The sequence below is a fragment of the Pseudomonas sp. AU12215 genome, assembly GCF_001675465.2.
GTDB lineage: Bacteria > Pseudomonadota > Gammaproteobacteria > Pseudomonadales > Pseudomonadaceae > Pseudomonas > Pseudomonas nitroreducens.
Map to the genome: position 1 here is coordinate 1 of NZ_MACM02000177.1, position 55,752 is coordinate 55,752.

Sequence of the window (55,752 nt, forward strand, 5' to 3'; positions counted from 1 at the left end):
TTGCTCGCGAACCGCTTGATACCGGCGCCCAAGCGTTCGCGAGCAAGCTCGCTCCTACAGAAGCCTGGCGCAGTCGGCGCCTGGGATTGATGGGTATCGCTGCGCTCCACGCCATCCTACTGCGTGTTCATCCTGCAAATTTGCTAGTGCCGCCAGAACGCCGGGGTGAACAGCACCAGCACCGTGATGATCTCCAGACGGCCCGCCAGCATGCCGCCGCAGAGCAGCCACTTGGCGGCATCCGGCAGCGAGGCGAAGTTGCCCGAGGGGCCGATGATCGGCCCCATGCCCGGGCCGACGCCGGCCACGGTGCTGGCCGCGCCGGTCAGCGAGGTCATCCAGTCCAGGCCGAGGAACGACAGGCCCAGCGCCAGGGCACCGACGGTGGCGCCGAAGAAGAACGAGAAGGTCAGGATCGAACGCACGATCTCCTCGTCCAGGCGGTGGCCGTTGTAGCTCTGCTTGATCACCGCGCGCGGGTGGATCAGTTGGTAGAGGCTGGCGCGCAGCAGGGTGAAGGCCACCTGGAAGCGGAAGATCTTGATGCCGCCGGCGGTGGAGCCGGAGCAGCCGCCGATGAAGCCCAGGTAGAAGAACAGCATGATCGAGAAGTGGCCCCACAGGCTGTAGTCGCCCAGGGCGAAGCCGGTGGTGGTGACCACCGAGGTCACGTTCACCGCGACGATGCGGAATGCGTCCAGCCAGGGCAGGCTGGAGGTCACCGAGTACCAGGTGCCCATCACCAGCCAGGTGACCAGCAGCAGGCCGAGGAAGCCGTGGACCTGGTGGTCGCGGATCAGCGCCTTGCGGTTGCCACGCAGCATGGAGACGTACAGCACGAAGGGAATGCTGCCCAGGATCATGACCACCACCGCGACCCAGTGCACCGCCGGCTGGTGCCACTTGGCCAGCGACTGGTCGGAGGTGGAGAAACCGCCGGTGGAGATCGCCGACATGGCGTGGTTGAGCGAGTCGAACAGGCCCATGCCGGCCCACCAGAAGGCCAGCGTGCCGGCGATGGTGATGGCCACGTAAACCCCGACTATGTACTTGGCCACCATGTGCGAGCGCGGCATGACCTTGTCGGAGCGGTCCGAGGATTCGGTCTGGAACAGGCGCATGCCACCGATGCGCAGCATCGGCAGGATCGCCACCGCCATGGCGATGAAGCCGATACCGCCCAGCCAGTGCAGCAGCGAGCGCCAGATGAGGATACCCGGCGACATCTTGTCCAGCCCGCTGAGGACGGTCGAGCCGGTGGCGGTAATGCCGGACATGCTCTCGAAGATTGCGTCGGTGAAGCTGATGTGCCGGGCGAACATGAAGGGCAGGGAGGAGAAGAAACAGACGATCACCCAGCTCGACACGGTGAGCATGTACATGTCCCGCGGACGCAGGTGCACCTGCTCCGGGCGGCCGGGGATGACCATGCCAAGCCCGCAGGTGAAGGTGATGATCGCCGACCAGATGAAGGGGTGCAGTTCGTGGGCGCGGCCGTAGTAGAGCAGTGTGGCCATGGGAACCAGCATGGCGACCGCCAGCGTGATCACGAAGATGCCGATGATGAATCCGAGGGTGCGTAGTGTCGGCAGGGCCATGCGCTGAGGTCTGAAACCAATGGGAATCGGCCATTTTACCTGTCGCCTGCTGCCTGTAAACCGCGTGAAATCCCCCTCTTCACAAGTGCAACGGGATGGATAGAATCTGTCTCCGCCCGCCGGCGCTCGCCGGTTTCTCTAGTGCATTCGAATCCATGTCCACTCACAATCCGTGTTTGAGCTGCGGCGCCTGCTGCGCGCATTTTCGTGTGTCCTTCTATTTTGGCGAGTGCCGCTCTTCTGGCGGTATCGTCCCCGATGACCAGGTTGTCCAGGTCAGCCCGCACCTGGTTGCCATGCGTGGCACCGAGGTGCGTCCATCGCGTTGTACGGCGCTGCTGGGCGATGTCGGCTGCGGGGTGCGCTGCACCCTGTACGAGCAGCGTTCCTCGACCTGCCGGGAGTTCGAAGCGTCCTGGACCGATGGCGTTCACAACCCGAACTGCGACGCGGCCCGCGCCGCCTATGGGCTGCCGCCGCTGACACCACCGGTGTTGCCGACATTGTCACCGGAGCGGGTGGCCTGAGGCGCTGTCTTTCCTCAGCAAATGCGAACCCCTTGCGTCTACAATGGCGGTTTTCGAGTTTGACTGGAGGCAGCCCATGGAGGCTCTCGACGCGTTGCTCAACCGTGTGTCCCACGCCCGCCTGAGCGAGCCGGCACCGTCCGCCGAGCAGCTGGACCGCCTGTTCCGTTCGGCGTTGCGCGCGCCGGATCATGGGCAACTGCGCCCCTGGCGTTTCATCACCGTGGAAGGCGAGGCGCGGAAGGAACTGGGCGAACTGTTCGCCCGCGCCGTGGCAGCGAGCGAGCCGGATGGCAAGCCCGAGGCGCTGGACAAGGCTCGCGCCATGCCGCTGCGCGCGCCCTTGCTGGTGGTGGCCGTGGCACGCCTGCAGGAGCACCCCAAGGTGCCGGAAATCGAGCAGTGGCTGGCCGCAGGCTGTGCCGCCCACGGTATCGTCCAGGCAGCCTATGTCGAAGGATTGGGGGCGATGTGGCGGACGGGCGCCATGGCATTCGACCCGCTGGTGCGCGAGGGCCTCGGCCTGACCGAGAATGAGCGCATCGTCGGCTTCATCTACCTCGGCACGCCGGTCGGCGAACTGCGCCGCCCGGCGCCGCTGGACCCGGCCGGCTTCGTCAGCGCCTGGCGGGGCTGAGCGGCAGTTCCAGGCGAACCTTCCAGCCGCCGTCGCGCGCGCGCCAGAACAGGTGGCCACCCTGCCAGCCGGCCAGGCGCCGCGCCGGGGGCAGGGCCTCCGGCAGCCAGGCCCGCGCTTGCGGGTCGTGGCCGTGCAGGTCCAGGCGCAGTTCTCCGTGGGCGGAGCTGAGCGAGAGTTTCAGCGCTGCGTGCGGTTGCCGCGCCAGTGCCGCCTCCAGCAACGAATCCAGGGCCTCGCCCAGCGCGTCGGGCCAGCTTTCCAGTGGCCAGGTGCCACTCTGCGGCAGGCTCAGGCGCAAGCCGGGCCAGCGTGTGCGCCACCGCGCGGCGTGACGTGCCAGTTCTACAGCCAGCACCAGGTACTGCGGGTCGTCGCAGGGCTCGCTGCGCAGCAGGACTGACGGCGGCAGTGGCTGTTGCAGAGCGGGGATCGGGGTAGCGAAGGCAGTCAGGCTCATGGTTGCTCTCCGAAAGTGCGCAGGGTTCAGCCGACCTGGCGGCGTAGTGGCAAGTCGATGCTGGCGACGAATCCGCCGTCGGGATGGTTGGCCAGGCGCAGTCGTCCATGGTGGCGCTCGATGGCGCGGCGGGCGATGGCCAGGCCCAGGCCATGGCCTGCGCTGCTCTGGTTGGGAGCGCGGAAGAAAGGTTCGCCCAGTTGCGTCAGGTGTTCCTCGCTGGCGCCGGGGCCGTGGTCGCGGACGCTGATGCGCACACGATCGCCATCGACCCGGGCCTGCACTTCCAGCGGCTGGTCCGCCGGGTTGAATCGCAGGGCATTGCGCAGCAGGTTGTCGAGGGCGCGTTCGAGCATGTCCGGCCAGCCGTCCAGGGCCAGTTGCGCAGCGATGTCGAGCTGGATGTCCTGTTCCGGGTAGAGCAGTTGCGCGTCATTGCGCAGGCGTTCGAACAGTGGCAGCAGGTCGATGCGGCTGGTGGGGCCGGGATCGGCGTCGAGACGGGCGAGGGCGAGGATTTCGCCGATCAGCGCTTCCAGGCGATCGCATTCCTGTTCCAGGCGTGGCCACATGGCGGCGCGCTGTTCGGGGCCGGCACGTTCGGCCAGGGCCAGGGCAATGCGCAGGCGCGCCAGTGGTGAACGCAGTTCGTGGGACACATCGCGCAGCAGCTGGCGCTGGCTGCCGATCAGCCCTTGCAGGCGGGCGCCCATGCGGTTGAAGTCGCGGGCCAGCACGCCCAGTTCGTCGCCACGGCGAGAGAGGCGGGCGAGGCTGTCCTGTTGGTAACTGGTCTGGCCGAGGTCATGCACGGCGCGGCGCAGGCGATTCAGCGGGCGGGTGATGGACAGGGTCAGCAGCAGGCTGAACACAGTCAGCACCACCAGAGCGATGCCCAGGGCGCTGAGCGGCCAGAGCAGGCTGCTGCGGTGCCAGGCCTGCAGGGTCGGGTGTGGAATGCGGTAGATGAACAGGTAGGTCTGGTCGGTGCGGCTGCTGGTGTATTCCTGGCTCAGCTGGCGCCAGGGGAAGCGCGGCAGGTTCTCGCGGTCGAAATGGTTGTCTCGCGGACGCGGCGGGCGCGGCAGGTAGGTGCCGTTGACCAGGCGCTGGCCGGTCTCGTCGAGCACCTGCACCGAGAGTTCGTAGTCCTTGCGCCGGCTTTCCAGCAATTGCTGTGCGGCTTCCGGGCCTTGTGTTTCGTAGAGCAGGGTCCATTGCTTGGCGATGTCGTGCAGCCCCGGATAGCGGGCGATGACCCAGGTGTCCTGGTTCAGCGCGCGGCCCAGCAGGATGGACAGTCCGGCCACCAGCAGCAGGGCGAGCCAGAAGGCGGCGAGGATCCGCCAGAAGAGTGAACGCATGGTCTTCCTGTTCAGCCGCATGGTCTATCCGTTGTCAGGGCTCACGGCAAGACGCCGGGCATAACCCGGCGCCTGCCCATCGTGGAGCGATCAGTTGGTCTTGGCGCCGTCCTTCTGGGCCTTCCAGGTCTGGAATTCCGCCCATTCGGCCTTGCGCTGTTCACGCTGCTTCTTCAGCTCGTCGAACTTCTTCTGCTGCTCGGGAGTGAGGATGCCGCGAATGCTGGCGTCAGCCTTGTCGTGGTTGGCCTTGAGCTCTTCCTGCATGGCCTTGCGATCGGCTTCGGGCAGCTTGTTCCAGTATTTCTCGGTGATCGCGCGGCGATCCTTCATCGAGTCGCCCATCACCTTGCCGACTTGCTGGCGCTGGTCCTGGGTCAGGTTCAGTTCGCGGAACGCACCGCCGCGTTCGCCACCGTGCTTGCCGGGGCCATGGTCTTTCATGAACGGGGCCGGCGGCGGAGCGTCGGTCGGCGCGGGAGTGGCCGCCAGCGCGACGGTCGGCAGGGCGGCGGCGATCAGCAGGGCGGTCAGGGTCTTGCGCATGGTGTTTCTCCTTTCAGGGGCCGGTCGTTACCGGATGAGCCCAGTCTAGGGTCGGCAAGGTCAAGGGCGGTCAGGCCCACGTAAAGCTTCGGTAAAGATTAGGTGAGGCCCTGCTGGAATCTTTACGAAAGCCCGGGCCAGAGCGGCCCGGGCCAGCAGTACGGAGGGTTCAGGGCGCGTAGAAGTAGCCGCGCCCGCGCAGAGCGAGGATGCGCGGGCGGCCGTCGGGGTGGCCGCCGAGCTTCTTGCGCAGGTTGCTGACGTGCATGTCCAGGCTGCGGTCGTACAGCGTCAGCTTGCGGCCCAGCGCGAGCTGCGCCAGGGCCTGCTTGTCCAGTGGCTCGCCCGGTTGGCGCAGCAGGGCTTCGAGGATGCGGCTCTCGGAGAGGGTCAGGCTGATCTCTTCGGGGCCGATGCTGACCACGCCGCGCGACAGGTTCAGCGCCAGGTCGCCCAGTTCCAGTTGCGCGGCGGGTTGCGCCGGGTGGCTGCGGCGTAGCACGGCGCGCAGGCGGGCGGTCAGTTCGCGCGGGTCGCAGGGCTTGGCCAGGTAGTCGTCGGCTCCCAGTTCCAGGCCGAGGATACGGTCCAGCGGCTCGCCTCGGGCGGAGAGCATCAGCACCGGCAGGTCCGGGTGGTCGCTGCGCAGCGACTTGAGCAGCTCCAGGCCGCTGCCGTCGGGCAGCATGACGTCGAGCACGACCGCGTCCGGCGCTCGGCTGCCGAGTGCAGCACGGGCCTGCGCGCCATCATGGGCGGCGCGGATGCTGAAGCCTTCCTGGGTCAGCCAGGTGCTCAGCAGTTCGCAGAGTTCGACATCGTCGTCGATCAGCAGCAATTCACTCATGCAGGGACATCTTTCAGTTGATCCATTCGCGGCGCTGGCGGCGCCTGCCGCGGGCCAGTGCACCGAGGATGAAGGCCAGCAGGGCCGTGCCGGCGCCGGCGACGTACCAGGTCTGCTGCTCGGTTAACAGGCGCGGCGGCTGGTTGGCCTGCGCTTCGCGCAATTGCAGTTTCAGGCGCTGGTTCTCCTGGCGCAGACCGACGATCTGAGCTTCGTCCTGGCTATTGTCCGGGTTGGCCAATTGTGTGGCCAGAACCTGGCGCTGCTGCTCGCTTTCGGCGAGGCGGCTTTCCAGTTCCTTCAGGCGTTCAGCGGTTTCCTGCTCGGCATTGGCCTCGGTACTGGGGGCATTGTCGGGCAGGGCGGCGGGCTGAGTATTGGACAGTGCCGGTGCCGGTGGTTCCGTGGCGGGCTCTTCGGCCAGGGCGGCGGGGGGCAGGGCGAGGCAGAGCAGCAAGGGCAGACGATACATCGGGACTCCTTGTTCGATGATACGGCGCCTGCCCGGATGGGCCGGCGGATACGACTGCGCATCCCCGGCGTCCCTGCCCTGGGGCTGCAACGATGGGGCGTCGTTACGGCAGGACTTTCTTGAATGGCTTGACCACGACTTCAGCGTAGACGCCAGCGGCGCGGTACGGGTCGGCGTCGGCCCAGGCTTGCGCGGCGGCCAGGGAGTCGAATTCGGCGACGATCAGGCTGCCGGTGAAGCCGGCGGCGCCCGGGTCGTTGCTGTCGATGGCCGGGTGCGGGCCGGCCAGGACCAGGCGGCCCTCTTCCTTCAGTTGCTCCAGGCGGGCGATGTGCGCGGGGCGCGCGGCCAGGCGGCGTTCTTGGGAGGCGGTGATGTCACGGGCAATGATCGCGTAGAGCATGTCAGTCCTTGGGTTTTTCGCCGGTAGGTTCATCGTGCATGTGGCGGGCCAGGAACACGCCCTGGCCGATCAGGAACAGCAGGGTCATGCCCAGGCTGCCGAACACCTTGAAGTCCACCCAGATGCTCTGGAAGGTGAAGGCGACGAACAGCTGGACACAGCCGCAGATCAGGAAGAACAGCACCCAGGCGATGTTCAGCTTCGCCCAGAGGGCGTCGGTCAGGTTGACCGCATGGCCCATGATGCGCTGGATCAGCGGGCGGTCGCCGATGAAGTGGCTGCCGGCGAAGGCCAGGGCGAACAGCCAGTTCACCACCGGTGCCTTCCATTTGAGGAAGGTTTCGCTGTGGAAGGCCAGGGTCATGCCGCCGAACACCAGGCAGGCGGCGAGCGTCACCCACTGGCCTTTGTCCAATCGGCGCTGCTTGATCAGCAGGGCGCCGTAGACCACCACGGAGGTGGCGATCAGCACGGCCGTGGCGCTGTAGATTCCCCCGACCGAGAAGCTCTGGCCGGCGAGTTCGACGTTGCGCGGGTCGAGCTTGTAGACGATGAAGAAGAGGATGAGGGGAATGAAATCGATGAATTGCTTCATTACGGCAGCCAGAGCCCAGTAGAGCCGGCATAATACCAACCTGCGGGTGAACTGAAAGGGCCATCCGCCCAACGCTGCGTCAGATCATGGTTTCAAGCCGTTGCCGCGGGAGCGTTGGCACAGAAGCGTCTATACAGAAAGTTATCCCCTCGTCCCCAGGAAACCGCATGCGAGTCGACCTGCACTGCCACAGCACCGCGTCCGACGGACAGCTCAGCCCGACCGCCCTGGTCGAGCGTGCCCACGGGCGCGGCGTGCGCGTGCTGGCGCTGACCGACCACGACACCCTCGACGGCCTGCCCGAGGCGCGCCGCGCTGCAGAGGCGCTGGGCATGGAGCTGGTGGATGGCGTCGAGGTCTCCTGCACCTGGGGTGGGGCGACCATTCATGTGCTGGGCTATGGCTTCGACGCGACGGCCGAGCCGCTGGTGAAGGCGCTGGGCGACCTGCACCGCGCCCGCTGGAGCCGTGCCGAGGAGATCGGCCGGCGCCTGGAAGCCAAGGGCATGCCCGGAGCCTTCGAGGGCGCGCGGGCGATCCAGGCGGAGCTGGGCGACAGCGAAAACGCGCCGGCACGCCCGCACTTCGCCGAGTTCCTGCTGCGCCAGGGCCATGTCAAGGACCGCGCCGAAGCCTTCCGCAAGTGGCTGGGCGCCGGCAAGCTGGGCGACGTCAAGCAGCACTGGCCGAGCCTCGCCGACGCCGTCGGCACCCTGCGCGCGGCCGGCGCCTGGGTCAGCCTCGCGCACCCCTACCAGTACGATTTCACCCGCACCAAGCGGCGCAAGCTGGTGGCGGATTTCATCGCCGCCGGCGGCCATGCGCTGGAAGTCTGTAACGGCCCGCAGCCGGCCGAGCAGGTCGGCGTATTGAGCATCCTGGTCCGCGAGTTCGGCCTGATGGTCACGGCTGGCAGCGACTTCCACGGTCCCAGTGATTGGTCGGAGCTGGGGCTGTACCGCAGCGTGCCGGAGGACCTGCCGCCACTCTGGCCGCGCTTCGCCAGTGCCGAGAACGCTATCGGGATCGAGGAGACTCCATGAGCCAGTTCTTTCAGATCCACCCGGAAAATCCCCAGGCGCGCCTGATCAAGCAGGCCGTGGAGATCGTCCGCCAGGGGGGAGTGATCGCCTATCCCACCGACTCGTCCTATGCGTTGGGTTGTCGCATCGGCGAGAAGGCCGCGGTGGAGCGCATCCGCCACATCCGCCGGCTGGACGACAAGCACAACTTCACCCTGGTCTGCCGTGACCTGTCGGAGCTCGGCCTCTACGCCAAGGTCGACACGCGCCTGTTCCGCTTGCTCAAGGCGCATACACCCGGCCCCTATACCTTCATCCTCAACGCCACTCGCGAAGTGCCGCGCATGTTGCTGCACCCCAAGCGCCGCACCATTGGCCTGCGGGTGCCGGCCTGCCCGATCGCCCTGGCGCTGCTGGAGGAGCTGGGTGAGCCGCTGATGAGCGTGAGCCTGATCCTGCCGGGGGAGACGGAGCCACTGAACGACCCCTACGAGATGCGCGACCAGCTGGAACACCTGGTCGACCTGATCATCGATGGTGGTTTCGGCGGCGGCGAAGCTTCCACCGTGATCGCCCTCACCGACGAAGACCCGGCGGTGGTACGCGTCGGCTGCGGCGATCCGGAACCCTTCATGGTCAACGCCTGAACACGCCCGGCGTGCTGGCTATACTCCCTCGTTCCATCGCCGAACCCGCGAGGTTGACCGCTTGACCAGCGTCGAATCCCTGCGCCGCGTGCTGTCCGGCATGCGCCCCACCGGGCGCCTGCACCTGGGGCATTACCACGGCGTGCTGCAGAACTGGGTGAAACTCCAGCACGAATACGAGTGTTACTTCTCCATCGTCGACTGGCATGCATTGACCACCGAGTACGACGAGACCGCCAGCATCCGCCAGCACGTGCGCGACATGGCCATCGACTGGCTGGCGGTGGGCGTCAGCCCCAGCGCGGCGACGCTGTTCATCCAGTCCCAGGTCCCCGAGCACGCCGAGTTGCACCTGCTGCTGTCGATGATCTGCCCGCTGTCCTGGCTGGAGCGTGTGCCCACCTACAAGGAACTGCAGGAGAAACTGGTCCACAAGGACCTCTCCACCTTCGGCTTCCTCGGCTACCCGCTGCTGCAGGCCGCGGATATCCTGATCTACCGCGCAGGCCTGGTGCCGGTGGGCTCCGACCAGTTCGCCCATGTCGAATTCACCCGCGAGATCGCCCGCCGCTTCAACCACCTGTACGGCGGCGAGGTGGACTTCGAAGACCGTGCGCAGACTGCCATCGCCCGCCTGGGCAAGAAGACCGGCAAGCTGTACGCCAGCCTGCGCCGGGCCTGGCAGGAGCAGGGCGACGCCGAAGCGCTGGAAACCGCCCGCGCGCTGCTGATGGAGCAGCAGAGCCTGACCCTGGGGGACCGCGACCGGCTGTTCGGCTACCTCGAAGGCAGCAGCCGCATGCTGCTGCCCGAGCCGCACACCCTGACCAGCCACGCACCGAAGATGCCGGGGCTGGACGGGCAGAAGATGTCCAAGTCGCACCACAACACCATTGCCCTGCGCGACAGCCCGGCCGTGATCGAGGAAAAGATCGCGCGCATGCCCACGGACCCTGCGCGCGTGCACCGTCGCGATCCGGGCGATCCGGAACGCTGCCCGGTGTGGCAGTGGCACCTGATCTATTCCGACGACGGCTGCCGCCAGTGGGTGCAGGAAGGCTGCCGCAGCGCCGGGATCGGCTGCCTGGACTGCAAGCGGCCGCTGATCGAGTCGATCCTCCAGGAGCTGGCGCCGATCCAGGAGCGCGCGCTGGACTACGAGGACAACCCCGAACTGGTGCGCAGCATCCTCGCCGAAGGCGCCGAGCGCGCCCGTGAGGCGGCGCGGGAGACCCTGGTGGAGGTGCGGCATGCCATGGGGCTGTCGTACCGCTGAGCACGCGGTCTTGCCGACTGCGTAAGCGGACTCCGTCCGCCATGTGCCGCCGGCCGGCTCGGAGCCGCYGGAAAACGATCGCGGACAGAGTCGCTCCTACCCGACAGTCCTGTACTCGGATCAGCCCTCACCCTAACCCTCTCCCAGGGGGAGAGGGGACCGTTCGGAGTAGGATGAAACCATGGCATCAGCCGGGACGGACGGCTCCCTCTCCCTTCAGGGAGAGGGCTGGGGAGAGGGAGGAACCCCCGAGCACGGACTCGCAGAAGAAGACAGTTGCTCCTACGCACAGGTGTGCCGAGTGCGCTGCGAATCCGCCAAAAGCCCCTCGCGCCGCCGGCAAAAGCAGGGATAATGCCGTCTTCCAACCCTGAGCCTGACGAGTGGCCGATGAGTGACCTGACCGAGCCGGAAGCCCCTGCCGCCGCCCCTGAATACCAGGTGCCGGTGCAGCTGGCGCTCGTCTACGGCGAGGCCCTGACGGAGATGCCGCAGGACCTGTACATCCCGCCGGACGCCCTGGAGGTCTTCCTCGAAGCCTTCGAGGGTCCGCTCGACCTGCTGCTCTACCTGATCCGCAAGCAGAACATCAACATCCTCGATATCCCCGTGGCGGAGATCACCCGCCAGTACATGGGCTACGTCGAGCTGATGAAGTCGGTGCGCCTGGAGCTGGCCGCCGAGTACCTGGTAATGGCCGCCATGCTCGCCGAGATCAAGTCGCGCATGCTGCTGCCGCGCTCGGCCGAGGCCGAGGAAGACGAGGACGACCCGCGCGCCGAGCTGATCCGCCGCCTGCAGGAGTACGAGCGCTTCAAGAAGGCCGCCGAGGACCTCGACGAACTGCCGCGCCTGGGTCGCGACTACGTGGTGCCGACCATCGCCGCGCCGGATGCGCGGGCGCGCCGGCTGCTGCCGGACGTGGACATGCAGGAGCTGATGCTGTGCATGGCCGAGGTGCTGCGCCGCGCCGACCTGTTCGAAAGCCACCAGGTCACCCGCGAAATGCTCTCCACCCGCGAGCGCATGAGCGAGATCCTCGAGCGCCTGAAGGGCGAGGGTTTCGTCCCCTTCATCACGCTGTTCCGTGTCGAGGAAGGCAAGCTGGGCGTGGTGGTGACCTTCATGGCGGTGCTCGAGCTGGTCAAGGAACAGCTGGTGGAGCTGGTACAGAACGAGGCCTTCGCGCCCATCCACGTCCGCGCCCGTACGGAAGTGCAGGAAGGCGCCGTGCCTGTCGAGGAAGTGCTGGAGGAGGGCGATGAGGACGTCTTCGAGCCCCGCGAGGAACCGCCGGTCGAACTGACCTTCGAGGATGGCCACTTCGATGAAGGCGCCGAGACGGACGCAGAGCCCGACGAAGAGCCGCTCTGATCCGCCAGCGTTGCCCTGGCGCCGCGCTTTGAGTAGCTTTCCCGCCTGAACGGCCAATCCTTACCACCTGACCCGAGCTTCCCGATGAATCTCTCCGACCCGCAAGAACTGGCGACCCTGCTCGAAGGCATCCTCCTGGCTGCCGGCAAGCCCATGTCGCTGGAGCGCCTCGGCGAGTTGTTCGAGGAGGCGGAACGCCCGGAGCCGCAGCAGTTCCGCGATGCACTGGCGGTGCTGAGCCTGTCCTGTTCCGGGCGGGCCTTCGAGCTCAAGGAAGTTGCCACCGGCTACCGTCTGCAGGTGCGCGAGAAGTTCGCCTCCTGGGTTGGCCGTCTGTGGGAAGAGCGCCCGCAGCGCTATTCCCGAGCGTTGCTGGAAACCTTGGCGTTGATTGCCTACCGCCAGCCCATCACCCGTGGCGAGATCGAGGAAATCCGTGGCGTCGCGGTGAACACCCAGATCGTCAAGACGCTGATGGAGCGCGAGTGGATCCGCATCGTCGGCTACCGTGAAGTCCCCGGCCGCCCGGCCATGCTCGCCACCACCCGGACCTTCCTCGACTACTTCAACCTGAAGAGCCTGGAGGAGTTGCCGCCGCTGGCCGAGCTGAAGCTGATGGAGCCCGAGCCGCAGCCGATCCTCGAGGACATGGCGCCCACCGTCAGCCTGCCCGGCCCCGAGGAGTACGACGAGGACTACATCCCGCCGTCCCTGCAGGCACTGGCCGACCAGGCCGTGCGCGATGCCGGCGAGGAGCCGGAGCCCGCGCCGCCGGAAGAACCGAAGGAAGAAACCAGCTTCCGCAGCCTGCTCGCCGAGCTGGACGAGATGGAGCAGGGCCTGAAGACCGACTTCGACGACCTCATCGACCTTCCGCCGAGTGACGACGAAGACAGCGGCGTGGATGCCGATTTCAGCGGCGTCCACGGCCTGCCCGAAGTCGCGTCCGACGCCGAGGCTGCAGGTGCCGCCGAACCCGGTGCGCCGGCCGAGCCCGCTGCGCAGCCGGAACCGGCGCCCCAGCCGCCGGCCCCTGCGCCGGAAGAAGAGTGGGACGAGGAACGCGCCCTGCGCGAAGCCATGCGCGAGGAAATGGAATTCAACCGGCTCAATCGCGACCATTGAGACCCATTCACCGGCGTTTTCCAGCCGTTCGGTGATTGACTTCCGCCCTCGGCGCGACGACCTTATGTGCCGCGTTCGAAAGGCGCTGGCGACTACACCCGGGGGAGTCGCCGGAATCCCACCTGTTCGATGCCCCTCTAACAACATTCCACAGTGGCCCGGCGCTTCGCGCAGGCTGCTGAGTACCCATATGAAAAGAACTCCAATCAGCCGTATCTGCTGGCTCGGCCTCCTGCTGGGCCTGACCAGCGCTTCGCTTTCCGCCGCCCAGGCGCCTGCCGATGCTCCTGCCGTACCGCTCGCCGGCCAGTCGAAGGACGCTTTCATCGACAGCCTGATGCAGCGCATGACACTGGAAGAGAAGATCGGCCAGCTGCGCCTGGTCAGCGTCGGGCCGGACCATCCCAAGCCGGTACTGCTGAAGGAAATCGCCGAGGGCACCACCGGCGCAGTGTTCAACACCGTGGTCCGTCCGGGCATCCGTGACCTGCAGGACGCGGCCATGAAGAGCCGCCTGAAGATTCCGCTGTTCTTTGCCTACGACGTGGTTCACGGCCACCGCACCGTATTCCCCATCGGCCTGGGGCTGGCGGCAAGCTGGGACCTGGCGGCCATTGAACGCAGCGCCCGCGTCTCGGCCATCGAGGCCAGCGCCGATGGCCTCAACCTGACCTATTCGCCCACCGTCGACATCGCCCGCGATCCACGCTGGGGCCGTGTTTCCGAAGGCTTCGGCGAAGACGCCTGGCTGACCAGCAAGGTCGCCGCCGCAGTGGTCAAGGGCTACCAGGGCAAGGGCCTGAACCAGCCGGAAACCATCATGGCCGGGGTCAAGCACTTCGCCCTGTACGGCGCCGGCGAAGGCGGCCGCGACTACAACACCGTGGACATGAGCCCGCAGCGCATGTTCCAGGACTACCTGCCGCCTTACCGCGCGGCCATCGATGCCGGCGCCGGCGCGGTAATGGTCTCGCTCAACAGCATCAACGGCGTGCCGGCCACCGCCAACACCTGGCTGCTGCAGGACCTGCTGCGCAAGCAGTGGGGCTACAAGGGCCTGACCCTGAGCGACCACGGCGCGGTGCTGGAGCTGATCAAGCACGGCGTGGCCGCCACCGAGCGCGACGCCACCCAGGCAGCGATCAACGCCGGCGTCGAAATGAACATGAACGACGACCTCTACGGCAAGCACATGCCCGAGCTGCTCAAGGCCGGGCTGATCAGTCAGGACGAGATCGACCGTGCCTGCCGCGACGTGCTCGCCGCCAAGTGGGACATGGGCCTGTTCCAGGACCCGTACCGTTACCTGCAGGGCAAGGACCCGGTGGATACCGATGCCGAAGAGCGCCTGCACCGCGCCGACGCCCGCGAGATCGCGCGCAAGGGCATGGTCCTGCTGAAAAACGAGGGTGGCGTGCTGCCGCTCAAGCGCGATGGCGTGATCGCGCTGATCGGCCCGCTGGCCGACAGCAAGCGCGACGTGATGGGCAGCTGGTCCGCCGCCGGCAAGGCCTTCCAGGCCGTGACCGTGCTCGAGGGCATGGGCGCCGCCACCCGTGGCCACGCCGCGCTGCTCTACGCCAAGGGCGCCAACGTCACCGACGATCCGGAGATCGTCAAATACCTCAACGAGTACAGCGACGACGTGAAGGTCGACCCGCGCAGCCCGAAGGCCATGATCGACGAAGCCGTCGAGAAGGCGAAGCAGGCTGACGTGGTGGTGGCCGTGGTCGGCGAATCCCAGGGCATGGCCCACGAGGCGTCGAGCAAGACCAACCTGCACATCGCGCAAAGCCAGATCGAGCTGCTCAAGGCCCTCAAGGCCACCGGCAAACCGCTGGTGCTGGTGCTGATGAACGGCCGGCCGATGGACCTGCGCTGGGAAAGCGCCAACGCCGACGCCGTGCTGGAAACCTGGTTCAGCGGCACCGAAGGCGGCAACGCCATCGCCGACGTGCTGTTCGGCGACTACAACCCGTCGGGCAAGCTGACCATGACCTTCCCGCGCTCGGTGGGCCAGGTGCCGATCTACTACAACCACCTGAACACCGGCCGCCCGTTCGACCACGAGCACCCGAACAAGTACACCTCGCGCTACTTCGACTCGGAGAACGGCCCGCTGTACCCGTTCGGCTACGGCTTGAGCTACACCGACTTCAGCGTCTCCGACGTGAAGCTGTCGGGCAGCAAGCTGAAGAAGGGCGACCAGCTGACCGCCAGCGTCACCGTGAAGAACACCGGCAAGGTCGCCGGCGAAACCACCGTGCAGCTCTACCTGCGCGACGTCGCCGCGTCCATCAGTCGTCCGGTCAAGGAGCTCAAGGGCTTCGAGAAGATCCTGCTGCAGCCGGGCGAGTCGAAGGTGGTGCAGTTCCCGATCCGCGAGGAAGACCTGCGCTTCTACGACAGCCAGCTGCGCTATGCCTCGGAGCCGGGCGAGTTCAAGGTCTACGTCGGCCTGGATTCGGACAACGTGAAGGAACAGAGCTTCACGCTGCTCTAAGCGTTACCCGCTGCTGCAGACGAAAACGCCACGGCTGGTTCAGCCGTGGCGTTTTTCTTTGTCAGGCGGCTTTGGCGAGCCGTCGCGATCGCACGCCGATCAGCCAGCGCACTGTGCCCTGTAGCAGAACGGCCAGCAGTGCCGCCTCGGCAAAGCTGGGCAGGATGTCATTGCCTGGCAAACGCAGCGCCAGGCACAGGCAGAAAGCCGCGAAAGCCGGTCGCCCGGTGACCATGCCGCGCAGCAGGGCAATGACGAACCCCGGCCCGTGCAGCCGCTGGGACGACACGCAAAGCACGATGGAGAGCAGCGGGAACACCGCCAGCAAGCCACTCCAGCTGGGGCCGGCCCAGCCGGCGAGGGCGGTGACGGCCAGCGTCAGCAGCGCGCCGGCGAGCATGCGCAGGCCCAGCTCGAAGCGGCGCAGTGGAGCGACGGCGGCGCTCAGCTCGGCACGGGGCATGCACAGCTGACTGGTCAACGCGCCCACGGCCGCAGCGAGCAACGCCCATACGGGCGAGGCGGGCAGTTGGGTCAGAGCCCAGCCGGCCACCAGCCAGGCGAGCATGGCGCCGGTCAATGCCAGCAGCCATCCATGGCGACGACAGATCCAGGCATAGGCGAAGTTGAACGCCTCAGCGGCGAAGATCGCGGCCAGTGCGAGCAGCGCGGCGTGGGCACCGAAGTCGCGGCCATGCTCCACGGTGATCAGGTAGAGGATCGGCCCCGCGATGGCGGGCAGGGCGGCCAGGCAGCCGGCCACGGCCGGGCCCCACCAGCGCCCGGAGAGCGAGACCAGCAACAGGAACAGCGGCACGAGGGTGAGCTTGAGGGCGAGCATGGGCGAGGTCGGGCAGCGTGGACGGCGGATTCTAGCAAGGTGCGCACCCTTCGATTGCCAGGGTCGATGGCGCCGATGGGGAAATCGAGTTGGACCTTGGCGCCGCGCGGGTGTCCATTAGTAGAGACCCACTGACATTCATCCAGCCGAAACCACGAGGAAGTCCGTGAAGAGTCCGTGCATCAAGGTCTGCGAGTTCGAAGAAGGTATCTGCCTGGGCTGTGGCCGCAGCCGCGAGGAGATCAAGGCGTGGAAGCGCGTCGATCATCTCGGCCAGGAAGCGATCCGGGCCGAGGCCGACATGCGCCTGCTGGTGCTGGAGGCACAGGGGAAGCGGCTGTATCGCTGAACAGGCCAACCTGGCAGCTCTGTGCCCCGCCTTTCCCTCACCCTGACCCTGGCTGCGCGCCCCGCTCCAGAGGGAGAGGGGACCGTTTGGCGCAGGGAGAGCCAATGGCGCCAGCCGGAACAATCGGCTCCCTCTCCCTCTGGGAGAGGGCTGGGGTGAGGGGCTCTTGCGGGCAGCCGGTACCGTTTACCCCCGTGAGGCAACCATCACCCGCGCCGTATCCAGCATCCGATTGGAAAACCCCCACTCGTTGTCGTACCAGGCCATCACCTTCACCAGCCGCCCATTCACCCGCGTATGGCTGGCATCGAAGATGGCCGAGCGAGGATCGTGATTGAAGTCCACCGAGACCAGCGGCAGGCGGTTGAAGCCGAGGATCGGCGAAAGCTCGCTGGCACGCTCCATCAACTCGTTGATTTCCTGCGCGCTGGTATCGCGGCCGACCTGCACCGTGAGGTCCACCAGCGAAATGTTAATGACGGGAACCCGCACCGCCAGCCCCGTCAGCTTGCCGGCCAGTTCCGGCAGCACCAGGCCCACCGCTTCGGCGGCGCCGGTCCTGGTCGGGATCATCGACTGGGTGGCCGAACGCGCCCGGTACGGGTCGCTGTGGTAGACGTCGGAGAGGCTCTGGTCGTTGGTGTAGGCGTGGATGGTGGTCATCAGGCCGTGCTCGATGCCCAGTTCGCGGTGCAGCACCTGGGCCACCGGCGCCAGGCAGTTGGTCGTGCAGGAGGCGTTGGAGACGATCTGGTGTTCGGCGCGCAGGATGCCTTCGTTGACGCCGAAGACCACCGTGGCGTCGACACCCTGGCCCGGCGCCGATATCAGTACCTGGCGCGCGCCGGCCTGCAGGTGCGCGGCAGCCTTGTCGCGAGAGGTGAAGTGGCCGGTGCATTCGAGCACGATATCCACCGCCAGCGCCTTCCACGGCAGCTGCGCCGGATCGCGGATGGCCGTGACGGCAATCACGTCGCCCTCTACCCTGAGACTTTCGGCGTCATGCTCGACCTGGCCGGGAAAACGTCCATGCACGCTGTCGAACTGCAGCAGATGGGCGTTGATCGCGGCGTCGCCAAGGTCGTTGATCGCCACCACTTGCAGGTGCTGGCGATAGCCGCCCGAGTAGAGCGCGCGGAGCACGTTCCGACCGATGCGGCCAAATCCGTTGATTGCCAGGCGTATAGTCATTGAGGTCGTCTCTTTTCTTTTGTTGTGGTAAAAACCATTAAATTTCCACGTCGTTGAAAAGTAAACGCCTTGGAATAAACAATTATGTTGTAAAAACAACAACTGATAGTCTGTAGGAGAATGCTGCCATGCACCCTCGTGTGCTTGAAGTCACCCAGCGTATCCAGGCCCGCAGCGCGGCCACGCGACAGCGCTACCTCGACCTGGTCAAGGCTGCCGCCACCAAGGGCCCGCACCGCGGCACGCTGCCCTGCGGCAACCTCGCCCACGGCGTTGCGGCCTGTGGTGATTCCGACAAACAGGCGCTGCGGCTGATGAACCAGGCCAACGTCGCCATCGTCTCCGCCTACAACGACATGCTCTCCGCGCACCAGCCGCTGGAGCGCTTCCCCGAGCTGATCAAGGACGCCCTGCGGCAGATCGGTTCGGTCGGCCAGTTCGCCGGCGGCGTGCCGGCCATGTGCGATGGCGTCACCCAGGGCGAACCGGGCATGGAACTGTCCCTGGCCAGCCGCGACGTGATCGCCATGGGCACCGCCATCGCGCTGTCGCACAACATGTTCGATGCCGCGCTGTGCCTGGGCGTGTGCGACAAGATCGTCCCCGGCCTGCTGATCGGCTCGCTGCGTTTCGGCCACCTGCCGGTGGTGTTCGTGCCCGCCGGCCCCATGCCTACCGGTATCTCCAACAAGGAGAAGGCCGCAGTGCGCCAGCTGTTCGCCGAGGGCAAGGCCACCCGCGAGGAGCTGCTGGCTTCGGAAATGGCCTCCTACCACGCGCCGGGCACCTGCACCTTCTATGGCACCGCCAACACCAACCAGTTGCTGGTGGAAGTGATGGGCCTGCACCTGCCGGGCGCTTCCTTCGTCAACCCGAATACCCCGCTGCGCGACGAGTTGACCCGCGAAGCCGCCCGCCAGGCTGCGCGCCTGACGCCGGAGAACGGCCAGTTCGTGCCCATGGCGGAGATCGTCGACGAGAAGGCCATGGTCAACTCGGTGGTGGCGCTGCTGGCCACCGGCGGCTCCACCAACCACACCCTGCACCTGCTCGCCATCGCCCAGGCGGCCGGCATCCAGCTGACCTGGCAGGACATGGCCGACCTCTCCGAGATCGTGCCGACCCTGGCGCGCATCTATCCCAACGGCCAGGCCGACATCAACCACTTCCAGGCCGCGGGCGGCATGTCCTTCCTGATCCGCCAGCTGCTCGACGGCGGCCTGCTGCACGAAGACGTGCAGACCGTGGTCGGCAAGGGCCTGCGTCGTTATATCCAGGAACCCTTCCTCGATGGCGGCAAGCTGGTCTGGCGCGAAGGCCCGGCGGCGAGCCTGGACGAGAACATCCTGCGCCCCATCGACAAGCCGTTCTCGCCCGAGGGCGGCCTGCGCCTGATGGAGGGCAACCTGGGCCGCGGTGTGATGAAGGTCTCTGCCGTTGCGGTGGAACACCAGGTCGTCGAGGCGCCGGTGCGCATCTTCCATGACCAGTCGAGCCTGGCCGCCGCCTTCAAGGCCGGCGAGCTGGAGCGCGACCTGGTGGCCGTGGTGCGTTTCCAGGGCCCGCGGGCCAATGGCATGCCGGAGCTGCACAAGCTCACGCCGTTCCTCGGCGTGCTGCAGGACCGCGGCTTCAAGGTGGCGCTGGTCACCGACGGGCGCATGTCCGGCGCGTCCGGCAAGGTGCCGGCGGCGATCCACGTGTCCCCGGAAGCGCTCAATGGCGGCCCGCTGGCAAAGCTGCGCGACGGCGATGTGGTACGCGTCGACGGCACCACCGGCGAACTGCGCGTGCTGGTGGATGCGGCGGAATGGGAGGCGCGTCCGCTCGTCGAGACTCCGGCCATTGATAACCTGGGCATGGGCCGCGAGCTGTTCGCCTTCATGCGCAATGCCTTCAGTCCGGCGGAGCAGGGCGCCTGCAGCTTCACGGCTGAACTGAACGGTCCGAGCTGACTGTCGCAGCGCCCCGCGCGAAGGGACTGCCTGTCCATCGCGCGGGGCGTTTTCGGCGCGGGCCTATGCTGGCATGATTCCGCGCCGCACCCTTTCACCCAACTTCCAGGCCCGAGCCCGCAATGAACTCCAACAAAGCTCACTCCGCCTCGAACGGTTTCGCCCTGGTCGGCGACATCGGTGGCACCAATGCCCGCTTCGCCCTGTGGCGCGGTGAAGTCCTCGAATCCATCGAGGTCCTGGCCTGTGCCGACTATCCGCGCCCGGAAGACGCCGTGCGCGATTACCTGCAGCGTATCGGCCAGCCGCTCTCTTCTGTCGAGAATGTCTGCCTGGCCTGTGCCGGCCCGGTCGGCGCCGGCGACTTCAAGTTCACCAACAACCACTGGGTCATCCAGCGCGATGCCTTCCGCACCGAACTGGGACTGAGCCACCTGCTGCTGGTGAACGACTTCAGCACCATGGCCTGGGCAGCCTCGCGGCTGTCGGAAGAACACCTGGTGCAGGTACGGCCTGGCAGGGCGCTGGAAGGCCGCGCCAGGCTGATCATCGGCCCCGGCACCGGCCTGGGCGTCGGCAGCCTGATGCCGCTGCCGAACGGTGGCTGGGAAGTGCTGCCCTGCGAAGGTGGCCACGTCGACCTGCCGGTGACCTCCGAGCGCGACTTCGCCCTGTGGCAACTGCTGCGCGAGAAATATGGCCACGTCTCCGCCGAGCGCGTGCTCTCCGGCAGCGGCCTGGAAAACCTCTACCGCATGAGCTGCCAGCTCGATGGCGTGGAACCCAAATGCGCCACTGCCGCCGAGATCGGCGAGCGCGCCATGGCCGGCGACGCCTACGCCGACGCCGTGCTGGAGCACTTCTTCCTGTGGCTGGCGCGGGTCGCTGGCAACGCCGTGCTGACGGTCGGCGCGCTGGGCGGCGTGTACATCACCGGCGGCATCGTCCCGCGCTTCCTCGAACGCTTCCAGCGCAGCGGCTTCGCCGAGGCGTTCCGCACCCGCGGCAAGACCAGCGGGCCTTATCTCGATCCGGTGCCGGTGTGGGTCATGACCGCGGATCATCCGGGGCTGTTCGGCGCCGGCGTGGCCCTGGAACAGGCACTGCGCAACGAAGGCTGATTCACCGCGCCACCGTTGAAAACAACAAGAAAGGACGCCCGAAGTGAACCAGCCTGCCAAATCCATCCTGCTGGTGGACGACGACCAGGAAATCCGCGAGTTGCTGGACACCTACCTGAGCCGCGCCGGTTTCCAGGTGCGCGCCGTCGCCAACGGCGAGGACTTCCGCCGCGCGCTGTGCGATGAGGAGTCCGCCCTGGCGATCCTCGACGTGATGCTGCCCGACGAAGACGGCTTCAGCCTGTGCCGCTGGATCCGCTCGCACCAGCGCCACGCCTGCATGCCGGTAATCATGCTCACCGCCAGTTCCGACGAGGCCGACCGCGTGGTGGGCCTGGAACTGGGTGCCGACGATTACCTCGGCAAACCCTTCAGCCCCCGCGAGCTGCTGGCGCGGATCAAGGCGCTGCTGCGTCGCGCGCAGTTCACCCAGGTGCGCGGCGGCGAAGTCATCGCCTTCGACGACTGGCGGCTGGATACCATCAGCCACCGGCTGTTCCACGAGGACGGCGAGGAGCACTTCCTTAGTGGCGCCGACTTTGCGCTGCTCAAGCTGTTCCTCGACAACCCCCGGCAGATTCTCGACCGCGACACCATCGCCAGCGCCACCCGTGGCCGCGAGGTGATGCCGCTGGAGCGCATCGTCGACATGGCCGTCTCGCGCCTGCGCCAACGCCTGCGCGATACCGATAAACCGGCGCGGCTGATCCAGACCGTGCGCGGCAGCGGTTACCTGCTGGCCGCCCAGGTTCGCCCGCACCTCGCCGGCCATGAGTGAGCGCCGCCGCTGGGCCCTGGTGCCGCGCTCGCTGCTCGGTCGCATGCTGTTGCTCACCTTGCTGGCGGTGCTGATTGCCCAGGGCCTGTCGAGCCTGTTCTGGATTTCCCACCTGCGCACCAGCCAGCGCGACGGTCTGCTCACCAGCTCGCGCAGCCTGGCCTATTCCATGGCCGCCAGCGTCAGCTATTTCCGCTCGTTGCCCATCGGCTACCGTCCCTTGGTGCTCGACCAGTTGCGCAGCATGGGCGGCACGCGCTTCTTCGTCTCGCTCAACGAGCGCCCGCTGAACCTGCGCGCGCTGCCTGACACGACGAACAAACAGGCGGTGATCGACATCGTGCAGGACGTGCTGCACCAGAAGCTGGGCAAGGACGTGGAGCTGCAGGTGGAGTTCGTCAGCCCCGACGACCTGCGGTTGTTCAATGGCGAGCTGAAGCTGGAGGAGCTGCCGCGCTCCTGGGCGCACTACGCACTGACCCTGGAGCCGGTGAACCCGCCGGTGCTGGTCACGCAGATCCGCATCGGCGAGAGCGAATGGCTGTACATCGCCAGCCTGATGCCGGCGCCCTACGTCACCCTGGAGCCCGAAGGCCTGCCGCCGCAGCAGATCATCTCCATCGCCTTCACCAGTCTGCTGTTGCTGCTGTTCACCGGCTTGCTGGTGCACTGGCAGAGCCGCCCGCTCAAGCGCCTCGCCCGCGCCGCCCGCGACATTGCCCTGGGCGGCCAGGACCAGCCGCTGGAGGAGAACGGGGCGAGCGAACTGGTGGAAGTCTCACGGGCTTTCAACACCATGCGCGAGCGCATCGACCGCTACGTCAACGAGCGTGGCCAGCTGTTCAGCGGTATCTCCCACGACCTGCGCACGCCGATCACCCGCTTGCGCCTGCGGGTCGAATTGCTGGAAGACGAGCCGGCGCGGGACAAGTTCAGCCACGACCTCGACGAACTGGAACTGCTGGTGAAGGGCGCGCTGCAATGCGTGAAGGACACCGACATCCACGAGAATATCGAGCCGGTAGACCTCAACCAGCTGCTGCAGTACATCGCCGGTCCCTACCTCGCCGATGGCCGGGTTCAGGTCATCGGAGCGGCGCGCGAGCCCTATCCCGGCAAGCCGCTGGCGCTCAAGCGCTGCATCGGCAACCTGCTGGACAACGCGTTGAAGTACGGCGAGCGCGCGCAGTTGAGTATCGAGGACGATGCCGATGCCGTGGTGCTGCACGTCGACGACCAGGGCCCCGGCGTGCCGGAGCAACGCCTGGAGAAGGTCTTCGAGCCGCGCTTCCGGCTGTCAGAACGGGGCCAGGGCTACGGCCTTGGCTTGGGCATCGCACGCAATATCGCCCACACCCACGGTGGCGAAGTCACCCTGCAGAACCGCCGCGAGGGCGGGCTGCGGGTGACGTTGCGGTTACCGAGGTTGGAGGTGGAGTAAGGCGCCTCTTGCTCCCGGCAACTTTCCCAATGAACACCTGCCCAATGTCACCACCCCGTGACAATCAAAGATCGCTTCGTTACCCGGAGAGCGGAATGCCTTGGATAGACTCGGACCATCGCAAGCGCAGACTTGCCTCCAATAACAAGAACAAGGTGCTCCCCATGAATGCGATCCGTCGCCTGTCGGCCGCCATCTGTCTTTCCTCTTTCTGTCTCTCCCCGATGCTGGCCCACGCCGGTGAAGTCGAAGTGCTGCACTGGTGGACTTCCCCTGGCGAGAAGCGCGCCGCCGAAACCCTGAAGAAACTCGTCGAGGCCAAGGGCCACACCTGGAAGGACTTTGCCGTCGCCGGGGGCGGTGGTGAAGCCGCCATGACCGTGCTGAAGACCCGCGCCGTCTCCGGCAATCCGCCGGCCGCCGCGCAGATCAAGGGGCCGGACATCCAGGAATGGGGCGAACTCGGTCTGCTCGCCGACCTCAACGACGTCGCTGCCGAAGGCAAGTGGGACCAACTGCTGCCGCCGCAGGTGGCGCAGATCATGAAGTACAAGGGCGACTACGTGGCCGTGCCGGTCAACGTGCACCGGGTCAACTGGCTGTACATCAACCCGGAAGTCTTCAAGAAGGCCGGCGCCACGCCGCCGACCACCCTGGACGAGCTCTTCGCCGCCGCCGACAAGCTCAAGGCTGCCGGCTTCACGGCGCTCGCCCACGGCAGCCAGCCCTGGCAGGACGGCACGCTGTTCGAGAACCTGGTGCTCAGCAAGATGGGCCCCGAAGGCTACCGCAAGGCCTTCGTCGAGCAGGACAAGGCGACGCTGACCGGCGCGCAGATGGCCGACGTCTTCGCCGCGCTGAAGAAGCTGCACAGCTACGTTGATGCCGACGCTGCCGGCCGCGAATGGAACGTCGCCACCGGCATGGTGATCAGCGGCAAGGCCGGCATGCAGATCATGGGCGACTGGGCCAAGAGCGAGTTCACTGCCGCCGGCAAGGTGGCGGGCAAGGACTACCAGTGCCTGCCGTTCCCCGGCACGCAGAAGGCTTTCGACTACAACATCGATTCCCTGGTGATGTTCAAGCTGAGCAACGCCGAGAACCGCAAGGCCCAGGAAGACCTGGCCCGCGCGGTGCTCGACCCGGCGTTCCAGAAGGACTTCAGCCTGAACAAGGGTTCGATCCCGGTGCGCCTGGACGTCGACATGACGTCCTTCGACGCCTGCGCCCAGCAGTCCATGAAGGACTTCAAGGCCGCCTCCGCCGACGGCAACCTGGTGCCGAGCATGGCCCACAGCATGGCCGCCTCCAGCTACGTGCAGGGCGCGATCTTCGACGTGGTCACCAACTTCTTCAACGACCCCGCCGCCGACCCGCAGAAGGCCGCGCAGCAACTGGGCGCCGCCATCCAGGCTGCCGCGCAGTAAGCGCTCGCCGGCTCCGTGACGGAGCCGGCCTCTCTCCCAACAGAACGATTCCGGGCCGTCACGGCAGCCCGGATGGCCTCACTCATCCTGAGAGAAAGCAGATGGCGACCCAATCTCCGACTTTCACTCCCGCCGCAGCGCCCCGCGCTTCGCTGCTCGACGGCCTGCAGGCCTGGCTGCCGAAGCTGGTACTGGCCCCGAGCATGCTCGTGGTGCTGGTCTGCGTGTATGGCTACATCGGCTGGACGCTGCTGCTGTCCTTCACCAATTCGCGCTTCATGCCGGCTTACAGCTGGGCCGGCCTGAGCCAGTACCTGCGCCTGTGGGACAACGACCGCTGGTGGGTGGCGAGCAAGAACCTGCTGCTGTTCGGCGGCCTGTTCATCGGTATCTGCCTGGTGCTCGGCGTCTTCCTCGCCGTGCTGCTGGACCAGCGTATCCGCCGTGAAGGCTTCATCCGCACCGTCTACCTGTACCCCATGGCACTGTCGATGATCGTCACCGGCACCGCCTGGAAGTGGCTGCTCAATCCCGGCCTGGGCCTGGACAAGCTGCTGCGCGACTGGGGCTGGACCGGCTTTCGCTTCGACTGGCTGGTGGACCCGGAGCGGGTCGTCTACTGCCTGGTGATCGCCGCCGTTTGGCAGGCCTCGGGTTTCGTCATGGCGCTGTTCCTCGCCGGCCTGCGCGGGGTCGACCCGGCCATTGTGCGCGCCGCCCAGGTGGACGGTGCGAGCCTGCCGACCATCTACCTGCGCATCGTGCTGCCGAGCCTGCGCCCGGTGTTCTTCAGTGCGCTGATGATCCTCGCGCACATCGCCATCAAGAGCTTCGACCTGGTCGCCGCGATGACCGCCGGCGGCCCCGGCTACTCCTCCGACCTGCCGGCGATGTTCATGTATGCCCACACCTTCACCCGCGGCCAGATGGGCCTGGGCGCGGCCAGCGCGATGCTGATGCTGGGTGCCGTGCTGGCCATCGTCGTGCCCTACCTGTACTCGGAACTGCGGGGCAAGCGCCATGATTAACGCGACCCTCAAACCCGCCTTCAGCTTCAGCCGGCTGGCGGTGCACGCAACCCTCTGGGGCGCCGTGGCGCTGTATGTGATCCCGCTGCTGGTGATGCTGCTGACCAGCTTCAAGTCGCCCGAGGACATCCGCACCAGCAACCTGCTGGCGCTGCCGGACGTATTCACCGCAATCGGCTGGGTGAAGGCCTGGAGCGCGGTGGGCGACTACTTCTGGAACTCGGTGAAGATCACCGTGCCGGGCGTGCTGATCTCCACCTTCATCGGCGCCATGAACGGCTACGTGCTGTCGATGTGGCGCTTCCGCGGCTCGCAGCTGTTCTTCGGCGCGCTGCTGTTCGGCTGCTTCCTGCCGTTCCAGGTGATCCTCCTGCCGATGTCCTTCACCCTCGGCAAGCTCGGCCTGGCCAACACCACCACCGGGCTGGTGATGGTCCACTGCATCTACGGGCTGGCCTTCACCACGCTGTTCTTCCGCAATTACTTCGTGGCGATTCCCGATGCCCTGGTGAAGGCCGCACGCCTGGATGGTGCGGGGTTCTTCACCATCTTCCTGCGCATCCTGATGCCCATGTCCACGCCCATCGTGATGGTCTGCCTGATCTGGCAGTTCACCCAGATCTGGAACGACTTCCTGTTCGGTGTGGTGTTCGCCAGCGGCGACGCGCAGCCCATCACCGTGGCGCTGAACAACCTGGTGAACATCAGCACCGGGGTCAAGGAATACAACGTCGACATGGCCGCCGCGATGATCGCGGCGCTGCCCACGCTGGTGGTCTACGTACTGGCCGGCAAGTACTTCGTGCGCGGGCTGACTGCCGGCGCGGTCAAAGGTTGAGGTAAGCCCAAGATGTCCACACTCGAACTGCACAACCTGCACAAGTCCTACGGCAACGGTCTGGCCGACACGCTGAAGTCGATCAACCTGTCGATCGACTCGGGCGAATTCCTGATCCTGGTCGGCCCCTCCGGCTGTGGCAAGTCGACTTTGATGAACTGCATCGCCGGGCTTGAGAACGTCACCGGCGGCGCGATCCTGGTCGATGGCCAGGACATCAGCGGGATGAGCCCGAAGGATCGCGACATCGCCATGGTGTTCCAGTCCTATGCGCTGTACCCGACCATGAGCGTGCGCGAGAACATCGCCTTCGGCCTGAAGATCCGCAAGCTGCCCAGGGCGGAAATCGACGCCGAAGTAGCACGGGTTTCCAAGCTGCTGCAGATCGAGCACCTGCTCGAACGCAAGCCCTCGCAGCTCTCCGGCGGCCAGCAGCAGCGCGTGGCCATGGGCCGGGCGCTGGCGCGGCGGCCGAAGATCTACCTGTTCGACGAACCGCTGTCGAACCTCGACGCCAAGCTGCGCGTGGAGATGCGTACCGAGATCAAGCTGATGCACCAGCGCCTGAAGACCACCACGGTCTACGTGACCCACGACCAGATCGAGGCCATGACCCTGGGCGACAAGGTGGCGGTGATGAAGGACGGCATCGTCCAGCAGTTCGGCACGCCGCAGCAGATCTACAACGATCCGGCGAACCTGTTCGTTGCCAGCTTCATCGGCTCGCCGCCGATGAACTTCATTCCGCTCAAGGTGCAGCAGCAGGGTGGCCGCCTGGTCGGCCTGCTGGACAGCGGCCAGGACCGCTGCGAGCTGCCGCTGCAACTGGACGCCGCGCTGGCCGAGGGGCGCGAGCTGATCCTCGGCGTGCGCCCGGAACAGGTGCAACTGGCCACCGATGGCGGCAACGGGCCGAGCGACCTGCGCACCGAGGTCGAAGTGGTCGAGCCCACCGGGCCGGACACCCTGATCTTCGTCACGCTCAACGGCGCCAAGGTCTGCTGCCGCCTCGCGCCTGACCAGTCGCCGCAACCGGGCTCGTCGCTGCAACTGCGCTTCGATCCGTCCCGTGCGCTGCTGTTCGACGCGCAGAGCGGCGAGCGCCTGCGCGCCGAGCCGCGCGGCGACGGCGCGAACAAGGTGACGCCGCTGGCCCGACAGAAGCATTCCTGAACTGTATGACCACTGCTTGAAATCCACTGCCTGTAACTACGCTAGAAACCAAGACAACGAGGATGCTGGAGATGCACAAGAACAAGAATACCCGGCCAATCGCCCGTACCCTGGGCTGCGTGATCGCCCTGGGTGGCGCCTGCGCGGGACACGTCCAGGCCGCCGACGCCTTTTCATCCGAGTCCCAGTGGGGCCTGGGCGACTGGGGAGGCAAGCGCACCGAGCTGCTGGAGAAGGGCTACGACTTCAAGCTCGACTACGTCGGCGAGGCCGCCAGCAACCTGGGCGGCGGCTACGACCAGCACACCACCGCACGCTACTCCGACCAGTTCGCCCTGGGTACCCACCTGGACCTGCAGAAAATCCTCGGCTGGGACGCCACCGAGTTCCAGCTGACGGTCACCGAGCGCAGCGGCCGCAACCTCTCCAACGACCGCATCAGCGACCCGCGCGCCGGGCAGTTCAGCTCCGTGCAGGAAGTCTGGGGCCGGGGCCAGACCTGGCGCCTGACGCAGATGTGGATCAAGCAGCAGTACTTCGACGGCGCGCTGGACGTGAAGGTCGGCCGTTTCGGCGAGGGCGAGGACTTCAACAGCTTCCCCTGCGACTTCCAGAACCTGGCCTTCTGCGGCTCGCAGGTGGGCAACTGGGTGGGCGGCATCTGGTACAACTGGCCGGTCAGCCAGTGGGCCGCCCGCGTGAAGTGGAACTTCAACGATGAGTGGTACGCGCAGGTCGGCGCCTACAACCAGAACCCGTCGAACCTGGAGACCGGCAACGGCTTCAAGCTCAACGGCAGCGGCACCAAGGGCACCATCCTGCCGGTGGAGCTGGTGTGGATGCCGAAAGTCGGTGCTGCTCAGCTGCCGGGTGAGTACCGCCTGGGCTACTACTACAGCACCGCCGAGGCCGACGACGTGTACGACGACGTCAACGGCAACCCGCAGGCGCTCACCGGCGAGCCGGCCAAGACCCACAGCGGCAAGCACGGCTGGTGGGTGGTGGCGCAGCAGCAGGTCACCGCGCACAACGGCGACGCCTCCCGCGGCCTGAGCCTGTTCGCCAACTTCACGGTGCACGACAAGGCCACCAATACCGTCGACAACTACCAGCAGCTCGGTGTCGTCTACAAAGGCCCGTTCGACGCGCGGCCCAAGGACGACATCGGCTTCGGCGTGGCGCGCATCCACGTCAACGACGACGTGCAGGACCGCCAGCGCCTGGTGAACCAGGTCAACGGCATCGACGACTACGACAACCCGCTGTACCAGCCCATCCAGGACACCGAGTACAACGCCGAGCTGTACTACGGCGTGCATGTGACCAATTGGCTCACCGTGCGCCCGAACCTGCAGTACATCCGCCATCCGGGCGGCGTGGACGAGGTGAACAACGCCGTGGTGGCCGGCCTGAAGATCCAGTCCAGCTTCTGATTGCTCCCTGGTGCGAACCTGGCCCGTCCTTGTGACGGGCCTTTTTTGTCTGCTCCGGGCGGTGTGTTGGGTGGTTCCTCGGCTGCTTTTTGTAGGAGCGAGCTTGCTCGCGAATACCCTGGGGCTCCGGTGTCAGGCGGTTCGCGAGCAAGCTTGCTCCTACAGAGGCCAGAAGCGGGTAGACCCGGAGCGGGTGAGGAACCGTTTTTCATTGGCGCAAGCGCTGCGCGTGACTAGGCTTTGCGGTTAGAATCGCGGCCTTTTCTGTAAGATGTAGTGAAACTACAGAGAACTTCACGCCCCGGAATGTCCGGGCAGGGATTGGATCAGGACATCCGGACAATGCTCGAGCATCCGCTGCAGCGTTTTTTTCATTCCATGCGGGCCAAGCGGCCCTTCGACTGGGTGCGCTTCCAGCGTCGCGACCTGCTGCTCATCGATCACCCGCAATGCCAGGCGGTGTTCAGCCGCCAGGGCGCGCAACTGCTGCACTTCCAGCCGCGCGGCGCACGCCCGCTGTTGTGGTGCTCCAGCCAGTGGCCGAGCCTGAGCACGGCACCGATCCGCGGCGGTATCCCGGTCTGCTGGCCCTGGTTCGGCAGCCATCCCACCGAGGCCGACTGGCCCCAGCATGGCTGGGCGCGCCAGCGCGAGTGGCGCATGCTCGACGCCTGGGCCGATGATCAGAAGGCGGTCGTCAGCTGGCAGCTGGATATCGAGGACTGGCACGTGCGCCTGGAAGCGCGCCTGGGCCAGGACCTGGACATCGAACTTTCCAGCTACCACGAGGATGACAGCGACTGCCTCTTCAGCTTCGCCCTGCAGCCATACTGGCGCGTGGGTTCGCTGCGTCGCTCGGTGGTCCACGGCATGGAGCTGGACGGCAAGGCCAGCGGCCTGCCCAACACCTGGGCGCCGCGTGGCGCGGTCAAGCAGGTGCTCTACAACACCGGTTCCCTGGTGCTGGAAGATGCCGGCTGGCAGCGCCGCCTGCGCATCGACAAGAACACCAGCGCCGGCAGTGTCATCTGGCATCCGGGCAGCCGCGCGGTGGAACAGGTGGAGCCGGGCGAAGCGGAACGCTTCCTGTGCATCGGCGCTGCCGGCTATCGCGCGGGCGGGCTGATCCTCGCCCAGGGCGAGCGCATGCTGCTGAACCTGCGGGCCGGGCTTGTCTGATTGGCGGTGAGCGGACGGCCCCTCACCGAGGCCATCCGCAAGACGAGGGGATTACCCTCAGGACGGTTGTTGCGGAGTACCCAGCAGCGACTTGCCGGTTTTCTTCTGCCGCTTGGCCATGCGTTTTTCATGCGCGGTTTTCAGCGGCTTCTTCTTCGCTTGTTTCTTCGCGTCGAGACCTTTCACGAGCCTGTCCTCCAGGGGACGCCCTCGGGCCGAGAGCTGACAGCTTCAGCATAGTCCCGCTGCGCACGGTCGCTCAGCCGGCGGTCAGGCGTTCCAGTTCGCGGCGTACCATATTGGCGTAAGGCGCCGGGCTCAGGCGGTACAGCTCGCCGGCCACCCAGGGCAGCCAGCGGGCGCCGAGGTTGTCGCGCTCGGCCAGCAGGCGCCGGGCTTCGGCCTCGGCGCGCTGGGCGTGTTGCTGGTGGTAGTCGGCACGGCTCATCGGTGGCTCTTGGGTGCAGCGTCAGGTCTTCGCGCAGCTCAGGGTCTGCGGGTCGATGGTGATGCTCGCCAGCGGCTTGGCGTCGCTGCCGGCGTATTCGTGGGTGACGCTCAGGTGATGCTCGCGGAAGCGCTGCAGCAGGTCCGGCTGTTCGCAGGTCGTGCCTTCGAGCTGCTTCTTCAGGCCGTTCTCGAACTTGGCGCGGGCGCCCAGGTCCATGGCGTCCAGGCGCAGGTTGGAGATGGCGTAGCGGTAGTACAGCATCTTCTTCGCCGGGTCGAGCTGCACGCTGTTGAGGGTGGTCACCTTGTCCACCTGGCGCGGCAGGTTGGCCTTGGTCACCTGGTCGAAATAGTCCGCCGATTCCTTGAGGAATTTCGCCTCGTCGGCGGAGTCATCGGCGTGGACGGCAAGGCTGGTGAGCAACAGCAAGGGCAGGGCGAGACGGGCAAACGGCATGGGAGATTCCTGTACGGCTGATGGGGGCGGAGATGCAGGCTCAGTAGGTGCGACAGCCAGGGTATGGCCGGGTTCGATCGAGTGTGCAGTGGCTGCACGCTCATGGTCTGTGAGTGTAGAGCACCGCCAGCCGCTGGCCGCTCGCGGGACGATTCTTTTGCAGGTAGGCTTGCGACCGGTCGTTCCCCACCATTTCCGCAGGTCTGCAGTCCCGCCATGATCGAACTCACCCAGCTCGACCTCCGCACCGATCCCGCCGCGCAACGCGTGGTGAAGGATGAAACCGTCACCGTCGAATTCGCCGTCGCGCCGGGCGAGTTGATGAGCCTCGAAGGGCTGAACCGCTACGCTATCGGTGACGCGATCATCAGCAGCGCCACGGGGGAGAGCTGGGTCGTTTCCCGCGAGCGTTTCGACCCGAAATACCTGCCCGCCGACGCGGCACTCACGCACGGGCACCCCGGTGCCTACCGCAACCGTCCCAGCGTGGTGCTGGCCCGGTGCATGGACCAGCCCTTCACGCTGCTGCGCTCGGCAGGTGGCGACCGCCTCACCGGCGCCGCGGGCGACTGGGTCATGCAATACGCGCCCGGCGACTACGGCGTGGTGAAGGCAGAGCGTTTCGCCAAGGTCTATCGGCTGGCTGACTGAAACCTTTTCGCTCTGGCATCCCGGCCCCGCCAGCGGCTATGGTCTGTGCTGGCGGGCGCTCTGCGTCGCGCATTTCTTGCAACTTTGCCGGCGTTGCGCAGGTCCACCCTGCAGTTGCCGGCAGGTGGAGCGCTCATCGGGAGGACGGTGCGGGATGCGATTCATGGACATGCGCGGGCTCAGTCTGGGGCCCTGGAAGCTGATCAGCCTGACGCTGAAGGAATTCCTCGAAGACGAGATGCCCACCTACGCCGCTGCGCTGGCTTACCAGGGGCTGTTCTCGCTGTTTCCCTTCCTGCTGTTCCTCATTGCGCTGCTGGGCTTCCTGCACCTGCCCGAGTTCTTCGACTTCCTCCGCCAACAGGCCAACTACGTGCTGCCCGCCCAGGCGCTGGACCAGGTCAACCCGGTCATCGACCAATTGCAGCAGCGCCAGGGCGGCCTGCTGTCCATCGGTATCGTGGTGGCGCTGTGGTCGTCCTCGGCGGCGGTGCGCTCGCTGATGATCGCGCTCAATGCCGCCTACGATGTGCGTGAGGCGCGCCCGGCGTGGAAGCGCATCCCGCTGTCGCTGTTCTACACCTTCGGCCTGGTGGCCATGCTGATGCTGATCGCCGCGCTGATGATCCTCGGGCCCCAGGTGATGGGTTGGATTGCCGCCCAGGTGGGTCTGGAGGACTTCGTGGTGATCCTCTGGAGCATCCTGCGCTGGCCGGTGATCGTGCTGCTGATGATGATGGCGGTGGCGATCATCTACTACGTCACGCCCAACGTGCAGCAGAAGTTCCGCTTCATCACGCCCGGGTCGGTGCTCGCCGTGGTGCTGTGGATATCGGCGTCCCTGGGGTTCGGCTACTACGTGAAGAACTTCGCCGACTACAACGCCATGTACGGCAGTGTCGGCGCGATCATCGTGCTGCTGCTGTACTTCTACATCTCGTCGGCGGTACTGCTGCTGGGAGCAGAGCTGAATGCGGTGATCGAGCACCACCTGCCTCACGGCAAGGGGGAGGGCGAGCGCACCTTCGACCAGGCCGAGCCGGCACCGGACGAGGGCTAGGGCTGGGCAGGCTGGCCGGCGACGGCGGGCGGTTCGCTGAGCAGGGCATCGACCAGCGCGCTGGCCTTCTCGAAGGACGGGTAGCCGCTTTTGGCGACGTCGAGGTTGGCGTAGTCCTCCAGGTACTGCTGGGCCTTCTGCGGGGCGGCCTGCTCGACGAGGAAGGGCTCGGACCAGATCTTGTACAGCAGCGCCACCGCGTACGGTTGGCCGGCGTCGGCGGCCTTGCCCAGCAGCGCCAGCACTTCGTCCACCTGCGGGCCCTCCTTGATCTTCAGCAGTGCCATGTAGAAGCTCGCCTCGCCGCGCTCGTCCTTCTCCTGGGAGCGCGTCAGCAGGGCCTCGGCCAGCTCGTAGTTGGCCAGGTCGCCGGTGGCGATCAGCAGCTTCGCCTGCAGCATGTCGTTCTGGTAGAGCAGGCGTTCCTGGCGGCAGGCCTCGCCGCTCAGCGGCTCGTCGCAAGGGTTGCCGGCGGGCGTGGAGCAGCCGGCCAGCAGCACTGGCAGGGCCAGGGCGGCCAGCAGGTAAGGTGTGTGTGGCTTGCCCATGCAAGTCCCTCGGGGGCGAGTGTCAGGGTTCGACCGGCCGGCGGGCGCGCCGGTTCGGTTCAATGGCGAAAAGCATAGTCGCTGCCCTGCACGGAGAACCGCGCAGGGCGCTCACAGGGCTTCGAAGCCGGGCAGGTGCGGCAGGCGCTCGATGAGAAAGTCGATCAGCGCGCGGGTCCGGGCCGGCAGAAAACGGCGCGAAGGATACAGCAGACTGGCCTCCTGGGCAGGCCCGCGCCAATCCGCAAGGAGGCGCTGCAGGCTGCCGTCGGCCAGCAGGTCGGCCACCAGCCAGGCCGGCGTCAGGCCGAAGCCGGCGCCCAGGCAGTAGCTCTCGCGGATCGCCAGGGAGCTGTTCGCCGTGTAGCGGCTGCGCGTGGCGAGGCTCAGCTCTCGGCCATCGGCATGGCGCAGCAGGAGGTTCTGCCCGGCATCCAGCCAGGCGAAGCGCAGGTAATCGGCTGGCGGCAGGTCTTCGGGACTGTTCAGTGCTGGCACGCGTGAAATCCAGGCCGGCGCCGCGACCAGATAGCGTGGCGAGCGGGCCAGCGGACGGGCGATCAGCTGCTCCGGCAGTTCGCCGCCCAGGCGCAGGGCGAGGTCGATGCCTTCTTCGGTGAGGTCGACGAAGCGGTCGTTGAGCAGCAATTCCACCTCCACGTCCGGGTGCAGCTGCATGAACTCCAGCAACAGCGCGTTCAGCCGCAGCACGCCCAGGCTCACCGGCGCGCTGACCCGCAGGCGGCCGCGCACCTGTTCGGTCTCGCCACGGGCCTGGCTGACGCCCTCGGCGTAGCTTTCCAGTGTCTGCCGCGCATGCTCGTAGAAGCGCCGGCCCTGCTCGGTGGGTTGTACGCGGGTGGTGCTGCGGATCAGCAACTGCGCACCGACCTGGCGCTCCAGCGCCGCCATGGTCTTGCTCACCGTCGGCTGGCTGCTGCCGGACTCGCGGGCGACGGCGGAAAGGCTGCCCAGCTCCACGGCGCGAACGAAACAGTGCAACGCCTTGAGAGTATCCATGTCCTATTCGTTTATCGAATGACGGGTCTGCAAATATGCCGTCTACCGCCGTGAATGGGAATGGCAGAGCCTGTGGCCAACCCCTTCACCGATTTCGAGGAATGCCATGAACAGATTGTTGCTCGCTGCCCTGATTGCCCTTGTCCTGCCGCTGGCGCAGGCGGATGAAGGGCATTGGCAGGCCACCTGGAGCGCCAGCCCGCAACGCACCTGGGGCAAGGAGGTGCCGCTGCCGCTGGGCGTACCGACGCAGATCGGCAACCAGACGCTGCGGCAGACCGTGAAGGTCAGCCTCGGCGGCCAGCGTGTGCGCATTGCGCTGTCCAACGCCTATGGTAGCCAGCCGGTGGCGATCGGCGGGGCGGCCGTGGCACTGGCTGCACCGGTCGGGCGGCTTGGCGGCCCCAGCCATCGGCTGACTTTCGCCGGCCAGCCCACGGCGTATATCGCGCCGGGCGCCGAGCTGCTGAGCGATCCGCTGGACCTCGCCGTCCCGGCGCTGGGCGAACTGGCGGTGTCGATCTATCTGCCGCAGCCGACCGCCATCGAAACCTTCCATTGGGACGGCAAGCAGCGCGTCCATGGCGGGCCGGGCGAACAACTCGATGCAGTGTTCCTGCCGGTGGACGGCAAGATGGAAGCGCGGCTGTTCCTCGCCGATGTGCTGGTGGAAAACCCCGAGCCGCGGCCGGTGGTGGCGGTGCTGGGGGACTCGATCACCGATGGCCGTGGCGCCGGCCTGGACGGCAACCAGCGCTGGCCGGACCTGCTGGCGCAGCGGCTGGCAGCGCGCGGCGTGGGAGTGATCAATGCCGGCATTTCCGGCGGGCGGCTGCTCTCCGACGGCATGGGGCAGAGCGCCCTGGCGCGCTTCCAGCGCGACGCACTGGGCAAGCCGGGCGTGCAGGCGGCCATCGTGTTGCTGGGCATCAACGATATCTCCTGGCCCGGCAGTACCTTCGCGCCGAACAACCCGCTGGTGCAGTACCAGGACCTGGTCGCCGGTTACCGGCAGCTCATTGCCCAGGCCCATGTGCGCGGCGTGCGTATCGTCGGCGCGACCATCCTGCCATTCGAGCGCGCCCTCAGCGGCTCACCGATAGAGAACTACCACGCGGCCAACAAGGAAGCGCTGCGCCAGCGGGTAAACCAGTGGATTCGCCAGAGCGGGGAATTCGATGCGGTGGTGGACCTGGACGCGCACCTGCGCGACCCCGCTCACCCGCTGCGCCTGCTACCGGCCTACGACAGCGGCGACCACCTGCACCCCGGCGATGCGGGGAACCGGGCGATGGCGGAGAGTGTGGATATCGAGGCATTGCTGAAGGGGATGTGAGGTCTTCCGCGAGGGGAGTGGCCGGGAAGCGATCGCGGACGGAGTCCGTTCCTACAAGATGCCTCTGTGCGTGCGTCGGCCCTCACCCTAACCCTCTCCCGGGGGGAGAGGGGACCGTACGGTGCAGGATAAAATCTTCGCGTCAGCCGGTTCGGACTGCCCCCTCTCCCTGAGGGAGAGGGCTGGGGTGAGGGGAATGCATCGCTACGGACTTCCTCGAAGAAGACAATTGTTTCTGCTTTATTGGCAAGAGGCGGCGTAGGAGCGAACTCTGTCCGCGATTGGCCATGTTTTCGCACATTCGGAGCCGGCGCGTTCAACTGCCGAATACCGTTCCCACGCCGTCGGCATCCATCCCGCGCTCCAGCTTGATCTTCAGTGCAAGGTCGGTACGCGAATCGGCGAACTTCAGTGCATCGGCCACGCTCACGCGGCCTTCCTCCAGCAGCTTGTAGAGGCTCTGGTCGAAACTCTGCATGCCGCTTTCCAGCGCGCGCTCCACCGCGCCCTTGAGCTCGGGCAGTTCGTCGCGCTGGATGATGCCGCGAATGTGCGGCGTGCCCAGCACCAGCTCCACCGCCACGGCGCGGCGCTGGTGGGTGCCGGGCACCAGGCGCTGGCCGACCAGGGCGAGAATGTTCTGCGACAGGTCGGCCAGCACCTGCGGGCGCGCCTCGTCGGGGAAGAAGCGGGTGATGCGCTCGATGGCGTGGCGGCAACTGGTGCCGTGCAGGGTGGCGACGCACAGGTGGCCGGTTTCGGCGTAGTGCAGTGCATGCTGCATGGTGGCGGCGTCGCGGATCTCGCCGAGCATGATCACGTCCGGCGCCTCGCGCAGCACGTTGCGCAGGGCGTCCTCGTAACTGTGGGTATCCAGGCCGACCTCGCGCTGGTCGATGATCGACTTCTTGTGCATGTGGAGGAACTCGATGGGGTCCTCGATGCAGACGATGTGCCCGGAGCGGTGGCGGTTGCGGAAGTCCAGCATGCTCGCCAGGGTCGTCGACTTGCCCGCGCCCGCCGCGCCGATCACCAGGATCAGCCCGCGGTCCTGCATCGCCAGCTTGTCGAGGATCGACGGCAGGCCCAGCGAGGTGACGTCGGGAATCACCTGCTTGATCAAGCGCACCACCATCGCCACTTCGCCGCGCTGGTAGTAGATATTCGCGCGGAAGCGCCCGACGTCCGGCACGCTCAGCGCCAGGTTCATCTCCAGGTCGCGTTCGAAGTCCTGCACCTGGGCCGGCGACATCAGCTGCCACGCCAGGGTCTTCACTTCACCGGGCTGCAGCACGCGATCGTCTGCCGGCTGGCTATGGCCTTCGGCCTTCAGGTGCGGTGGCGCGCCGACGCTGAAGAACATGTCCGAGCCACCGCGCTCGGGCAGCAGGCGCAGATACTGGATGACGTCGGGGAGGGGCGTGTCGCTCATGGGTTCGTCCTTGGATGGCGAGAGGTCGCATCTGCATTGAGCCTAGCTGCAATGCCGGACGGGAGACTAGGGGAGGCTGCGGCAAGCCGTGTTGACGTGCCGCAGGCAAGCGCATCAGGTCGACAGCTGGTTGGCGAACTGGCCCACGGCGTTGACCACGCGCTGGGCGCTGTCCTGGATCTCGATGATCACCGTGCCAGCCTGGCCGGACAGCTCCAGGCCCAGTTCGGCCTGTTGCTTGCCGCGGTCGATCATGGCCACGGCCTGGCCTGCCAGGTGCTGGTTCTGCTCCACCACGCGGGTGATTTCCTCGGTGGCGGCACTGGTGCGCGAGGCAAGCTGGCGTACTTCGTCGGCGACCACCGCGAAGCCGCGGCCCTGGTCGCCCGCGCGGGCTGCCTCGATGGCGGCGTTTAGCGCCAGCAGGTTGGTCTGGTCGGCGATGCTGCGGATGCTCTGCACCAGCGCGCCGATGGCCTGGGACTGGCGATCCAGCGCCTCGATTCCCTCGGCGGCTTCCTGCATGCGGTCGGCCAGTTCGCGCATCACGTCGACGGTCTGCTGGACCACCGAAGCGCCCTTGGTGGCGCTGTCGTCGGTGGTCTGCGAGGTGTCGAAGGCGATGGTCGCGGCCTCGGCCACAGCGCGTTCGCGGCGCACCTGTTCGGTGATCACGGTGGCGAACTTCACCACTTTGTAGAGGCGGTCGTGGGCGTCGATGATCGGGTTGTAGGAGGCCTCCAGCCACACTTCGTGGCCACGGCTGTCGACGCGCTTGAAACGGTCGGCGACGAACTCGCCGCGGCGCAGCTTGGCCCAGAAGGCTTCGTACTGCGGGGAGTTGTATTCGGCGGGTTCGCAGAACATCCGGTGATGCTTGCCCTGAATCTGCGCCAGGCTGTAGCCCATGGCGTCGAGGAAGCGGTCGTTGGCGGTGAGCACTTCGCCCTGCAGGTTGAATTCGATCACGGCGGTGGAGCGCTGCAGCGCCTCGATCAGGTTCTCATGCTCGCGGGAATTCTCGATGGTGCGGGTGAGATCGCTGGCGTAGATCGAGAAGCGCTGGATCACCCCGGCGGCGTCGTGCACCGGCTGCAGGATCGAACGCAGCCAGGCCTCCTCGCCGTTGCCGCGCAGCAGGCGGATCACCCCGGCCAGGTGTTCGCCGCGCTCGATGGCGTGCTTCACCTTCAGATGGAAGTCCAGCCCGCGCACGTGGTCGGGGATCAGGTCCAGCAACGGACGGCCCTTGAGCTGGTCGCCGCGGTGGAGCATTTCCTTCTCGAAGTTGGCGTTCACCGACTCGATGCGGCCTCGCGGGTCGAGGAACAGCACGAGCATTTCCGCATCGAGGCTGGCGCGGATCTCTTCGACGGAGGCGAGTTCTTCACGCAGGGCGGCCAGTTCCTGCTTCAGACGCGAGTTGAACATTCGTGGGCTTTCTCTAGTGGTGAGGCACGAAGGCTGCTGCCGATTCGTTTCACCCATTTCATCGGCTGATCGCGCCGCGACTTTAGCCCCTGATGACTTGGCGCATCCCGCGTGGAGCAAGGGGCCGCGCCATTCTTCAGACCGCGCTCGAGAGCTCCTGGCTGACGTCGATCGCGGCGCGCAACTGGTCGGTATCCAGTGGCTTGTGCAGCAACTGGCTGCCGCTGGCGGCGGCTTCTCGCAGGCGCTCGGGCGAAGTGTCGCCGGTGACGATCAACGCCGGTACCCGGCGCGACAGGTAGCTGCGGATGCGCCGGATGGCATCGGCACCGGTCTGGCCTTCGCCCAGGCGGTAGTCGGTGAGGATCAGGTCCACCGGTGCGTGGCCAAGATGGCTGGCCTCGATGTGCCGCTGGCAGGCGAGCAGGGCACTGGTGCCGGGGTAGACGCGATGGCCCCAGACCTCCAGCAGGTTGCACAGCGCGTGCAACACGTCGTACTGATCCTCTACCACCATGATGCCCAGGCCGGGGCCGCGTTCGCCCGGCTCCGGCGGCGCAGCCACCTGCAGCGGCGCCTCGGCCAGTGGTACGCGCAGGCTGAATACCGAGCCGCGGCCGGGCAGGGAATGCAGTATCAGGCGATGGCCGAGCAGGCGCGCGGTGTGACGCACGATGGCCAGACCCAGGCCGAGGCCCTGCTTGCGATCGCGCTCGGCGTTATGCAGTTGGACGAACTCGTCGAAAATGACCTCCTGCTGGCTGGAATGGATACCCACGCCGGTATCGATCACCTGGATCTCCAGCTCCCGGCCGCGCCGACGGCAGCCCAGCAGCACACCGCCGCTGCGGGTGTAGCGGAAGGCGTTGCTCAGCAGGTTGTCGAGCACGCGCTTGAGCAGCAGGGGATCGCTGTCCACCCACAATCGGCTCTCACACACGCGCCAGCGAAGATTGCGCTCGCTGGCGGTGCCAGCGAACTCGCCCTGCAGGTCGCCGAACAGCTTGCGCAGCGAGATAGGTTCGCGTGCTACCGGCACCACCCCCGCGTCGAGCCGCGAGATGTCCAGCAGTCCGTTGAGCAGGTCGCCGAGGTTGCCGAGCATGGCGCGCAGCCTTGTGGCGATGTCGCGCGCCTGGCGGGCGTCGACCGGGCCGCGTTCGGCGAGGGCGGCGAGGGCGCCGACGAACAGCCCGAGGGCGTGGATCGGTTGGCGCAGGTCGTGGCTGGCGGCGGCGAGGAAGCGCGACTTGGCCTGGTCGGCGGCGCGGGCGCGGTCGCGCTGTTCGCGCAGGTCCTGCACGAGGTCGGAGTTTTCCTGGCGCAGGCGGATGGTTTCGCACAGGCTGCGGTAGGTCACCCGGCTGTAGTACAGGTTGACGCCGGCCAGGCACAGGATGAAGAAGCTGTAGGTGGTGTGCTGCTCGTCGGCTACGCTCAGGCACAGCACCAGCACGGGCAGCAGCATGGCGACCAGCGAGCCGACATAGGCCGGTGGATGGGCCGACAGCGACGGCACCGCGCCACACACCAGACCGGTGAGCACGATGCAGGTGAAGGCGAACAGTTGTGGATCGCCGTGGACGAAGCCGACCCAGCCCAGCCAGCCCCACAGCAGGCTGCTCGCCCAGGACAGCAGCGTATTGCTCCATAGCCAGCTTTTGCCCAGCGTGCGCGCAGGGGCTTGCCGGAAGTACGCCCGTGCCAGGACAATCCGCGCCAGCGTGAGCGAGTAGAGCACGGCCAGCCAGAAGGCCATCGCCGTCGGCGCCATGGCATTACGGAAGATGTACAGCACCGGCAGAGGAATCACCAGGTTGGCGAAGAGCACGGCATACGACTGGCGGAACAAGAGATCGACCAGGTCGCGCTGTTGCAGGCTGTTATGCATGTCCGTAGTGCCTCAGGGAGACGAGTGATGGAAGGGAAGCGCGAACTGCGGGTGCTCATCGCCGATGACCACGGCATCGTACGGGACGGCCTGCGCCTGCTGCTGTCGACCCTGGACGACATCCGCATCGTCGGCGAGGCGGCGGACGGCCTGCGCCTGCAGGCTTTGTTGGAGGAGCAGCGTGCGGATCTCCTCCTGCTCGACCTGAACATGCCCGGCCTCAACCGGCTGCAGTTCATCCATGAACTGCGCCAGCGCCATCCCCGGCTGAGAATCCTGGTGCTCACCGCCAACACCGAACTGGCGACCGTGCGCTCGGTGCTCGATGCCGGCGTACACGGCTACCTGAGCAAGGGCGAGGACACCGCCGAACTGCTCGAAGCCATAGTTGCCCTGCGCAGCGGGCAGCACTACCTGGCGCGCGCCCTGCGCTTCCAGCTGGAAAGCCCGACCGCGCGCCCGCAGGGCGATGCCGATCTGCTCTCGGCCGTGGAGCTGACCCGGCGCGAGCGGCAGATTCTCTCCCTGGCCGCCCAGGGCCGCAGCGCGCGGGAGATCGCCGAACACTTCAGCATCAGCCCGCTGACCGTGCGCAAGCACCGCGAGAACCTGATGCGCAAGCTCGACCTGCACAGCACTGCCGAGCTCGCGGCCTACGCGGTGCGCCTGGGCATTCCCAGCGCCTGAGTCGAAGCAGTGCCTTGCCTGCATGCGCATGCTGCGCGTCCTGTCGGTGGAGGGTTCGGCAGAGACTAGCGTCCCGCAGGCCGGGGAAAAATACGGCAACTGCCGTATGTGCCGGTCCTGCCTCACTCCCTAACCTTGCGAAACGGACCAGGCGCCACGTCGATGCGCGTCGGCCGATACCCGATCAAGGGAAGGATCACTCCATGACACTGCCTGCCTATTGGGCCTCGTTCGCCGTGGCGACGCTGGCCTTCGCCTGCATGCCCGGCCCGGCCATCCTCTACATGACCTCGCAGACCCTCGCCCACGGCCGCCGCGCCGGACTGCACGCCGCGCTGGGCATCCACCTGGGCTGCTATGTACACATCTTCGCCGCCAGCGCCGGGCTCGCCGCGCTGCTGCACCACGCGCCCAATCTCTACCTTGCGCTGAAACTGGCGGGGGCCGCCTACCTGATCTGGCTCGGCGGCTCGATGATCTTCGGCCGCCGCCGGTCCGAGCATGGCGAGGGCATCGAAACCCGGCCGAAGGTACTGCGCGACAGCATGGTGGTGGAGGTACTCAATCCCAAGACGGCGCTGTTCTTCCTCACCTTCCTGCCGCAGTTCGTCGACCCGGCCGCCAGCCTGCCGGTGGGCCTGCAGTTCTTCATCCTGGGGATGATCGTCAACCTGGTGTTCTCCACCGCCGACGTGCTTGCCGTGCTATTCGCCTCGCTGCTGCTGGGCGCGCTGGGGCAGGGGCGCGGGCAGCGGGTGATGCCGCGGGTGTGCGGTTCGATTCTGGTGGGGCTGGGGGTGATGCTGGTGGCCCGCGGCGGGCCGGTATGAAGCGGGGAGGGAAGGGGCGCGCCGCTCCCTTAGTCGGGTGCGGCGCGGGCGAAGCGGATCAGTCCTCGCGGCTGGTCACTTCCACCAGGTGGTAGCCGAACTGGGTCTTCACCGGGCCCTGGACGACGTTCAGCGGGGCGCTGAACACGACCTGGTCGAATTCGCGAACCATCTGGCCCGGGCGGAAGCTGCCCAGGTCACCGCCGCTGCGGCCCGACGGGCAGGTGGAGTTGTCGCGGGCGACGGCGGCGAAATCCGCGCCGTTCTCGATCTGGGTCTTGAGTTCGTTGCACTTGTCTTCGCTGGAAACCAGGATGTGACGGGCGGATGCACGGGCCATGGGATAACTCCTGAACAGGCAGTAGGAAAAAGCGAAGCCTAGCCGATTCCGGGCCTGAACCCAATGCCAGACGGCAGGTGGCTTGCCCGCTTTTGCAGGATGGCGTGGAGCGCAGCGATACCCAGCGATTTCCGTGGGGTAATTGCTGATGGTTAGCGCAAGCTCCACCCATCCTATGTTCTGCGATACGCCCGGCATCAGCGCAGCGAACATTCATGCAGGGCGTGGTACGCCGCAGGGTGATGGCGATCAGGCCTCAGGCACCGAACACTTCGCTCAGGTGCTGCTGGTAGCGCTCGACATCACCTTCGATGTTCGGGCGCTTCATCACGTCCACGCAGAGGAAGGTCGGCAGTGCGGTCATGCCGAGGAACTGGTTGGCCTTGTGGAAGGGGAAGTACACCGCGTCCACGCCCTTGCCCTCGAAGAAGTCGGTCGGGTCGTCGAAGGCTTGCTGCGGCGCGTTCCAGGTGGCCGAAATCATGTACTGCTTGCCGTGCAGCAGGCCACCGCTGCCGTACTTCTGCGAGGCATCGGAACGGGTGCGGCCGTCGTTGGCGTAGAGGCTGCCGTGGCCGGCGGTGAAGACTTCGTCAATGTACTGTTTCACCGTCCAGGGCGCGCCCATCCACCAGCCGGGCATCTGGTAGACGATGACATCGGCCCAGAGCATTTTCTGCACTTCTTCCTGGATGTCGTAGCCGCCGTCGATGAAGGTTTCCTTCACGTCGAAACCGGCATGGTCCAGGTGGGCGATGGCAGCTTCGTGCAGGGTGGCGTTGTAGCGGCCGTCGGAGTGGGCGAACTGTTTGCCGCCATTGATCAGCAGGATCTTTTTCATGAGTGGGCTCCGCAAGGGGATGGAAAGTCGATGGCGGCAGAATATCGAGCGCGGCAGGACGGAAAAACCCGCTTCCGGACAAATGATCCGTGCGTGAGATTCAAAAATGGAGTTGATTGATTTGCGTCAGGATTAGGCAATCCATCCACTCACCAGGAACGCCGATCCGATGTACGCCTTCATCCTCCAGGCCCACACCCGCCCCGAAAGATCCCAGGATTTCGAAGACCTGTTCCGTGCCTACCTCACGCCCAGCCGCGCCGAAGACGGCTGCGTGCAGTACCACATGCTGCGCGACGTGAACGACCCGACCCTGTTCACCTTCTTCGAGGTCTGGCAGAGCCGCGAACACCTGGCCATTCACACCGCGCTGCCGCACATGCGCGAGTTCCACGAGCGGCGCATGGAATACCTGCGCCGCGATTTCCACATCCAGGAAGTCGAGGTGATGGCGCCACGCTGACCGCCACTCAGGCCACCACCCGGTTGCGCCCAGCTTCCTTGGCCTTGTAGAGGTTGGCGTCCGCCGCGTCGATCAGCGCCTGGATGCTGTCTGCCGCGGTATCCGAGGTGCTGGCCACGCCGACGCTGATGGTCACGATACCGCGCGTGCTCTTCTCGTGCGGCAGCGCGGTTTCCTCCACCGAGCGGCGGATCGACTCGGCCACGCGTGCGGCAGCCGCACTGTCGCAACCGGGGAGGATCATCACGAACTCCTCGCCGCCGTAGCGGGCCGCCCCATCGTCCTCGCGCTGGCAGCCCTGGCCGACCAGGTGCGCCACGTTGATCAGCGCTAGGTCGCCGCGCGGGTGGCCGTAGTGGTCGTTGTAGGCCTTGAACTGGTCGATATCCATCATCAGTACCGCAAGGAGGCCGTCGCCGGCGCGCCGGCGCTGCCATTCGCGCTCGGCTTTCTCGTCGAACCAGCGACGGTTGTGCAGGCCGGTCAGCGGGTCGGTGCCGGCCTCGGCGCGCAGGCGGCTTTCCTTGGCGTCGCGTCGCCGCAGGTGCCGGGTCAGGCGATAGGCGAAGAACAGCGTCGCGGCGTTGATCGCCACCAGCAGTCCGCTGGTGATCCAGGTGCGCGCGGTCCAGGTGTTCAGGATCGCTTCACGGCACAGCTCCACCGAGACCACCGCCGGGTAGTCGCCGATGCGCCGGTAGCCGCGCCAGTAGGCGTCCGAGCTGCCGCCCTGCTGGCGGAAGTAGTCGTTGCGGCCGCTGTCGACGAACTCGCGGAAGGTGCCGACTTCTCCCTCGCTCGAACGCGGCAGTTCCGGCGGCCATTGGGCGAGCACCGTGCCGTCTAGCAGGCGGATCGAGACCACCCCGTGCTTGCCCAGGTCGAGGCCGCGCACGAAGGATTCCAGGTGTTGCAGCTCCTTGATCGCGGCGACCACGCCGACGAACTGGCCGTCCTTGTCGACCACCGCGCGGCTCAGCGCGGTACTGCTGGAGGAGCGTGGATAGGACGGCGTGAAGGGATGGCTGAGGAACAACCGGCCGGGGTTGTCACGCGCCATCGTGAAGTAGTCGCGCATGGACAGGTCGCGGTTCGACTCGCCGGCGTGGTTCAAGTCCACCAGCAATTGGCCGTGGGCGTCGGTCACCACCAGGGTGCCCGCGTGCATCGAGCCGGCGGCGTGGCCTTCGACCAGTTCTTGTAGAACTTGCTGGGAAAGGTCCGGCGTCGCCGGGCCGGTGATGACGTTGGAGAGCGTCAGCAGCGTCTGCGCGTGCACGTCCAGGTCGCGGTGGAACTCGCGCTCCACCAGCAGCAGGGTGTTCTTGCCGCTGGCGTGGGCGTAAGCCAGCGCATCCTGCTTCATCTGCAGCATGTGCCAGCCGGCCAGCAGCGAGGCGAGCACCGCCAGCAGGAAGGTGAGGCAGAAGACGCGAATCGGTTTGAGCACGGCGTACCTCCTGCATGGCTCGGTCGATGTTCAGGTACCTCAATTGTCCGATATGTCGGGCGGCATATAGCGGCAGTTCGAAGCCCCCTTGCCCCATGTCAGGCCGCCTGGCAATTTTCCGTGCGCGGCGAACCGCAACCTTTTCCGGGTTTTTCCGCCAACGGAACTCGAACGCGGCAGCCGCAGCCAAATGCCGAGAAATCACGCATCATTGAGCCCTTTTCGATCATCGGAGCCGTCCATGCCCAGCCAGTCGTTCCTTCTGCGCAGCCTGCTGTTGTCGCTCGGCCTGTGCGCCGCCGCTTCCGCCAGCGCAAGCGATCAGGATCAGCTGCTCGAAGCCATCAACGCCTACCGCGGGGATGTGCAGTCCTGCGCCGGCCAGGCGTCCCAGGTGCTGCCGCCGCTGTCGCCGGATTCGCGCCTGGCGCTACCGGCCTCGGCGGGTGAGTGGAAGGCCGCACTGAACCAGGCCGGCTATCCGATGAGCAGCGTGCGCATGCTCAGCCTCACCGGCCCGCGCGATGTGACGGCCGCCATGAAGGCGCTGCAGGAGAGCTTCTGCCAGGTGCTGCTGGACCCGCAGTTCGTCGATGTCGGCATCGTCCGCGAGGGCGATGACTGGCGCGTGCTGCTTGGCCGGCAGCTGGTACAGGCCAAGCTGGGCACCTGGGAGGCGGAAGGGCAACAGCTGCTGCAGGCGATCAACGCCGCGCGCGGCAAAGGCCGCCAGTGCGGCGGGCAGGCCTTCGGCCCGGCGGGCGCCCTGAGCTGGAACGCCACTCTGGGCGGCACCGCCGAAGCCCACAGCCGCGACATGGCCAACAACAACTACTTCGACCACAAGGGCCGCGACGGCAGCACGCCGGGCGACCGCGCGGAACTGGACGGCTATGCCGGCCAGCGCATCGGCGAGAACATCGCCGCCGGGCAGGGCAACGCGCAGAAGGTAGTGGACAGCTGGCTGGCCAGCCCCGGCCATTGCGCCAACCTGATGAACCCGCAGTACAGCGAACTGGGTGCGGCCTACGCGGCGGACCCGAAGAGCGACGCGGGCATCTACTGGACGGCCATGTTCGGTTCGCCCTGAGCCCTTATCGACCGCCGCTGACAGCGCCGGGCTCGCTGGCCTGGCGCTTCACCTTGGCCTCCAGGATGGCCGCCTCGATGGCCGCCAGCGTGCCTGATGCCGCCGGGCGTTCGAACACCTGGCTTTCGGCGAGCGTGGACACGCGCTCGCCGTCGTTCAGGGTGAACTCCACGAACCCCAGGTGCTCCGACCAGGAGCGATAGCGCCGCACCATGAACAGGCTGTGGCGGCTGCGTACCGAGCTGATTCTTTCCAGCGCGATCTGCCGGTGGCTTTGCTTGCCGCACAGCACCAGCTCGCCCTTGTCGATGAAGGCCGGTTCGGCTTGCGAAACCCGTCTCCACTCCACGGCAAAGCGCCAGCCGAGCAGCAGCAGGAACAGGGGCAGGCCGGAGAATACGCCGATGGCGCCGCTGAACATCTTGATCAGCGTGAAGGCGGCCATCGCCAGCAGAATCAGCAGGGTCATGGCGCGATAGAAATGGACGTTGTCGAATTCGGGCTGCGGCAAGAACCGGACATCCATGTGTTTTCTCCTGGGCGACTGCGAAACGTCCTTCAGCCAGACGTTTTAGCAGACTGGGCGGCGCCTGCCATGCGAGCCCGGTCACGACACCGACCGAATCGCCCAAAGAAAAACCGGCGCCTGGGCGCCGGTTTCTCGTGTGATGCGCGGGAGTCGCAACGACTTCCCCGCTGAACCTGCCTGTCAGTGAGCCTGGTTCAGGGTCAGGCGCATCTGGCGGTTCACATCCTTGTACAGCAGGTAGCGGAAGCGGCCGGGGCCACCGGAGTAGCAGGCCTGCGGGCAGAAGGCGCGCAGCCACATGAAGTCGCCGGCTTCCACCTCGACCCAGTCCTGGTTCAGGCGGTACACCGCCTTGCCTTCCAGCACGTACAGGCCGTGTTCCATCACGTGGGTCTCGGCGAACGGAATCACGCCGCCCGGCTCGAAGTTGACGATGTTCACGTGCATGTCATGGCGCATGTCGGCCATGTCGACGAAGCGGGTGGTGCTCCAGCGACCTTCGGTATCCGGCATCACCTTCGGCTCGATGTCCTGCTCGTTGGTGACGAAGGCTTCGGGCAGCGGTACGCCGTCGACTTTCTGGTAGTGCTTGCGGATCCAGTGGAAGCGGGTGTGCTGGCCGCTGGTGTTGCGCACCTTGTAGTCGGCGCCCGGCGGAATGAACGCATAGCCGCCCGGCTTCATGGTGTGCACTTCGCCCTGCAGGGTCAGGCTCAGCTCGCCCTCGACGATGAACAGCACCGCCTCGGCGTTGACGTCCTGCTCGGGCTTGTCGCTGCCGCCCTGGGGCGCCAGCTCGACGATGTACTGCGAGAAGGTTTCGGCGAAGCCCGACAGCGGGCGGGCGATGACCCACATGCGCATGTTGTCCCAGAAGGGCAGGTGGCTGGTGACGATGTCACGCATCACGCCCTTGGGGATCACGGCATAGGCTTCGGTGAACATGGCGCGGTCGGTGAGCAGCTCGGTCTGTGCCGGGTGCCCGCCGTGCGGCGCGTAATAAGTGGATTTGGCCATGGGGTGATTCCTCATTGTTGTCTTGCTGCCCGGCGCGTGCGGCGCCGTGGTGAGCAATGGGTGCAGAGCGGCGCGCTTGTCGGTGCGCTGGCCGTCGCTGGAGACCACGATATCCAGTGGCGTGTTCATGCACAAATTAAATGTTGGAATTCGCTGTATTCGATTTTCGAATGCTGTTCAGCCCTTCGTATCCTGCGCCAACACCCGCGACAGCACCCGCGCCAGTTCCTTCACCATCGGGTCCACCGCCGGCCGGTGCAGCATCGCCACCTCGAACACGTCCACCGAGGGTAGCCCGGTATTCTTCGGCAGCACCGCGTGCTCCGCCGTCACCGCGCGTTGCGGCAGCAGGCCGATGCCCATGCCGTCGGCAATGGCCGACTGGATGCCGGAGAGGCTCGAACTGGTGAAGCTGATGTGCCAGCGTCGGCCGATGGATTCCAGCGCGGCGATCATTTCGTCGCGGTACACCCCGCGCGGCGGGAAGGTCACGATGGGCAGCGGGTCCAGTTCGATGCAGGCGTTCTTCGCGCTATCCACCCAGCGCGTCTTCTCCGGCCAGCAGGCCACCGCCTCACGGGCGTTCTGCCGCTGCTTGAGCAGCACCAGGTCCAGCTCGCCGCGGTCGTAGCTGGCGGACAGGTCGCGGCTCAGCCCGCTGGTGACTTCCAGCTTCACCTGCGGATAGGCCCGGTTGAAGGCCGCCAACTGCTCGGTCGTTCGCCCGGTGGCGAAATCATCCGGCACGCCGATGCGCACCGTCAGCGCCACCGTCGCCCCGGACAGCGCCTCGACCATCTCGTCATTCAACGCCAGCAGCCGCCGCGCATAGCCCAGCAGGGTATCCCCGGCATCGGTGGGCAGCACATCGCGGTTGCCACGCTCCAGCAGCCGATGCCCGGCCATCTCTTCCAGCCGGCGGATCTTCTGGCTCACCGTCGACTGGGTCGAATGCAGCCGCGTCGCCGCCGTGGTGAAGCTGCCGCAATCGGCCACCGTGACGATGGCACGCAGCAGATCGAGGTCGAAGAGGCGGGTATTTGGTTTGTCACTGTCGCTCATGGCGGTATCGGTTTTTTGAATGCTGACGGTGCATTTAACCGTCCGGGCGCCGGACGGGCAATGTATCCATCACCTGTAGGAGCGAGCTTGCTCGCGAACGGAGCTTCCGGCGGCTCCGGCGTGGCGTGGTTCGCGAGCAAGAACTAGGCGTCCCCCTCGCTCCTACAAAAAGCAGGCAGAGCTGAGGGCTGGTTCGCGGGAGCAGGGTTCCCGGCCCTCCACCAATTCTCCTGCCGCGATCTAGACTCCAGAAGCTGACCATATCCGGGGGAGCCACACGGAGAGCGTCACCATGAACCGTCTACCGATATCCCTGCCGGTGCTGGCTGCGGTTGCCGCATTGTCCGGTTGCATGAGCAACGAAGAGTTCCTCGCCTCCAACCAGCAGGCCGCGATCAAGGCCACCGAGTCGCGGGCGAAGTTCGAGATGAACTGTGAGGCGGTGACCAGCAGCGTGCTGTCGAGCAAGGTCACCAGTGTGCGCCGGGCCATGGAGCGCACCGAGTACACCATTGGCGTGCGCGGCTGTAACAAGCAGGTGACCTACATCACCTACTGCCTGAATCCGGAAACCTGCAACGCCATCGCCGATACGGCGCGGATGGGGGCGCCATAAGTCTCGCCGGGATGGGAGGTTCGTGGTCCATCCTGGATTTAGTTTGTGCTACGTACGATGGCCTTCACGAATCGGCTGGGTAGCTGAATCTGGTGAGGGTCTTTGGCGTTGCCAACTCGGAAGGTGAATACGTCTCCCATCGACCAGACCACCTGTACATTCCTCAACTCGCACTCTGATGTGAGCGGCAAGTCTTTCGGTGGTGCGCCGTCGCAGTAGCCTTTTTCCAGCACGACACTCTGCGCCTCATAGTTGCCCAGTCCTAGATTTCGCACTACGCGGTCCGGCATTCCGGCCAAAACTCCGCTGTAGAAGGCGATAGCCAAGGCGAAGAATAGGGCGAAGTGAACAGCGTAAGTGAAACCGCCAAAGCTTCCAGCGGCGCACATGGCAGCGGCTAGGCAGGCCCCTAGGGGTATCAAGTAGACGGCCAGTGTTTTCAGATCGCCATTCTCGATTCCATCGATAAATTGAGCGGTATTGGCGATGACCGAGAAAGCCACGATACCCACCATCATTACTGGCACCCAGGCGCAGTAGGCGAAACGCAGAAATGTGCTCCTCGGGAGTTTGAGAGTCAGTTGGATGGCGATGCCGAACAGCAGGCACACGGCAATGGGCGCAAGAATGAGTGCCTTGATGTAGTGAGCAGGAAAGTGCAGAAGTATCGAGGACAGGATGATGGAGGTGAGGCTGTATGGGCCTGCATACATCAGCGACAGTAGACCAAATGCTTTGCGAAGCTCTCGCACTTCGTGCGGACCGAACCATCGGAGGATGGCGGCACGAATCTCCGGGCGATCGATGAAGCCATGGAAAATCACCAGTCCTGGCACCAGCAACCCAACCATCAGCAGCCCGATGATGAGAAAACCGACCATTCCGGCCCCCAGTAGCAGCGATGAAAACTGTAGTAGGTCGAAGCTTGGGTAGAAGTGGTTGGTATGGAAGTAGAGCAGGAAAAGCGCGAACCCCGCTGCTGGCGGGGCGAACTTGGCAATCTGCGCGGAGTAGCGCTTGAAGAAAACCGAACTGATCGCCGCGAATCGATCAATTGGGTCCTGCTCGGGCGCAGGTCGGTCACTCCATCTTTCCATATCGCTTCCTTGCACGACTGCTGGCTGAATGCCTGCATGGTAGGGAGCGATGCCAACACTGTCATCAGCTAGTGCGTAGTGGAGACAGAACTCAATCCAGCCAGCTATGCCACGCCAGGCGAATCGCGCCGTCCTGCAGGGGCAGCAAGGTGAGGTTCGGTGCCTGGCGCAGATCGGTGACCAGTTGGCTCCAGGCGGCGGAGTCGTCGCTGGGTTCGCGGCGCAGGGTGATGCCGAGGTTCTTCAGGGTGGTCGGGTCTGCCAGCAGGGCGTTCACGCGGGCGGACAGCTGATTGTAGGTTGCGGCGTGCATGGGAAGCCTCCAGGTCGGGATGGATGGAAAATACTGTATGTAAATACAGTATTTCTTGTAAAGGCCTGCGTGACCATCGGTAGGTGGGTTTCCGATGGGTGTGAAACCGGAAGGCTCTGGGACGGTGTCTTCAGTGGTGGGCGGCATTTGCCTAGGAGTTCAGGCCTGGAGCCGTAGAGTTGGGGGTTGGTCTGTCGCTATCGTTCTGAAAATGGAACGCTAGATCTGATTTTTGCCGTCTGGTGCATAAAGGGTGTCGAAATTAATCTTTGTTCCATGCAGTGACGCACTGCAAAACGAGTCCAAACCCTTTCCGGCAGCGCCGGCACCCACTGAAAGCAAATCGAGGATTTCACCATGACCAACGCYACCTACAACCGCCTGGAYAAAGACAACGCCGCCGTACTGCTGGTCGAYCACCAGGCCGGTCTGCTCTCGCTGGTYCGCGATATCGATCCGGACAAGTTCAAGAACAACGTGCTGGCGCTGGGCGACCTGGCGAAGTTCTTCAAYCTGCCGACCATCCTCACCACCAGCTTCGAAACCGGCCCCAACGGCCCGCTGGTTCCCGAGCTGAAAGCGCAGTTCCCGGACGCSCCGTACATYGCCCGTCCYGGCCAGATCAACGCCTGGGACAACGAGGACTTCGTSAARGCRGTGAAGGCCACCGGCAAGAAGCARCTGATCATCGCCGGCGTGGTGACCGAGGTGTGCGTGGCGTTCCCGGCGCTGTCGGCCCTGGCGGAAGGYTTCGAYGTGTTCGTGGTGGCGGATGCYTCCGGYACCTTCAACGAGATGACCCGCGACGCCGCCTGGCGCCGGATGGAAGCGGCCGGTGCGCAGCTGATGACCTGGTTCGGCGTGGCYTGTGAGCTGCACCGCGACTGGCGCAACGATATCGAAGGGCTGGCGGCGCTGTGTTCGAATCACATTCCGGATTACCGGAATCTGATGACCAGCTACAACGCGCTGACTGCGGGCAAGTAACAGCTCGCTGATATGAAAAACCGGAGCCTCGAAAGGGGCTCCGGTTTTTTGCTTTTTGTAGGAGCGAGGGGGACGCCTAGTTCTTGCTCGCGAACCTGCTGTGGCACGATGCGTACTCGTAGGAGCGGACTTCGTCCGCGATGTGTCTGCCTCGCGCCTTGGTTTCCCGCGTCGCATCGGCGTGCGCTTGGACTTCTCGTTTCGCCCCCTCGGGCGACCCACTTTGGCAAACGACCCAAAGTGGGCAAAGGTCTTGCCCCGGACATCCGGTTTTTCGCTTAGGCGAAAAATTCCCTCGTYGAATCGAAGTTTCAGGGGCACGCCGCGAAGGGCCATCCCTGGCCCATCGCGGCTCTCGCGGCATCCATGCCGCTCAACCCCTGAAACTCCAATTCAACGAGGCCTCCTGAACGGGGCACTCGGAGTACGTGGGTGTTTCTCTGGAAGACTTATCAAGCCAGAGCCGAATCGCAAGCTCGCGAAACACCTCCGACTGACCGTACAAAAGCCATTACCGGGCGCCGGCAGAGTGCGGTTCGCGAGCAAGCTCGCTCCTACAAAGTTGCCGGCTTCGGCCCCGGCTCTCGCTTTGGCTTTTGTGAGTCTTCCAGAGAAACTCCCGCGCACTCCGAACTGCCCCTTTCAGGAGGCCGAAGGTGATCGGAGTTTCAGGGGTTGAGCGACATGGATGTCGCGAGAGCGGCGATGGGCCAGGGACGGCCCTTCGCCGCGGGCCCCTGAAACTCCGAAGAACCGAGGGTACTTTTCGCGAAGCGAAAAGCCGGATGTAGGGGCAAGCCCTTTGGTTACTTTCTGGCGTTTGAGAAAGTAACTCGCCCGAGGGGGCGAAACAAAAAGCCCGCGCGCACGCCGGCGCGAGGCGGGAAACAAAGGTGCTAGGCAGACACATCGCGGACGGAGTCCGCTCCTACGAAAGACCAGCGCAGCGAAGGGAAGAGCAGAGCTATGGGTATCGCTCCGCTCCACGCCATCCTACTCACCACCCTCCAACCGACCACTCAACTCCGGCCATTGCCGATACGGCACCCACAACACACCTTGCCACTTCAACACCGACAACGACTCCGTCGGCCCGCGCAGCATTTCCCGCCTTGGCTCGCCACGATCACTGCGATGCTGATCGCGCAACGTCGGAATCACCTGCTGCGACAACCACTGCCGCACGCTGCGATTCTCCGGATGGAAGAGGTGAATCAACGCCGCATACACCGCCGACTCGCTGATCAGCAGCTCATCGACCTAATCGCCGCTGCCATCGCGCACCCAGGCGCGGCGGAACTGATCGTCGTCCAGGTTGCGCTCCACGCGCTCGGCCAGATAGGGCGAGCCGATCAGCCGGCCCAGATCGTGGGCGCAGAACCAGCACTGGTCTTCCAGCAGCACAGCGCGCAGCAGGCGCTTGTGGCGGATGAATTCGGTGGGGATCAGGACCTCTTCAGACATGGCGCACCTCCGGGAAGGAGGGCGAAGAGGGCGGGTACAGCGAAGCACCTTCGGGGCGAAGGCTGGGGGTGATAGGCATATCCATTACCTCTACGTGATTTTGGCCAGCTTTCTTAGGGCTGGGTGCCGGGAGCTAAGAAACCCCACGTAGAGGGCCGGACGTATTCCCCTTCCGGGTCTTGTATTAGCCCACTCCCGACGTCGCAGAGGTTTTTCGAGGACGAATGAATCCAGCGTGCTCGAAAAAGCCGCTTAACTTTCGGGAGCGGTCAGGCCGCTACGTGACAGGCGTTTCTTAGGCGCCGGCGGCGAGATTATGAGCTTGAGTGATTAAGGTCAAGCGTCACGAGATAGCTATCAGTTCAAGTTGATTTGCAGCTTATCAATTATCTCGTTAATCAAAATGAAGAAATCTTCGTGAATTTCATCCGCTCGCATCTCGTTTGCAATTGCGTATTTGTCTATCCCGAATGCAGTTTGAATGCTGTTCTGGTGCTCTGACATGACGGTCTTGGCACGGCAGTCTAATAGTGCTTCGGGTTCGTTTTCCTGCCGGACTATTCTACCGCCAATATTTATCGCAAAATTCTCTGATACGTGATTGATAATCTCGTCAGCAGTTCGATTAGCAGCCCTAGCTATTGCATCTGGATGTAGTAAATATCCTTCAATATAGCGTCTTCGCCATTTTTTGAAGAATAATCGGGTCTCGTTCGTAGGGTCGCCGTAAATATTGTCATTAAGATCGTTGTATCTAATGGTGCCGAGTTCTTCGTTGTCTCTGTCGTTCAAACTAATTCCACGAAGCTGTGGAATTTCAATGATCAACTGATTGAAGAGATGCTTGCGTTCTGATCCTCTCGAAACCCAGGGCCATACAACTAGCTTTGACTTAAGATCTATTCCTAGCTTTTCAGCTGCCTTGAAGATGGTTGTAGCGTCTGATTGGTTTTCTACAAAAAGGATTTTCTTGATTTTTTTTGTATTGTCTAGCAGTGGGTAATAATCGCTTCCGATACCAGAGAGTGAGCTTATCTTTCCTTGGTCATCGCGAAGGTATTTTGTGCTGTTATTTGTTATTGATAAAATTCTTTCGGCTGGATGGGCTTTTATTAATTCTGGTGAGTGAGTGCTAAAGAATATTTGCTTTCCTGTTGTTTGAGATACCTTTTCGAGTTGCTTTATTATTTCATGCTGCAAGGTTGGATGAAGGTGTGCGTCTGGCTCATCCAGTAATACCATGTCGATTTCAGGGGAGAGGGCGAAGGTAAATACGCTCAGCCACTGTAGAAATCCACTTCCTTCCGCTGTCAAGTCCCGAACGCTGTAACTTGGGTATCTGACAAATTTGCCAGCCTCGTTGAAATTTCCCTTGTGAGTTGTGAGCCTTATATAGGTGTGGTAGGCATCATTGTATGGATTTATGGTTATCTCGGTTTTGAAAACCTCCTTTACGATGGTTGATAAAAGCTCCCACGGATCTGTGTTTCGTAGTTGCTGAAGTTGGGCGCGGGATATTCTTCTGTTGTTATCCTTGAGTTGGGACCGTTTTTCTTGATTTTTGTTGTAGATGTTCAGAAGAATTGATCTTATGGTCGCTCCGGGTAGGCCTTGGCCTATCAAGCGACGCTGTTGTGCGGGGCTGGATTTTTGCTCTTTTATTGTGATCCCTGCAAATGGAGGGATATATATTATGTTTGGGGTTCTTTCGTCTCCTCTGACATTGGTTGATTTTGTTTTTATAAAAATTCGGTCGTTAGCTAGTGATAGAGCTATGGTTAAATGTTTTTCTTGATTTTCAAAGCTCCAGTCAACTCTGATCCAGAGGGTGTATCCATCTTGTTCATCTATGCGCTGTGGGTTTAAATTTGTCCACAAGTGCTTTAAAGATGAAATATTAAGTACTAAGAATTCGTCGCTTCCCATTCCAAGGCCTTGCCCCGCATATCCTATACGTATGCTCTGGGGGCCTTTTTCCATTTCAAGAACTGTTTTGCAGAACTCCCATACTGCAAATGCTTGCAGTACGGTGGTCTTTCCAGAGTTATTTGCACCTGCGACCAGTGATAGTCCGGAGTTTATCGAGATGGACTTTTCCCTGTATTTTTTAAAGCGATGTAGGGTGATATTGGTTATTTGCATTTTATGCCCTAATAAAAAAGCCCCGCACAAGGCGGGGCTTTTCGTCTTTCTAATCACTGCCCCAAAAATCCGTTTCGAGTATCAGCGTTTCTAATGGTCTTGACTTGCGGTCTTGCTACTACCATGCCTTAGCGTTAAGTTCTGTACCATGGAGGACATAAAACAATGAGTTACATCAAGGGATGATTTGAATGGGCGGTTGCAGAAGCTGAGTGCAACACGGTTACTGGATTGAAGCAGGTGCATCATGCTGCAACGCCACTACCTCTGTCATGACCTCAATCGGGCATTTCCAATTGAAGCGCTTGCGCGGTCGGATGTTCAGTTCGTAGGCAATGGCATCCAACTGCTCCTGGCTGTACACCGACAAGTCCGTGCCCTTGGGCAGGTACTGGCGG

At 65.0% G+C, this 55,752-nt stretch carries 56 protein-coding genes and 1 pseudogene; 28 read left to right on the plus strand and 29 right to left on the minus strand.

Annotated elements, in window-relative coordinates; translation table 11 throughout:
- Window positions 1-143: 143 nt before the first annotated feature.
- Window positions 144-1,598, minus strand: a complete 1,455-nt coding sequence (locus A9513_RS30215; protein ID WP_024767434.1) for a TrkH family potassium uptake protein — start codon at window positions 1,596-1,598, stop codon at window positions 144-146.
- A gap of 155 nt (window positions 1,599-1,753) precedes the next feature.
- Between A9513_RS30215 and A9513_RS30220 the strand changes: the two genes are divergently transcribed.
- Together A9513_RS30220 and A9513_RS30225 are read left to right on the plus strand one after the other, a co-directional pair.
- Window positions 1,754-2,125 carry a YkgJ family cysteine cluster protein gene (locus A9513_RS30220; RefSeq protein ID WP_024767433.1) on the plus strand — a complete coding sequence of 124 codons (372 nt, stop codon included), beginning with the start codon at window positions 1,754-1,756 and terminating at the stop codon, window positions 2,123-2,125.
- A gap of 76 nt (window positions 2,126-2,201) precedes the next feature.
- On the plus strand, window positions 2,202-2,762 hold the full coding sequence (locus A9513_RS30225) for an NAD(P)H nitroreductase (protein ID WP_024767432.1): 561 nt from the start codon (window positions 2,202-2,204) through the stop codon (window positions 2,760-2,762).
- Here the strand turns inward: A9513_RS30225 and A9513_RS30230 are convergent.
- The 7 genes from A9513_RS30230 to A9513_RS30260 form a co-directional block, all read right to left on the minus strand.
- Complete coding sequence (locus tag A9513_RS30230) at window positions 2,743-3,222, minus strand: hypothetical protein (protein ID WP_037011039.1); 480 nt, start codon at window positions 3,220-3,222, stop codon at window positions 2,743-2,745. The genes A9513_RS30225 and A9513_RS30230 overlap by 20 nt on opposite strands.
- 26 nt (window positions 3,223-3,248) lie before the next feature.
- Window positions 3,249-4,586: a HAMP domain-containing sensor histidine kinase gene (locus A9513_RS30235; RefSeq protein ID WP_037011057.1), complete on the minus strand. Its 1,338-nt coding sequence runs from the start codon at window positions 4,584-4,586 to the stop codon at window positions 3,249-3,251.
- Window positions 4,587-4,676: 90 nt separating this feature from the next.
- Window positions 4,677-5,132, minus strand: coding sequence for a Spy/CpxP family protein refolding chaperone (locus A9513_RS30240; RefSeq protein ID WP_024766429.1), 456 nt, complete (start codon window positions 5,130-5,132; stop codon window positions 4,677-4,679).
- Window positions 5,133-5,301: 169 nt separating this feature from the next.
- Window positions 5,302-5,979: a response regulator transcription factor gene (locus tag A9513_RS30245; RefSeq protein WP_065086337.1), complete on the minus strand. Its 678-nt coding sequence runs from the start codon at window positions 5,977-5,979 to the stop codon at window positions 5,302-5,304.
- Between the two features lie 13 nt (window positions 5,980-5,992).
- Window positions 5,993-6,451 carry a hypothetical protein gene (locus A9513_RS30250; protein ID WP_037011037.1) on the minus strand — a complete coding sequence of 153 codons (459 nt, stop codon included), beginning with the start codon at window positions 6,449-6,451 and terminating at the stop codon, window positions 5,993-5,995.
- A gap of 103 nt (window positions 6,452-6,554) precedes the next feature.
- Window positions 6,555-6,854: a YciI family protein gene (locus A9513_RS30255; protein ID WP_037011035.1), complete on the minus strand. Its 300-nt coding sequence runs from the start codon at window positions 6,852-6,854 to the stop codon at window positions 6,555-6,557.
- A 1-nt stretch (window position 6,855) separates the two neighbouring features.
- A complete protein-coding gene (locus A9513_RS30260; protein WP_065086338.1) occupies window positions 6,856-7,449 on the minus strand; it encodes a septation protein A in 594 nt (197 codons plus the stop codon).
- Between the two features lie 167 nt (window positions 7,450-7,616).
- Between A9513_RS30260 and A9513_RS30265 the strand changes: the two genes are divergently transcribed.
- The 6 genes from A9513_RS30265 to bglX all read left to right on the plus strand — a co-directional run bounded on the left by A9513_RS30265 (window position 7,617) and on the right by bglX (window position 15,396).
- Window positions 7,617-8,492 (plus strand): PHP domain-containing protein, encoded by an 876-nt coding sequence (locus A9513_RS30265; protein ID WP_065086339.1) that lies wholly within the window; start codon window positions 7,617-7,619, stop codon window positions 8,490-8,492.
- Window positions 8,489-9,118 carry an L-threonylcarbamoyladenylate synthase gene (locus tag A9513_RS30270; RefSeq protein WP_065086340.1) on the plus strand — a complete coding sequence of 210 codons (630 nt, stop codon included), beginning with the start codon at window positions 8,489-8,491 and terminating at the stop codon, window positions 9,116-9,118. Before A9513_RS30265 ends, A9513_RS30270 begins: the two co-directional genes overlap by 4 nt.
- A 61-nt stretch (window positions 9,119-9,179) precedes the next feature.
- Complete coding sequence (locus A9513_RS30275) at window positions 9,180-10,394, plus strand: tryptophan--tRNA ligase (protein ID WP_024766422.1); 1,215 nt, start codon at window positions 9,180-9,182, stop codon at window positions 10,392-10,394.
- Between the two features lie 519 nt (window positions 10,395-10,913).
- Window positions 10,914-11,768: a ScpA family protein gene (locus A9513_RS30280; RefSeq protein ID WP_255302908.1), complete on the plus strand. Its 855-nt coding sequence runs from the start codon at window positions 10,914-10,916 to the stop codon at window positions 11,766-11,768.
- Window positions 11,769-11,852: 84 nt separating this feature from the next.
- A complete protein-coding gene (gene scpB, locus A9513_RS30285; protein WP_024766420.1) occupies window positions 11,853-12,893 on the plus strand; it encodes an SMC-Scp complex subunit ScpB in 1,041 nt (346 codons plus the stop codon).
- 205 nt (window positions 12,894-13,098) lie between these two features.
- A complete protein-coding gene (bglX, locus tag A9513_RS30290) occupies window positions 13,099-15,396 on the plus strand; it encodes a beta-glucosidase BglX (protein ID WP_255302909.1) in 2,298 nt (765 codons plus the stop codon).
- A gap of 61 nt (window positions 15,397-15,457) precedes the next feature.
- On the opposite strand, the gene A9513_RS30295 is transcribed toward bglX, so the two are convergent.
- Entirely contained in the window at window positions 15,458-16,237 is a 780-nt protein-coding gene (locus tag A9513_RS30295; RefSeq protein WP_065086342.1) for a hypothetical protein, read from the minus strand.
- Window positions 16,238-16,403: 166 nt separating this feature from the next.
- Between A9513_RS30295 and A9513_RS30300 the strand changes: the two genes are divergently transcribed.
- Window positions 16,404-16,586 (plus strand): DUF1289 domain-containing protein, encoded by a 183-nt coding sequence (locus tag A9513_RS30300; protein WP_024766417.1) that lies wholly within the window; start codon window positions 16,404-16,406, stop codon window positions 16,584-16,586.
- Window positions 16,587-16,772: 186 nt separating this feature from the next.
- On the opposite strand, the gene gap is transcribed toward A9513_RS30300, so the two are convergent.
- A complete protein-coding gene (gene gap, locus A9513_RS30305) occupies window positions 16,773-17,777 on the minus strand; it encodes a type I glyceraldehyde-3-phosphate dehydrogenase (protein ID WP_065086343.1) in 1,005 nt (334 codons plus the stop codon).
- Window positions 17,778-17,905: 128 nt separating this feature from the next.
- Between gap and edd the strand changes: the two genes are divergently transcribed.
- The 10 genes from edd (at window position 17,906) to A9513_RS30355 (ending at window position 30,150) form a co-directional block, all read left to right on the plus strand.
- Entirely contained in the window at window positions 17,906-19,732 is a 1,827-nt protein-coding gene (gene edd, locus A9513_RS30310; protein ID WP_024766416.1) for a phosphogluconate dehydratase, read from the plus strand.
- A 122-nt stretch (window positions 19,733-19,854) separates the two neighbouring features.
- A complete protein-coding gene (locus A9513_RS30315; protein ID WP_065086344.1) occupies window positions 19,855-20,853 on the plus strand; it encodes a glucokinase in 999 nt (332 codons plus the stop codon).
- A 43-nt stretch (window positions 20,854-20,896) separates the two neighbouring features.
- Complete coding sequence (locus A9513_RS30320) at window positions 20,897-21,631, plus strand: response regulator (RefSeq protein ID WP_024766414.1); 735 nt, start codon at window positions 20,897-20,899, stop codon at window positions 21,629-21,631.
- Between the two features lie 19 nt (window positions 21,632-21,650).
- A complete protein-coding gene (locus A9513_RS30325; RefSeq protein WP_141678556.1) occupies window positions 21,651-23,072 on the plus strand; it encodes an ATP-binding protein in 1,422 nt (473 codons plus the stop codon).
- A gap of 164 nt (window positions 23,073-23,236) precedes the next feature.
- On the plus strand, window positions 23,237-24,499 hold the full coding sequence (locus tag A9513_RS30330) for an ABC transporter substrate-binding protein (protein ID WP_065086346.1): 1,263 nt from the start codon (window positions 23,237-23,239) through the stop codon (window positions 24,497-24,499).
- Window positions 24,500-24,600: 101 nt separating this feature from the next.
- Window positions 24,601-25,527 carry a carbohydrate ABC transporter permease gene (locus tag A9513_RS30335; protein ID WP_065086347.1) on the plus strand — a complete coding sequence of 309 codons (927 nt, stop codon included), beginning with the start codon at window positions 24,601-24,603 and terminating at the stop codon, window positions 25,525-25,527.
- A complete protein-coding gene (locus A9513_RS30340) occupies window positions 25,520-26,365 on the plus strand; it encodes a carbohydrate ABC transporter permease (protein WP_024766412.1) in 846 nt (281 codons plus the stop codon). The genes A9513_RS30335 and A9513_RS30340 overlap by 8 nt, the downstream gene beginning before the upstream one ends.
- A gap of 12 nt (window positions 26,366-26,377) precedes the next feature.
- Complete coding sequence (locus A9513_RS30345) at window positions 26,378-27,538, plus strand: ABC transporter ATP-binding protein (protein WP_065086348.1); 1,161 nt, start codon at window positions 26,378-26,380, stop codon at window positions 27,536-27,538.
- Window positions 27,539-27,609: 71 nt separating this feature from the next.
- Window positions 27,610-28,971 (plus strand): carbohydrate porin, encoded by a 1,362-nt coding sequence (locus tag A9513_RS30350; RefSeq protein ID WP_024766411.1) that lies wholly within the window; start codon window positions 27,610-27,612, stop codon window positions 28,969-28,971.
- 342 nt (window positions 28,972-29,313) lie between these two features.
- The gene (locus A9513_RS30355) at window positions 29,314-30,150 is read left to right on the plus strand and encodes a D-hexose-6-phosphate mutarotase (protein ID WP_024766410.1); all 837 of its coding nucleotides are present in this window, start codon (window positions 29,314-29,316) and stop codon (window positions 30,148-30,150) included.
- A 57-nt stretch (window positions 30,151-30,207) separates the two neighbouring features.
- Here the strand turns inward: A9513_RS30355 and A9513_RS36670 are convergent, their stop codons facing one another.
- The 3 genes from A9513_RS36670 to A9513_RS30365 all read right to left on the minus strand — a co-directional run bounded on the left by A9513_RS36670 (window position 30,208) and on the right by A9513_RS30365 (window position 31,057).
- Entirely contained in the window at window positions 30,208-30,336 is a 129-nt protein-coding gene (locus A9513_RS36670) for a hypothetical protein (protein WP_017516671.1), read from the minus strand.
- Window positions 30,337-30,409: 73 nt separating this feature from the next.
- Entirely contained in the window at window positions 30,410-30,598 is a 189-nt protein-coding gene (locus tag A9513_RS30360) for a hypothetical protein (RefSeq protein WP_024766409.1), read from the minus strand.
- Between the two features lie 21 nt (window positions 30,599-30,619).
- Window positions 30,620-31,057 (minus strand): hypothetical protein, encoded by a 438-nt coding sequence (locus tag A9513_RS30365; RefSeq protein WP_037014703.1) that lies wholly within the window; start codon window positions 31,055-31,057, stop codon window positions 30,620-30,622.
- A 216-nt stretch (window positions 31,058-31,273) separates the two neighbouring features.
- Between A9513_RS30365 and A9513_RS30370 the strand changes: the two genes are divergently transcribed.
- Both A9513_RS30370 and A9513_RS30375 read left to right on the plus strand, forming a co-directional pair.
- The gene (locus A9513_RS30370; RefSeq protein WP_065086349.1) at window positions 31,274-31,708 is read left to right on the plus strand and encodes a PGDYG domain-containing protein; all 435 of its coding nucleotides are present in this window, start codon (window positions 31,274-31,276) and stop codon (window positions 31,706-31,708) included.
- 154 nt (window positions 31,709-31,862) lie between these two features.
- Window positions 31,863-32,768, plus strand: a complete 906-nt coding sequence (locus tag A9513_RS30375; RefSeq protein WP_024766407.1) for a YihY/virulence factor BrkB family protein — start codon at window positions 31,863-31,865, stop codon at window positions 32,766-32,768.
- Here A9513_RS30375 and A9513_RS30380 read toward each other — a convergent pair.
- The gene (locus A9513_RS30380; RefSeq protein ID WP_065086350.1) at window positions 32,765-33,316 is read right to left on the minus strand and encodes a hypothetical protein; all 552 of its coding nucleotides are present in this window, start codon (window positions 33,314-33,316) and stop codon (window positions 32,765-32,767) included. The genes A9513_RS30375 and A9513_RS30380 overlap by 4 nt on opposite strands.
- 111 nt (window positions 33,317-33,427) lie before the next feature.
- The gene (locus A9513_RS30385; RefSeq protein WP_065086351.1) at window positions 33,428-34,336 is read right to left on the minus strand and encodes a LysR family transcriptional regulator; all 909 of its coding nucleotides are present in this window, start codon (window positions 34,334-34,336) and stop codon (window positions 33,428-33,430) included.
- A gap of 106 nt (window positions 34,337-34,442) precedes the next feature.
- On the opposite strand from A9513_RS30385, the gene A9513_RS30390 reads away from it, so the two are divergent.
- Window positions 34,443-35,672 carry an SGNH/GDSL hydrolase family protein gene (locus A9513_RS30390; protein WP_065086352.1) on the plus strand — a complete coding sequence of 410 codons (1,230 nt, stop codon included), beginning with the start codon at window positions 34,443-34,445 and terminating at the stop codon, window positions 35,670-35,672.
- 316 nt (window positions 35,673-35,988) lie between these two features.
- On the opposite strand, the gene A9513_RS30395 is transcribed toward A9513_RS30390, so the two are convergent.
- From A9513_RS30395 to A9513_RS30405, 3 genes are all read right to left on the minus strand, one after another.
- On the minus strand, window positions 35,989-37,104 hold the full coding sequence (locus A9513_RS30395) for a PilT/PilU family type 4a pilus ATPase (protein WP_065086353.1): 1,116 nt from the start codon (window positions 37,102-37,104) through the stop codon (window positions 35,989-35,991).
- Between the two features lie 114 nt (window positions 37,105-37,218).
- On the minus strand, window positions 37,219-38,535 hold the full coding sequence (locus A9513_RS36745) for a PAS domain-containing methyl-accepting chemotaxis protein (RefSeq protein ID WP_024766402.1): 1,317 nt from the start codon (window positions 38,533-38,535) through the stop codon (window positions 37,219-37,221).
- Window positions 38,536-38,671: 136 nt separating this feature from the next.
- A complete protein-coding gene (locus A9513_RS30405) occupies window positions 38,672-40,426 on the minus strand; it encodes an ATP-binding protein (RefSeq protein WP_065086354.1) in 1,755 nt (584 codons plus the stop codon).
- A gap of 27 nt (window positions 40,427-40,453) precedes the next feature.
- Here A9513_RS30405 and A9513_RS30410 point away from each other — a divergent pair, with 27 nt between their 5' ends.
- Window positions 40,454-41,113, plus strand: coding sequence for a response regulator transcription factor (locus A9513_RS30410; RefSeq protein ID WP_024763105.1), 660 nt, complete (start codon window positions 40,454-40,456; stop codon window positions 41,111-41,113).
- A 203-nt stretch (window positions 41,114-41,316) separates the two neighbouring features.
- Entirely contained in the window at window positions 41,317-41,943 is a 627-nt protein-coding gene (locus A9513_RS30415; RefSeq protein WP_024763106.1) for a LysE family translocator, read from the plus strand.
- Between the two features lie 58 nt (window positions 41,944-42,001).
- On the opposite strand, the gene A9513_RS30420 is transcribed toward A9513_RS30415, so the two are convergent.
- Entirely contained in the window at window positions 42,002-42,283 is a 282-nt protein-coding gene (locus A9513_RS30420; protein ID WP_024763107.1) for a peptidylprolyl isomerase, read from the minus strand.
- Between the two features lie 256 nt (window positions 42,284-42,539).
- Complete coding sequence (locus tag A9513_RS30425; protein ID WP_024763108.1) at window positions 42,540-43,124, minus strand: NAD(P)H-dependent oxidoreductase; 585 nt, start codon at window positions 43,122-43,124, stop codon at window positions 42,540-42,542.
- A 169-nt stretch (window positions 43,125-43,293) separates the two neighbouring features.
- On the opposite strand from A9513_RS30425, the gene A9513_RS30430 reads away from it, so the two are divergent.
- Complete coding sequence (locus A9513_RS30430; RefSeq protein ID WP_024763109.1) at window positions 43,294-43,587, plus strand: putative quinol monooxygenase; 294 nt, start codon at window positions 43,294-43,296, stop codon at window positions 43,585-43,587.
- Between the two features lie 7 nt (window positions 43,588-43,594).
- On the opposite strand, the gene A9513_RS30435 is transcribed toward A9513_RS30430, so the two are convergent.
- Window positions 43,595-45,037, minus strand: coding sequence for a diguanylate cyclase (locus A9513_RS30435; RefSeq protein WP_065086355.1), 1,443 nt, complete (start codon window positions 45,035-45,037; stop codon window positions 43,595-43,597).
- A gap of 241 nt (window positions 45,038-45,278) precedes the next feature.
- Between A9513_RS30435 and A9513_RS30440 the strand changes: the two genes are divergently transcribed.
- On the plus strand, window positions 45,279-46,127 hold the full coding sequence (locus A9513_RS30440; protein WP_024763111.1) for a CAP domain-containing protein: 849 nt from the start codon (window positions 45,279-45,281) through the stop codon (window positions 46,125-46,127).
- Between the two features lie 4 nt (window positions 46,128-46,131).
- On the opposite strand, the gene A9513_RS30445 is transcribed toward A9513_RS30440, so the two are convergent.
- The 3 genes from A9513_RS30445 to A9513_RS30455 all read right to left on the minus strand — a co-directional run bounded on the left by A9513_RS30445 (window position 46,132) and on the right by A9513_RS30455 (window position 48,735).
- Window positions 46,132-46,653 (minus strand): hypothetical protein, encoded by a 522-nt coding sequence (locus A9513_RS30445; RefSeq protein ID WP_065086356.1) that lies wholly within the window; start codon window positions 46,651-46,653, stop codon window positions 46,132-46,134.
- A 183-nt stretch (window positions 46,654-46,836) separates the two neighbouring features.
- Complete coding sequence (locus A9513_RS30450; protein ID WP_024763113.1) at window positions 46,837-47,673, minus strand: bifunctional allantoicase/(S)-ureidoglycine aminohydrolase; 837 nt, start codon at window positions 47,671-47,673, stop codon at window positions 46,837-46,839.
- A 177-nt stretch (window positions 47,674-47,850) separates the two neighbouring features.
- Complete coding sequence (locus A9513_RS30455; RefSeq protein WP_024763114.1) at window positions 47,851-48,735, minus strand: LysR family transcriptional regulator; 885 nt, start codon at window positions 48,733-48,735, stop codon at window positions 47,851-47,853.
- 292 nt (window positions 48,736-49,027) lie between these two features.
- On the opposite strand from A9513_RS30455, the gene A9513_RS30460 reads away from it, so the two are divergent.
- Entirely contained in the window at window positions 49,028-49,351 is a 324-nt protein-coding gene (locus tag A9513_RS30460; RefSeq protein WP_037014990.1) for a hypothetical protein, read from the plus strand.
- A gap of 38 nt (window positions 49,352-49,389) precedes the next feature.
- Here A9513_RS30460 and A9513_RS30465 read toward each other — a convergent pair whose 3' ends face one another.
- Entirely contained in the window at window positions 49,390-50,448 is a 1,059-nt protein-coding gene (locus A9513_RS30465) for a hypothetical protein (protein WP_065086357.1), read from the minus strand.
- Window positions 50,449-50,539: 91 nt separating this feature from the next.
- On the minus strand, window positions 50,540-50,761 hold the full coding sequence (locus A9513_RS30470) for a DUF1654 domain-containing protein (protein WP_024763117.1): 222 nt from the start codon (window positions 50,759-50,761) through the stop codon (window positions 50,540-50,542).
- Window positions 50,762-51,118: 357 nt separating this feature from the next.
- Between A9513_RS30470 and ycaC the strand changes: the two genes are divergently transcribed.
- Window positions 51,119-51,748, plus strand: a complete 630-nt coding sequence (ycaC, locus tag A9513_RS30475; protein WP_045214256.1) for an isochorismate family cysteine hydrolase YcaC — start codon at window positions 51,119-51,121, stop codon at window positions 51,746-51,748.
- A 1,260-nt stretch (window positions 51,749-53,008) separates the two neighbouring features.
- On the opposite strand, the gene A9513_RS36685 is transcribed toward ycaC, so the two are convergent.
- The 3 genes and pseudogenes from A9513_RS36685 to A9513_RS35890 form a co-directional block, all read right to left on the minus strand.
- Window positions 53,009-53,212, minus strand: a complete 204-nt coding sequence (locus A9513_RS36685; RefSeq protein ID WP_255302907.1) for a hypothetical protein — start codon at window positions 53,210-53,212, stop codon at window positions 53,009-53,011.
- Window positions 53,213-53,569: 357 nt separating this feature from the next.
- Window positions 53,570-55,411 (minus strand): ATP-dependent endonuclease, encoded by a 1,842-nt coding sequence (locus A9513_RS30485; RefSeq protein ID WP_176707300.1) that lies wholly within the window; start codon window positions 55,409-55,411, stop codon window positions 53,570-53,572.
- A 166-nt stretch (window positions 55,412-55,577) separates the two neighbouring features.
- Window positions 55,578-55,752: pseudogene (locus A9513_RS35890) on the minus strand (IS30 family transposase); the annotation flags it as partial.

Bases quoted from the DNA above. Each gene is read 5' to 3' on its own strand.
- A9513_RS30460 (WP_037014990.1), top strand. From the start codon at position 49,028: ATGAACCGTCTACCGATATCCCTGCCGGTGCTGGCTGCGGTTGCCGCA.
- A9513_RS30455 (WP_024763114.1), bottom strand. From the start codon at position 48,735: ATGAGCGACAGTGACAAACCAAATACCCGCCTCTTCGACCTCGATCTG.
- A9513_RS30470 (WP_024763117.1), bottom strand. From the start codon at position 50,761: ATGCACGCCGCAACCTACAATCAGCTGTCCGCCCGCGTGAACGCCCTG.
- A9513_RS30235 (WP_037011057.1), bottom strand. From the start codon at position 4,586: ATGCGTTCACTCTTCTGGCGGATCCTCGCCGCCTTCTGGCTCGCCCTG.
- A9513_RS30340 (WP_024766412.1), top strand. From the start codon at position 25,520: ATGATTAACGCGACCCTCAAACCCGCCTTCAGCTTCAGCCGGCTGGCG.
- A9513_RS30440 (WP_024763111.1), top strand. From the start codon at position 45,279: ATGCCCAGCCAGTCGTTCCTTCTGCGCAGCCTGCTGTTGTCGCTCGGC.
- A9513_RS30465 (WP_065086357.1), bottom strand. From the start codon at position 50,448: ATGGAAAGATGGAGTGACCGACCTGCGCCCGAGCAGGACCCAATTGAT.
- A9513_RS30240 (WP_024766429.1), bottom strand. From the start codon at position 5,132: ATGCGCAAGACCCTGACCGCCCTGCTGATCGCCGCCGCCCTGCCGACC.
- A9513_RS30215 (WP_024767434.1), bottom strand. From the start codon at position 1,598: ATGGCCCTGCCGACACTACGCACCCTCGGATTCATCATCGGCATCTTC.
- A9513_RS30390 (WP_065086352.1), top strand. From the start codon at position 34,443: ATGAACAGATTGTTGCTCGCTGCCCTGATTGCCCTTGTCCTGCCGCTG.
- A9513_RS30430 (WP_024763109.1), top strand. From the start codon at position 43,294: ATGTACGCCTTCATCCTCCAGGCCCACACCCGCCCCGAAAGATCCCAG.
- A9513_RS30370 (WP_065086349.1), top strand. From the start codon at position 31,274: ATGATCGAACTCACCCAGCTCGACCTCCGCACCGATCCCGCCGCGCAA.
- A9513_RS30360 (WP_024766409.1), bottom strand. From the start codon at position 30,598: ATGAGCCGTGCCGACTACCACCAGCAACACGCCCAGCGCGCCGAGGCC.
- A9513_RS30250 (WP_037011037.1), bottom strand. From the start codon at position 6,451: ATGTATCGTCTGCCCTTGCTGCTCTGCCTCGCCCTGCCCCCCGCCGCC.
- A9513_RS30260 (WP_065086338.1), bottom strand. From the start codon at position 7,449: ATGAAGCAATTCATCGATTTCATTCCCCTCATCCTCTTCTTCATCGTC.
- A9513_RS30245 (WP_065086337.1), bottom strand. From the start codon at position 5,979: ATGAGTGAATTGCTGCTGATCGACGACGATGTCGAACTCTGCGAACTG.
- A9513_RS30255 (WP_037011035.1), bottom strand. From the start codon at position 6,854: ATGCTCTACGCGATCATTGCCCGTGACATCACCGCCTCCCAAGAACGC.
- A9513_RS30415 (WP_024763106.1), top strand. From the start codon at position 41,317: ATGACACTGCCTGCCTATTGGGCCTCGTTCGCCGTGGCGACGCTGGCC.
- A9513_RS30445 (WP_065086356.1), bottom strand. From the start codon at position 46,653: ATGGATGTCCGGTTCTTGCCGCAGCCCGAATTCGACAACGTCCATTTC.
- A9513_RS30225 (WP_024767432.1), top strand. From the start codon at position 2,202: ATGGAGGCTCTCGACGCGTTGCTCAACCGTGTGTCCCACGCCCGCCTG.
- A9513_RS30405 (WP_065086354.1), bottom strand. From the start codon at position 40,426: ATGCATAACAGCCTGCAACAGCGCGACCTGGTCGATCTCTTGTTCCGC.
- A9513_RS36685 (WP_255302907.1), bottom strand. From the start codon at position 53,212: ATGTCTGAAGAGGTCCTGATCCCCACCGAATTCATCCGCCACAAGCGC.
- A9513_RS30385 (WP_065086351.1), bottom strand. From the start codon at position 34,336: ATGGATACTCTCAAGGCGTTGCACTGTTTCGTTCGCGCCGTGGAGCTG.
- A9513_RS30330 (WP_065086346.1), top strand. From the start codon at position 23,237: ATGAATGCGATCCGTCGCCTGTCGGCCGCCATCTGTCTTTCCTCTTTC.
- A9513_RS30425 (WP_024763108.1), bottom strand. From the start codon at position 43,124: ATGAAAAAGATCCTGCTGATCAATGGCGGCAAACAGTTCGCCCACTCC.
- edd (WP_024766416.1), top strand. From the start codon at position 17,906: ATGCACCCTCGTGTGCTTGAAGTCACCCAGCGTATCCAGGCCCGCAGC.
- A9513_RS30380 (WP_065086350.1), bottom strand. From the start codon at position 33,316: ATGGGCAAGCCACACACACCTTACCTGCTGGCCGCCCTGGCCCTGCCA.
- A9513_RS30270 (WP_065086340.1), top strand. From the start codon at position 8,489: ATGAGCCAGTTCTTTCAGATCCACCCGGAAAATCCCCAGGCGCGCCTG.
- A9513_RS30295 (WP_065086342.1), bottom strand. From the start codon at position 16,237: ATGCTCGCCCTCAAGCTCACCCTCGTGCCGCTGTTCCTGTTGCTGGTC.
- A9513_RS30410 (WP_024763105.1), top strand. From the start codon at position 40,454: ATGGAAGGGAAGCGCGAACTGCGGGTGCTCATCGCCGATGACCACGGC.
- scpB (WP_024766420.1), top strand. From the start codon at position 11,853: ATGAATCTCTCCGACCCGCAAGAACTGGCGACCCTGCTCGAAGGCATC.
- A9513_RS30265 (WP_065086339.1), top strand. From the start codon at position 7,617: ATGCGAGTCGACCTGCACTGCCACAGCACCGCGTCCGACGGACAGCTC.
- A9513_RS36745 (WP_024766402.1), bottom strand. From the start codon at position 38,535: ATGTTCAACTCGCGTCTGAAGCAGGAACTGGCCGCCCTGCGTGAAGAA.
- A9513_RS30230 (WP_037011039.1), bottom strand. From the start codon at position 3,222: ATGAGCCTGACTGCCTTCGCTACCCCGATCCCCGCTCTGCAACAGCCA.
- A9513_RS30220 (WP_024767433.1), top strand. From the start codon at position 1,754: ATGTCCACTCACAATCCGTGTTTGAGCTGCGGCGCCTGCTGCGCGCAT.
- A9513_RS30375 (WP_024766407.1), top strand. From the start codon at position 31,863: ATGCGATTCATGGACATGCGCGGGCTCAGTCTGGGGCCCTGGAAGCTG.
- A9513_RS30420 (WP_024763107.1), bottom strand. From the start codon at position 42,283: ATGGCCCGTGCATCCGCCCGTCACATCCTGGTTTCCAGCGAAGACAAG.
- gap (WP_065086343.1), bottom strand. From the start codon at position 17,777: ATGACTATACGCCTGGCAATCAACGGATTTGGCCGCATCGGTCGGAAC.
- A9513_RS30365 (WP_037014703.1), bottom strand. From the start codon at position 31,057: ATGCCGTTTGCCCGTCTCGCCCTGCCCTTGCTGTTGCTCACCAGCCTT.
- A9513_RS30315 (WP_065086344.1), top strand. From the start codon at position 19,855: ATGAACTCCAACAAAGCTCACTCCGCCTCGAACGGTTTCGCCCTGGTC.
- A9513_RS30350 (WP_024766411.1), top strand. From the start codon at position 27,610: ATGCACAAGAACAAGAATACCCGGCCAATCGCCCGTACCCTGGGCTGC.
- A9513_RS30395 (WP_065086353.1), bottom strand. From the start codon at position 37,104: ATGAGCGACACGCCCCTCCCCGACGTCATCCAGTATCTGCGCCTGCTG.
- A9513_RS30345 (WP_065086348.1), top strand. From the start codon at position 26,378: ATGTCCACACTCGAACTGCACAACCTGCACAAGTCCTACGGCAACGGT.
- A9513_RS30355 (WP_024766410.1), top strand. From the start codon at position 29,314: ATGCTCGAGCATCCGCTGCAGCGTTTTTTTCATTCCATGCGGGCCAAG.
- A9513_RS30450 (WP_024763113.1), bottom strand. From the start codon at position 47,673: ATGGCCAAATCCACTTATTACGCGCCGCACGGCGGGCACCCGGCACAG.
- A9513_RS30335 (WP_065086347.1), top strand. From the start codon at position 24,601: ATGGCGACCCAATCTCCGACTTTCACTCCCGCCGCAGCGCCCCGCGCT.